This window comes from Streptomyces sp. NPDC057963, assembly GCF_042887155.1.
Taxonomy (GTDB): Bacteria; Actinomycetota; Actinomycetes; order Streptomycetales; family Streptomycetaceae; genus Streptomyces.
This window is the reverse complement of record NZ_JBHVPX010000006.1, coordinates 43,568-100,604: the sequence shown is the minus strand read 5'-3', so window position 1 is coordinate 100,604 and position 57,037 is coordinate 43,568. Positions and strand designations below refer to the sequence as shown.

Sequence of the window (57,037 nt, the reverse complement as noted above, 5' to 3'; positions counted from 1 at the left end):
ATGGCGCCCGAGCAGGCGATGGGCGGTGCCGTCGGCCCGTACACCGATCTGTACGCCCTCGGTGTGCTCCTCCACGAACTCCTCAGCGGTGACGTGCCATTCGCCGGATCGACCGCCCTCGGCGTGCTCCACCGCCACCTCTACGAGCCGCCGCTCCCGGTCCGCCGGATCCGGCCCGACATCCCCGAGCCGCTCGAAGCACTGGTGCTGCGGCTGCTGGCCAAGGACCCGCAGCACCGTCCGGCCGGCGCCCAGGAGGTGTACGAACACCTCGCCCCGCTGCTCCCCTCCCGGGGCAACGGGCTGCCCACCGGGCCGCTCGACCCGACCCGCCCCTTCCTGCGCCCGCACGCCCCGTGGCCCGACCGCGCCACCACACCGCCCCCTCCGGCGGCCCCGCCCGCCCCGGCGGCCGCCCGGCCCGACGTCGCCGCCGCCGTCGACGACGTCAAGAAGCTGCTCGGCGAGGGCCGCATCACCCAGGCCGTGGACATCCTCGGCTCGATCCTCCCGGTCGCGGCCGAACAGCACGGCGAGGACTCCGCCGTGGTCCGCATCCTGCGCAAGCAGTACGCGGCGACACTGATGGACGACGGCCAGTACCGCCGCGCCTTGCCCGAACTGCGCCGCCTCGCCGACGACCGCGCGGCGGAGGCCGGCCCGGCCGACGCCCAGACACTCCAGTTCCGCTACGACGCGGCCCAGTGCCTGGAGCAGCTCGGTGAACCGGCCGCCGCGCTCGCGGAGTACCGCGCGGTTCTCCCGTACTACGAGAACCACCACGCCACGGGCAACGACCCGGCCCGCTCCTTCGAGATCCGCAACCGCATCGGGCACCTGCTGCTCGCGGTCGGCGACCACGTGGCGGCGCGCGTTCAGCTCCAGGGGCTGCTGTACGACACGGAGCGGGCGTACGGACCGCACCACCCGCTGCCGGTGGAGCTGCGCCGCCGGCTCGACCGCCAGGTGGAGGTGCGCGGCGGCTGACAGCGCGCCGTGCCCGGCGCGGGGCGCGACGGGGCGAGCGGGGCGAACCGTCACTCCCGCATGGGCTGCTGGGTAATGGACACGCCAAGCTTCCGCAATGGATTGCCACGGGGACGGCTGCCGGGGCCGGAGGCCGTCCCGGGCATGAGACCGTGATCTGCCGCCGGGGCGGCTGACGACCCGCCTGCCCCGTCGGCCTCACACTTCTTTCGAGCACTGCCGAGGTCTCTGTGCCTTCTCACCGCATGTCCAAGAAGCGCCGCCGGATATCCCTGGCCGTGGCCGGCGCCGCCGTCCTCGCCGGTGGCGCGTTCGCCGCCGAGGCCGCCACCGCCACCACGGTCTCCCGGCCCGCTCCGAAGATCTACACCGGGCATGTCTTCGACACCTGCACCGCGCCGTCGCTGACCACCATGAAGGGCTGGTACAGCTCCTCCGTCTACCACGGTGCCGCCGTGTACGTCGGCGGGAAGAACCGCGGCTGCGCCCAGCCCAACCTCACCGCCTCCTGGGTGAAGTCCGTCAGCGCCGTCGGCTGGAAGCTGGTCCCGCTGTACGTCGGCGCGCAGCCGCCGTGCCAGACCAGCGCCAACCCCGAGAAGATGACCGCCGCCAACGCCACCTCGCTCGCCGTCACCGACGCCAACGACGCCGTGGCGAAGGAGGCCGCCCTCGGCATGAAGCCGGGCAGCCCGGTCTACCTCGACATGGAGTACTTCGACCCGAAGAACACCTCCTGCGTGAACACGGTGCTCGCCTACATCCGGTCGTTCGACAAGACGGTCAAGGCCAAGGGGTACTGGTCCGGCTTCTACGGCTTCAGCAACTCCAGTGCCGCCGTCGTGGCCAACGCCGCGAACCGCACGGACCTGCCGGAGATCCTCTGGTACGCCCGGTACGACGACGTGTACTCCACCACGAAGGGCTTCCCGTACGCCTCGACGCTGTACACCGGCCACCGCCGCGGCCACCAGTACGCCGTCAACAAGAAGGTGACGCACACCGGCGGCACGCTCACGATCGACCGGAACGCCTGGGACGCGCCCGTCGCGATCGTGGGCTAGGTCTTCCGTTTGGATCAGGCCAGACCCCGCGAGCCCGGTGTGATCCGAACGACCCGGCGTGATCCGGACGAGAGGCCCTGGTTCCCGGGGGTCGCGTCCCGTCGCCGCCGCCGCGCTCCCCACACCCCCGCCACGAGCAGGGCGAGCACCGCGCCCGCCCCCACCGTCGCGCCCGCCCGCAGACCCGGGGGCCGGAACGAGCAGTCGACGGAGGCGCCGCGGGCGGGGACCGGTACGGAGAGCAGGCCCAGGTAGCTGTCGGCGGGGCGGCCCTGGCAGCTCCAGCCCGCGATGCGGGGCGCGGCGATCACGACCGTCCCGGTGCTGCCGGGCGGCAGTTCGGCCCGTATGCCGTGGCCGGTGACGTGGACGGCGGTCGCACCGGTGCGCTTCAGACCGGCGACCGCCGAGGCCAGCCGGGTCCGGTCCAGGCAGCCGATCGCCTCGTGCGGCACGGTCCCGGCGCGTACGGCGGTCAGCGTGACCGTCACCGGCGCGCTCCCGCTCTCCGCGCCCAGGCGCTGCATCGGGGCGCGCCGGCCCGGCAGCTGCCCGCGGAACGGAATCTCCGGACCGCTGCCGAGCCGCGCCGAGCCGAACAGGTCGGGCGCCCACAGATACGGCTCGGAGGCCGCCGGGCATTGGGCGGTCAGCGTGTACGTACCGCGCCCCACCCGGTAGTCGTACGCCCCCCGGTCCGCGACCGGGCCGCCCCCCGCCGCGCGCAGCACCGTCGCCGGCACCGTGTAGACCGCCGTACCGAGCAGCCGCTCCTGGTTCCGGAAGGGGGAACGGCCGTACGGCACCGGCGCGTCCGGTCCGCGCACCGTCACCAGTGGCGGCGCCTCCGCACGGCTCACCGTCACCGGCCGGGTGTCGGGGGCATTCCACCCCTGATGGGGATCGCGCGGCATGTGTACCCGCGCGCCGACCGAGAAGACGGCGTCCGTGACGGGGTTGTCGAGGCTCTGCACGGCCCGGCCGTTCGACGTCCACCCGTCGCCCAGCGCACGCAGGGTGCGGGTCAGCACGTCGGGGGTGAGGCTGCTGTAGTACGCGGCGCCCTGCCCGCCCACCAGCAGCGGATCGTTCGCCGTGGTCTGCTCGCGGCCGGGGTCGGTGCGATAGCGCGGCCAGCTGTCGGCGCCCGCGACCGCCGCCGCCTGGGTCCGCTGCCGCTCGCCCCAGGGCGCGTAGTCGTCCAGCCGGTTCAGCCGCTGCCGGTCGGCGTAGGCGGTGGTCGCGGCGGCCTGCCCGGCCTGCGCGCCGACCAGCAGCACGGCAGCCACGACCGCGAACCTCCGGCCGCGGCCGACCAGCAGCAGCGCCCCGACCGCCGCCACCAGCCCGGCCGCGAACAGCGGATACGTCCACGGTGTGACCAGGTCGCTGAAGCCGGCCCCGGCCGCGATCAGCAGCAGCACCGCGCCCCCGCCGAGCAGCGCCCGCCACCCCGGCCAGTCGTACGAGACGGAGATCCAGGCGGCGATCACCACCAGCCCGGCCAGCACGAAGGTCTGCCGGTACGGACTGCCGTTGGGTGTGGCGAAGGCGTGCCAGAGCAGATGCGTGGGCGCCCACTGCAACGACAGCGCGACCCCGGCCACCAGCCCCGCCCACGCCCACCGCTCACGCCGCGGTACGGAGCGCTGGAAGGCCAGCGCACAGGCCAGGAGCAGGGTGCCCGTGCCGAGGAAGAGGGCCGGGGTGAAGAAGCTGTACGTGGCGGGCAGCAGCCGGGCGAACACATCGGGCCAGTGGGCGGGCGCGAACGTCCGGTTCCAGCCCGGGTAGGCGTGCTTCGTCCCCAGGTAGACGGGGATCAGGACGGGCGCCGAGAGACCGATGCCCACCGCGACCGTGGCGACCGCCCGCACCAGCCCCCGGACCACCGCCCGCCGGTCCTCCCGCTCCGTGAGGAGCCGCACCGCGAGCACCAGAGCGGCGCCGAGCGTCGCCATGTAGGCCGTGTAGAAGTTGGCCGCCCACATCACCGCGACGAGCAACGGCGCGGCGATCCGGTGCCGCCCCGTCCGGGCCCATTCCCCGGCCAGGCAGAGCAGCGGCAGCGCGACCAGACCGTCCAGCCACATCGGGTTGTACGACGCCTCGACGACCGACCAGCCGCACAGCGCGTACGAAGCGCCGAGCACCCCCGCCGCCCACCAGCGCCCGCCGCGCAGCGTCAGCAGCAGCAGGGCCATCAGCGCCGCGGCCGACGCCATCTTCAGGAGCGTCACCACATAGACCGCGAGATCCGTCCGGTCGCGCGGGAAGACCCCGACGAGCAGGGCGAACGGGCTGGTCAGATAGGTGCCCAGGTCCGGCAGGAAGCTGGTCCCGTACCCGGACGACCAGTTGAGCAGCACCCCGCCGTCGGCGTTCCCGTGCAGCAGGTCCCACAGCCGGGCGTGGAACGGGACGAACTGATTGCCCAGGTCGTTGACGCTGCGGGTGTGCGGCCCGAACGGGAAGCTGCGCGCCACGGCGTCACCCGCGCAGACGGCGGTCACGGTGAGCAGCGCGGCGAGCGAGCCCGCCCACAGGCGGGGACGGAAGGTCGGCATACGCAGGAATATGCCAGCCTTGAACGCCTGAATCCGCTCCGGAATGGGGCAGTTCACGTGATGGACGCTCATCGGCCATATGGAGCGTCGGATTCCGACACGTGAGCGGGTTGATGTACATGCGTGCTGATCTCGCTGGTGGTGCCTTGTTTCAACGAGGAAGAGATCCTCGAACGCTTCCATGAACGCGTCACGGACGAAATGACGCGCCTCGGACATGAATTCCAGCTGGTGTACGTCGACGACGGCAGCGCGGACCGGACCCTGGTCATCCTTCAGGAACTGGCCGCGGCCGACCCGCGGGCCCGTTATGTCTCCTTCAGCCGCAACTTCGGCAAGGAGGCCGCCATGCTGGCCGGCCTCCGCCACGCCGAGGGGGACGCGGTCGTCATCATGGACGCCGACCTCCAGCACCCGCCGGAGCTCGTGGGCCGCATGCTCGAAGAGCACGCGGACGGCTACGACCAGGTGATCGCACGCCGCACGCGCAAGGGCGACCGGGTCACCCGCACCCTCAGCGCCCGCGCCTACTACTGGCTGATCAACCGCCTGGTGGACGTGGAACTGGTCGACGGCGTCGGCGATTTCAGACTGCTGTCGCGCCGCACCGTCGACGCCGTACTGGAACTCACCGAATACAACAGGTTCTCCAAGGGCCTTTTCGCCTGGGTGGGATTTCGCACCACGACGTTCAGCTACGAGAATGCCGTCCGTGAACAGGGCCGTTCCGCCTGGACCTTCGGAAAGCTGCTGAATTACGGCCTCGACGGCCTTCTCTCCTTCAACAACAAACCGCTGCGCGCGGCGCTCTACCTGGGCATGCTGCTGCTGTCCGTCGCCCTCGCCTATGCCGCGTGGATCGTCGGCGTCGCGCTGGTGCGAGGGGTCGACACCCCCGGTTATGTCACCCTCCTCGTCGTGGTCACGGCACTCGCCGGGGTCCAGATGGTGATGATCGGGGTGGTCGGTGAGTACGTGGGCCGTATCTACTACGAGGTGAAGCGCCGCCCGCACTTCCTGGTGAAGGCCACGAACACCACACCGGCGCCGCGTCGGACACGGGAGCCCCAGGAGTTCGCGAGCCGATGACGGTCACCGCGCAGATGGTCCGATTCGCCCTGGTCGGAGTCGTGAACACCGGTACGTACTACGGCTGTTACCTCGTCCTGCTGACCTGGCTGCCGTACATCGCCGCCCATGTCCTCGCCTTCGCGCTGAGCATGGTCGGCTCCTTCTTCCTGAACTCCCTCTTCACCTACCGGACCCGGCCCACCTGGCGGAAGTTCCTGCTCTTCCCGCTCACCAACGCCGCCAACTTCGCCATCACGACCGGCGGGGTCTATCTGCTGGTCGACCTCGCCGGGTTCAGCAGCCGGTACGCGCCGCTGGTCGCGGCCGCGGCGGCCATCCCGATCACCTTCGTCGTCTCGCGGGCGATCATGCTGCGTCCGGACAGCGGCATCCCGGCGGCCGAACGCGTTTCCTGACCCCCGCGAGGCGCCGTCGCAGGAGCCGTCCCAGGCACCCCGCGAACTGCCGTCGCGGGGAGGGCCGGATGCCTCGCGAACTGCCGTCGCGGGGAGGGCCGGGCGCCCCTGAAGGGGCCCATGTCCCCAACTCCTTCCGAATCGTTGGTCGAACCAGTGGCCCCAACCACATCCACTGCCTAACATCGATCACCGCAAGGTCTTGTGCACTGATGCACAAACTCTCCCCGGGAGGTTCCTTTGCACCGCCGCCGTCGCACCGCGCTCACCGTCTCCGCCGCCCTGCTGGCCGGGGCCCCACTCCTGACCGCCTGCGGCGGCCAGGCCCACCCGGGCGCCGCGGCCCTCGTGGGCGGGGACCGGATCGAGGTGTCGACGCTGCAGGGCCAGGTGGCGGCGGTACGGGACGCCCAGCGCGACTCGAAGGACGCCTCGCAGCTCATCGACAAGTCCGGGCAGCTCAGCCGGGCGAAGCTGCACGGCATGATCTTCGACCGGGTCCTGGACCGGGCCGCGCGGAACGCGCACGTGAGCGTCAGTCGCAACGAGATCCAGCAGATGCGGAAGGCGGCGGCCGCCCAGTCCGGTGGAGAGGCGCAGCTGCGGATGGCGATGCTCCAGCAGAGCTGGGTCGCCCCCGACCAGATCGATGCCGTTCTGCGTGAGCAGGTCCAGCTGACGAAGCTGGCCCAGGCGCTCGGCGCCGACCTGCAGCAGCCCGAGGGGCAGAAGGCCGTCGGCGACGCGCTCGCCAAGGCGTCGAAGGAACTGAAGGTCGACGTCAATCCGCGCTACGGCACTTGGGACGACAAGCAGACCCAGCTCGCCAACTACAAGGCCCCCTGGATCAACCAGGTCACCAAGCCCGCGACGGCGGGCGCCGAGCCCGAGGCCTAGGGTCTTCCGCTCGGATCGGGCCCCGCGAGCCCGGCGTGATCCAAACGACGGGCCCCGAGGGCTGTCCCGTAGAAGACCGCGGAGACGGCGACCGGACCGACCGGAGTAGATTCGAACGGTGAACGCTGAAGATCCCGGCCGTATCGTCCTGCTCACCGTCAGCCACCGCGTCGCGCCGGGACTCCTGTCCTGGCCCGCCTGGCAGGCGCTGCACGCCGCCGACCGGGTGCTCTGCGCGGAGCAGGACAATCCGCAGCTGCCGTACCTGCGTGAGGCGGGTGTCGCCGTCGAGTCCTCCGCGCCCACCGCGCGGGAGCTCGTGGACGCCTGTGCGGGCGGCCGGAGCGTCGTCGTCCTCACCGGCGGCGAGGGCGACCGGCCGCTGACCGACGGGCTCGCGCGGCTCGCCGGGTCGGGGCGGGTGCGGATGCCCGACCTGGAGCTGCTGCCGGGTTCGTACGACCTGCCGGGCGCCCGGCTCCTCGATCTGGTCCAGATCATGGACCGGATCCGGATCGAATGCCCCTGGACCTCGCAGAAGACCCACGAGGGCCTTGCGAAGTACGCCATCGAGGAGGCGTACGAACTCGTCGAGGCGATCGAGGACGGCGACCGCGGCGAGCTGCGCGAAGAGCTCGGAGACGTACTCCTCCAGGTCGTCTTCCACGCCCGGATCGCCGAGGAGGACGGAGAGGAGCCCTTCTCCGTCGACGACGTGGCCGCGACCCTCGTCGAGAAGCTGATCCACCGCCACCCGCACGTCTTCGGGGACGAGACCGCCGAGACCCCGGAGGACGTGCACGCGCACTGGCTGCGGACCAAGGCCGTCGAGAAGCAGCGCGACTCGGTCACCGACGGAGTGCCGCTCGGCCAGCCCGGCCTCGCCCTGGCGGCGAAACTGGCCGGCCGGGTCCGTACCGCGGGGCTCGATGTGGCGCCCCCCACGGGCGACGGCATCGGCTACGAGCTCCTCGCCCTCGCCGTACGCGCCGAACAGGACGGCATCGACCCCGAGGCCGCGCTGCGGGCCGCCGGCCGCGCCTACCGGGACGCCATCCGGGCGGCGGAGGGCAACGGATAACGTCGAGGGGTGAACCACAGCCCCGCCGACCGCCCCGCCGATCAACCCGCGCCCCGCCCGGCCGACCACCCCGCGGACGGCTCCGCCGACCGCCCGGCCTGCCCCGCCGACGAGCCCTCGCACGGCCCGGCCGACCAGCCTGCGCCCCGCCCGGCCGACCAGCCCGCGGACGGCTCCGCCGACGAGCCCTCGCACGGCCCGGCCGACCAGCCTGCGCCGGGCCCCGCCAGCCAGCCCGCGCCCCGCCCGGCCGACCACCCCGCGGACGGCTCCGCCGACCGCCCCGCCTGCCCCGTCGGTGCGCCCGAACTCTTCACCTGGGAGTTCGCCACCGACCCCTACCCGGCCTACGCCTGGCTGCGCGAGCACAGCCCCGTGCACCGCACCGCGCTGCCCAGCGGTGTCGAGGCCTGGCTGGTGACCCGGTACGCGGACGCCCGGCAGGCGCTTGCCGACACCCGGCTCTCCAAGAACCCGGCGCACCACGCCGGGCCGGCGCACGCCAAGGGGAAGACCGGCATCCCGGGCGAGCGCAAGGCGGAGCTGATGACGCATCTGCTCAACATCGACCCGCCCGACCACACCCGGCTGCGCCGCCTCGTCTCCAAGGCGTTCACCCCGCGCAGGGTCGCCGAGTTCGCACCGCGTGTACAGGAACTGACGGACCACCTCATCGACCGCTTCGTCGCGGAGGGGAGGGCGGACCTCATCCACGACTTCGCGTTCCCGCTCCCCATCTACGCGATCTGCGATCTGCTCGGCGTCCCGCGCGAGGACCAGGACGACTTCCGGGACTGGGCGGGCATGATGATCCGGCACGGCGGCGGCCCGCGCGGCGGGGTGGCCAGGTCGGTGAAGAAGATGCGCGGCTATCTCGCCGAACTGATCCACCGCAAGAGGGAGAACCCGGGGGACGATCTGATCTCGGGGCTGATCCGGGCCGGCGACCACGGCGAGCACCTCACCGAGAACGAGGCCGCGGCCATGGCCTTCATCCTCCTCTTCGCCGGATTCGAGACGACGGTGAACCTCATCGGCAACGGGGTGTACGCCCTGCTGCGCAACCCCGGCGAGCGCGAGCGGCTGCAACGCTCCCTCGCCGCGGGGGAGAGCGAGCTGCTGGAGACGGGGATCGAGGAACTGCTGCGGTTCGACGGTCCGGTGGAGCTGGCGACCTGGCGGTTCGCCACCGAGCCGCTGACACTGGGCGGACAGGACATAGCGGCGGGCGACCCCGTACTCGTCGTGCTCGCCGCCGCCGACCGCGACCCGGAACGCTTCGGGGACCCCGACACGCTCGACCTCGCCCGGCGTGACAATCAGCACCTCGGATACGGGCACGGCATCCACTACTGCCTGGGAGCACCGCTCGCCCGGCTGGAGGGACAGACGGCGCTCGCCACGCTTCTGAGGCGCCTCCCTGACCTGCGACTTGCGGTGGAATCTACCGATTTGCGGTGGCGTGGCGGGCTCATCATGCGTGGACTGCGCACGCTGCCGGTGGAGTTCGAGCCGAGGCCCGCGCCGACGCGAGATGACGGACAGTCAACTCTGTGACTTCCACGTGATCTGCGCTGCATCGACTTGTGACACGCGTTCGAGTCCCGCTAGGTTCACCGTTCGACTCACCCGTCACTTGTCAGTCACACGGAAGGCATCCCCATGGGCTCCGCGAACGGCAGACACCGTCGCCCTCGTCAGGCACCCGCCATCGTCGTCGCCGCGGGCGTGACCGGATCGGCCATCGCCATCCCGCTGCTCGGCGCGGGCGGCGCGCACGCGGCCGACGCCAAGACCTGGGACCGGGTGGCCGAGTGCGAGAGCGGCGGCATGTGGAGCGCCGACCTCGGCAACGGCCTCTACGGCGGCCTGCAGTTCTCGCAGGAGACCTGGAAGGCGTACGGCGGCGAGTCGTACGCCGCCCGTGCCGACCTCGCCAGCCGCTCGCAGCAGATAGCCGTGGCCGAGAAGGTCCTGGAGAACCGGGGGCCGAAGGCCTGGCCCAGTTGTGCGGTCATCTCCGGCCTCGCGGAGGACGGGACGCTGCCGGGCGTCGATCCCGGGGTCGCGCCCCCCGCCGAGCCGACACGGAGCACGGAGCCGGCTGACGGCGCGTCGACGCCCCCGTCCGGGGACGCCACGCCGTCGGACGCCGCCCCGGACGCCGCCTCGGGCGGTACGGGCGGTAGGGGCAGCGCGGACCGTTCGAAGGGGGCGGGCGCCGCCCACGGGCCGGCGGGCAGGGCCGAGCCGTCCCGGACGTCTTCTGACGCCCCGTCCTCCGGTGCGCCCGACGCCTCGGACCCGACCGGCTCGGCCGACTCGACCGGCGGCACGAGTGGCAAGCACCGCGGCGCACCGGCCCCCGAGGAGGGCCGGAACGCGAACGGCGGCGTCGACCGCGAGTCGGGCCGGCATGCCTCCCGCGGTGACGGTGACGCGCGCGACGCGGGCGCGTCGACCGCCGACGGCACGTACACCGTCCGCTCCGGCGACAACCTCTGGGCGATTGCTGACGCACAGAAGGTCCCCGGCGGCTGGCCCGCGCTGTACGAGGTCAACAAGGATGCCGTCGGATCCGACCCGGACCTCATCCTCCCCGGCCAGAGCCTCGATCTCGACGTGAAGGCCGAGTGAGAGCGGTCTGATAATCGGCTGAAAGAGCCTCAAAATCTGGGGTAGTTCAGAGACCTATGTCCGCTTATGCGTAAGTGAGACATGGGTCTCTTTGCGTCAACTGGCGTGTCGCGCCCGGGGAGCCCTTCCGTATCGCCTCCCACCTGCGAAAACGACGGTTCCTCAGATGCAAGTAAGGGCTGATTGTCCGATGTGTCCATCTTTGAATGTAGGGGTTGCGTATGTTTACGGTCGGAACCGCTCGCACCGCGGGCCCCGTCGATCGTCACGCCGAATCCTGCCGTCGGTCGAAGGGAACAGACGCGTAAAGCGCCGTAGGCAGGAGCGGGGGACCCAGGTAAGCGCCGGGCCCGATCGTCGAAGGACGCATCAGGACCGGCTTGGGGTGAAGTCGCGTGCTAGGACGTGCGACCGGGCAACTCACTTGGCCCGAACCCGACAGCTCACCTCGTAGGCGTCGGTGAGGGGAAGTTCCATGCTGTTTTCCGGCAAGGGCAAGCACCGCCGCCCGTCCAAGGCCGTCCGCGTCGCCACGCTCGCCGGTGTCGCCGGTACCGCCGTCGTCGTTCCGCTGATGGGTGCGACCGGCGCCTCCGCCGCCTCCGTCGCCACCTGGGACGCCGTCGCCCAGTGCGAGTCCGGTGGCAACTGGTCCATCAACACCGGCAACGGCTACTACGGCGGCCTGCAGTTCTCGCAGTCCAGCTGGGCCGCCGCCGGCGGCACGCAGTACGCCCCCCGCGCCGACCTGGCCACCAAGGCCCAGCAGATCGCCACCGCCGAGCGGCTGCTCGACATGCAGGGTCCGGGGGCCTGGGGCTGCGCCGGCGCCGGCAACCTGACCAACGACGGTGTCAACCCGGGCGTCGACACCGGCTCCTCCTCGAAGTCCAGCTCCAGCTCCAGCGCCACCGGGCAGCAGAGCGCCCCGGCCGCGCCGAAGCAGCAGTCGCGGCCGGTCCAGCAGGCCCAGCCGAAGAAGGCCGAGCGCACCGAGGCCCCCGCCGCCTCCCGCTCGGACCGCTCCGCCGCCCCGCAGGCCGAGTCGAAGAAGACCGTCACCACCCCGACCGGCGAGAAGGTCAAGAAGGGTGACGGCGAGTACAAGGTCGTCTCCGGCGACTCCCTGAGCGAGATCGCCGCCGAGCACCAGGTCGAGGGCGGCTGGCACCAGCTGTTCGAGCTGAACAAGGACATCGTCAAGGACGCCGACCTGATCTACCCGGGTCAGCAGCTGCACCTGACCAAGTAGTCCAGGCTCTCTCCTCCCTGAGCACCCCGGCCCGGCGCGCATTCCCCCGTACGCGCCGGGCCGGGGTTTCCCGTGTCGCGCACCACCACCGCGAGGTGCCGGCGCCGCCACGCGCCGCCTCCGCGAGGCGCGCCACCTCTGGGTGATCGTTCAACTGTTGTAGTTACTGACCAGTAAAATTCTGACTGTTTGTCTGCTTACGCGCGCCCTTGGGTCCTTTTTCGTCCCAGGGGACGGGCGGTCGTCGGGCTGAGCGGGCCGGGCCGGTTAGGCTCTTGTCGCAAGGCCAAAGTGACCCTGCACAACCAGTGTCATATCCCAGAAGGAGATGCCTCGTGCCGTCCATCGACGTCGTCGTAGCCCGGGAAATCCTCGACTCCCGGGGGAACCCCACGGTCGAGGTCGAGGTTGGCCTCGACGACGGCAGCACGGGCCGTGCTGCCGTCCCGTCCGGCGCCTCCACCGGTGCGTTCGAGGCCATTGAGCTTCGCGACGGTGACCCCAACCGCTACCAGGGCAAGGGCGTCGAGAAGGCCGTCCTCGCCGTGATCGAGCAGATCGGCCCGGAGCTCGTCGGCTACGACGCGACCGAGCAGCGGCTGATCGACCAGGCGATGTTCGACCTGGACGCCACCGAGAACAAGGGCTCGCTCGGCGCCAACGCCATCCTCGGTGTCTCGCTGGCCGTCGCCCACGCCGCCTCCGAGGCCTCGGACCTGCCGCTCTTCCGCTACCTCGGCGGCCCGAACGCGCACCTGCTGCCCGTTCCGATGATGAACATCCTCAACGGTGGGTCGCACGCCGACTCCAACGTGGACATCCAGGAGTTCATGATCGCCCCGATCGGCGCGGAGTCCTTCTCCGAGGCCCTGCGCTGGGGTGCCGAGGTCTACCACACGCTGAAGAAGGTCCTGAAGACCAAGGGGCTTTCGACCGGTCTCGGCGACGAGGGCGGCTTCGCGCCGAACCTGGAGTCGAACCGCGCCGCCCTCGACCTCATCGTCGAGGCCATCAAGGAAGCCGGCTACATCCCGGGCAAGGACATCGCGCTCGCACTCGACGTCGCCGCGTCCGAGTTCTACAAGGACGGCACGTACGAGTTCGAGGGCAAGTCCCGCTCGGCCGCCGAGATGACCGAGTACTACGAGGAGCTCGTCTCCGCGTACCCGCTGGTCTCCATCGAGGACCCGCTGTACGAGGACGACTGGGCCGGCTGGAAGGTCATCACCGACAAGCTCGGCGCCAAGGTGCAGATCGTGGGCGACGACCTGTTCGTCACCAACCCGGAGCGTCTGGCCCGCGGCATCGAGGAGGGCTCCGCCAACGCCCTGCTCGTCAAGGTCAACCAGATCGGTTCGCTGACCGAGACCCTGGACGCCGTCGAGCTTGCCCAGCGCAACGGCTTCAAGTGCATGATGTCCCACCGCTCCGGCGAGACCGAGGACGTCACCATCGCCGACCTCGCCGTCGCGGTGAACTGCGGCCAGATCAAGACCGGCGCCCCGGCCCGCTCGGACCGTGTCGCCAAGTACAACCAGCTGCTGCGCATCGAGGAGATCCTCGACGACGCCGCGGTGTACGCGGGCCGCTCCGCGTTCCCCCGGTTCCGCTCCGCGAACTGACGAGCACGGCGCTCCGCGAACCGGCGGGCACGGCGCCCTGTGAACTGAGCACAGGCCCGTCAGGGGCCAAAGGCACCGGCCTCCGTCCGTCCCCGCACTCGGTCCCGTACCGTGTGCGGGGACGGACGTGCGTAATGGGGAGGCGGAGACATGGCCGCGAAGGACCGGGACCGGTTCTCCACCGCGACCCGGCTGCGGCTGCTCGGTGAGCAGACCGCGGCCCGCGTCTACCGCTCGCAGACCCGCCGTCAGGCCCGCCGCTCCCGGCTCACCGGCCGGGCGGCCTTCCTCGCCCTCGTCGTCTGCTCCCTGGTGGTCGCGCTTGCGTACCCGATGCGTCAGTACGTCTCGCAGCGGGACGAGATCGCCGACCAGGAGCGCCTGGCGCGGGAGGCCCGGACCCGCACCGAGGAGCTGCGCGACGAGAAGGCGCGCCTCCAGGACGACGCCTACATCAGGCAGCTGGCCCGCAAGCACCTGCACTACCTTCTTCCCGGGGAGACCGGTTACACCGTGATCGACCCCGACGCGGTCAAGGAGCGCAACGGCGACACGGACGGGTCCGGCCGGCCGTGGCACTCCAACCTCTGGGACGGCGTCGACAGCGCCGACCGCGACTGAACCCCTTCTCATCCCTCTGCAGAACCGCAGTTCGAGCAGCCCGATCAGAACCTAGGCAGGCATGGAAACCCCCCCTCCGCAGACCGAGTCCACCGCGCCCACCGAGGCGGACATCGCCGCGTTCCAGCAGCAGCTGGGCCGCCCGCCGCGCGGGCTGCGCGCGATCGCGCACCGCTGCCCGTGCGGCAACCCGGACGTGGTCGAGACCCAGCCCCGGCTGGAGGACGGTACGCCGTTCCCGACGACGTACTACCTGACGTGCCCGCGTGCCGCGTCCGCGATCGGCACGCTGGAGGCGAACGGCGTCATGAAGGAGATGACCGAGCGCCTCGGCACCGACCCGGAGCTGGCCGCCGCGTACCGGGCCGCGCACGAGGACTACCTTGCCCGGCGCGACGCCATCGAGGTGCTGGAGGGCTTCCCGAGCGCGGGCGGCATGCCGGACCGGGTGAAGTGCCTGCATGTGCTGGTCGGGCACTCGCTGGCCGCCGGGCCCGGGGTGAACCCGCTGGGCGACGAGGCGATCGCGATGCTGCCGGAGTGGTGGCGCAAGGGGCCGTGCGTCTCGCCGTGCGGCGTGCCGGAGGAGAAGAACGGCTGGACCGTCAAGGAGTCGGAGGGCGGGCACTTCGCGTTCCGGCCGGCCGATGGCGCGCCGGACGAGGGCTGACCGTTCTGCGGGGGCTCGCGCCCCCGGACCCCCGCTCCTCGATCGCCGGAGGGGCGTGATTGGGGGCTGCGCCCCCGGACTAGGAGCACCCATGACCCGCGTGGCCGCCATCGACTGCGGTACCAACTCCATCCGCCTGCTCGTCGCCGACGCGGACCCGTCCACCGGTGAGTTCGCCGAGCTCGACCGGCGGATGGAGATCGTCCGCCTCGGCCAGGGCGTCGACCGCACCGGCCGGCTCGCGCCCGAGGCCCTGGAGCGGACGTTCGCCGCCTGCCGCCAGTACGCGGAGGTGATCAAGGAGCACGGGGCGCAGAGGATCCGCTTCGTCGCCACCTCCGCCTCCCGTGACGCGGAGAACAGGGACGAGTTCGTCCGCGGGGTGCTGGACATCCTGGGTGTCGAGCCCGAGGTGATCAGCGGCGACCAGGAGGCGGAGTTCTCCTTCACCGGCGCCACCAAGGAGCTCGCGGGCCGCGACCACCTCGCGAAGCCGTATCTCGTCGTGGACATCGGCGGCGGCTCCACCGAGTTCGTCGTCGGCGACGACCACGTGCGGGCCGCGCGCTCCGTGGACATGGGGTGCGTCCGGATGACCGAGCGGCACCTCGTGCGCGACGGTGTCGTGAGCGATCCGCCGGCCCCGGAGCGGATCGCCGCGATCCGCTCCGACATCGACGCGGCCCTCGACCTCGCCGAGGAGAGCGTCCCGCTCACCGGCGCCGCCACCCTCGTCGGCCTCGCCGGGACGGTCACCACGGTCGCCGCGATCGCCCTGGGGCTCGACGCGTACGACTCCGAGGCGATCCACCACTCCCGGATCTCCCTCGACCAGGTCCGGGAGATCACCGGACGGCTCCTCGCCTCCACCCACGCCGAGCGTGCCGCGATCGGCGCGATGCATCCGGGACGGGTCGATGTGATCACCTCCGGGGCGCTGATCCTGCTCGCCGTGATGGAGCGGACCGGGGCCCGGGAAGTCGTCGTCAGCGAACACGACATCCTCGACGGAATCGGCTGGTCGGTCGCCTAGACCCGCTCCCGCGGCGGTGGCCGGCGGCGGGCACCGGCCCCTGGGAAGGCCGGTGCACGCCGGCCTTCCCAAGGGGTGCGAGAACGGTGCTCATACGCATTTTGGCCTGCACTTTTGAGCTGGCGTGGGCCACCCGGGGGGCGCTTCGCGGGACACGTCGCGACGAAGTTCGTGAACTTCTTCACAAGGAATTCGGCCCCGTGGAGGGCAGTTCTGGTCCGTATGGGCATCCAGGGCCCCTCGCGGGGGCGTTCCGTGTCGATACGGGACCGTTCCGGGCGCGTTGCCGGCGCGTGAATCGGGGCGGTGGTTCACCTCGTCCGGAGGCTCAAGGTCCAGCTCACAGGCGGTGAGCAACGTTCGCCACCATGCCGTGGTTCCCCTTCGGCGCCATGACCTCGGTCACGCGGGCGGCGGAGTGTAGCAGAGGGTGGGCGATACCTTGTGAAGGGGCTCACGAGCCCGCCCTCCGAGGGGGGTGGATACTCGATGGCATGAGCACCACGGAGCGTCCCAGGATCCTCGTAGTAGGCGGTGGGTACGTAGGCCTGTACGCAGCTCGACGCATTCTGAAGAAGATGCGCTACGGAGAGGCGACCGTCACGGTCGTCGACCCGCGCTCGTACATGACGTACCAGCCCTTCCTCCCCGAAGCTGCTGCCGGCAGCATCTCGCCTCGGCACGTCGTCGTCCCGCTGCGACGCGTACTGCCGAAGGCCGAGGTCCTCACCGGCCGCGTCACGACCATCGATCAGGACCGCAAGGTCGCCACGGTCGCGCCGCTCGTCGGCGAGGCCTACGAGCTGCCCTTCGACTACCTGGTCATCGCGATGGGCGCGGTCTCCCGCACCTTCCCGATCCCCGGCCTCGCCGAGCAGGGCATCGGCATGAAGGGCATCGAGGAGTCCATCGGTCTGCGCAACCACGTCCTGGAGCAGCTGGACAAGGCCGACTCGACGACCGACGAGGAGGTCCGCCGCAGGGCGTTGACCTTCGTCTTCGTGGGTGGCGGGTTCGCCGGTGCGGAGACCATCGGCGAGGTCGAGGACATGGCCCGCGACGCGGCGAAGTACTACACGAACGTGAAGCGCGAGGACATGCGCTTCATCCTCGTCGACGCCGCCGACAAGATCCTTCCCGAGGTCGGCCCGAAGCTGGGCACCTGGGGCCGGGAGCACCTGGAGTCCCGTGGTGTCGAGATCTTCCTCTCGACCTCCATGGACTCCTGCGTCGACGGTCACGTCGTGCTGAAGAACGGCCTGGAGGTCGACTCCAACACGATCGTGTGGACGGCCGGCGTGAAGCCGAACCCGGCGCTGGCCCGCTTCGGCCTGCCGCTCGGTCCGCGCGGTCACGTGGACACCTCCGAGAAGCTCCAGGTGCAGGGCACCGACTACATCTGGGCCGCGGGCGACAACGCTCAGGTTCCGGACATGGTCGGGCGCCGGGCCGGCAACCCGAACGCCTGGTGCCCGCCGAACGCCCAGCACGCGCTGCGTCAGGCCAAGGTCCTCGGCGACAACGTCATCTCCGGGATGCGCGGCTTCCCGCAGAAGGAATACAGCCACGCCAACAAGGGTGCGGTCGCCGGTCTGGGGCTGCACAAGGGCGTCGCGATGATCGTCATGGGCAAGATGAAGATCAAGCTCAAGGGACGCCTCGCCTGGTACATGCACCGTGGCTACCACGGTCTGGCCATGCCGACCTGGAACCGCAAGATCCGGATCTTCGCCGACTGGACCCTCGGGATGTTCCTCAAGCGTGAGGTCGTCTCGCTCGGTGCCATGGAGACGCCGCGCGAGGAGTTCTACGAGGCCGCCAAGCCGGCCCCGGCACCGGCCGCCGCCAAGGCCGAGGGCGAGAAGGCCAAGGCCTCCTAGTCCGCCCGCGGGCCCACTCGCCCGCGCCGTACGCGCACAACGCCCGAAGGGGCCGTCCGCCATCCGTGGTGCGGGCGGCCCCTTCGGCGTACCCGCTCCCTTGGGCGTACCAGCCCCCTTTCGGCGTGCCCGCCCCTTCGGCCCGCCACCCGGTCGCCGCACACCAGTAGGTAAGTGTGTCGTGCATGTATTTTGCCGTTCCGTTGCGCTCTGGCGGGATGGAGCGCGCTCCGCAGACTGTTGACGGGTAGGTACCTCGCCGTGGCGTCGTAGGTGCTCCGGCGTGGTTACAGGCATGTTCGAGCATGTTTGGGCACATTGGGAACACCATCACGGAGGTGTGCGCCATGGCAGACGCCGCATTGCGGCTGACCGCTCTCGCCGAGGAGTTGCTGGGAGAAAAGCTGCCGGTCCGTATCCGGGCCTGGGACGGCAGTGAATCAGGACCGCCCGGTGCCCCCGTCCTCGTCATCCGGAACCGCCGCGCGCTGCGCAGGCTGCTCTGGAAGCCGGGCGAACTGGGCCTGGCCCGCGCCTGGGTGGCGGGCGAGCTCGACATCGAGGGCGATCTGTACGGGGCCCTGGACCTGATGGCCTCGCTGATCTGGGACCGCGGCGCGGAGGCCAAGGACAGCGTCCACCCGGTCCGCGACCCGAAGGTGCGGGCCTTCGCCAGAGGGCTGCTGCAACTCGCCGGCCCCTGGCTCCCGCCGCCCCCGCCGCCCGAGGAGGTGCGCCGCCGTACCGGCACCCTCCACACGAAGCGCCGGGACAAGGAAGCCATCAGCCACCACTACGACGTGGGCAACGACTTCTACGAACTGGTCCTCGGACCGTCCATGGTCTACTCCTGCGCCTACTGGGAGGACGGCGGAAGCCTTGAGGAGGCCCAGCGCGACAAGCTCGACCTGGTCTGCCGCAAGCTCGCGCTGAAGGAGGGCGACCGCCTCCTGGACGTCGGCTGCGGCTGGGGCTCCATGGCCCTCCACGCGGCCCGTGAGTACGGTGCCCGGGTCACCGGAGTGACCCTCTCCGTCGAACAGGCCGCCTACGCCAGGAAGCGCATCGCGGACGAGGGCCTGACCGACCTGGTCGAGATCCGGGTCCAGGACTACCGGGACGTCAGGGACGGCCCGTACGACGCCATCTCGTCCATCGGCATGGCGGAACACGTCGGCTCGGTCCGCTTCCGTGAATACGCCGACGACCTCTACGCACTCCTCAGGCCCGGCGGCCGGCTGCTCAACCACCAGATCGCCCGCCGCCCGGAGAAGGACGAGTCCGCGTACCACGTGGACGAGTTCATCGACGCCTATGTCTTCCCGGACGGCGAGCTGGCCCCGGTGGGGCGGACCGTGGCCACCCTCGAAGAGGCCGGCTTCGAGACCCGCGACGTCGAGTCGATCCGCGAACACTACGCACTGACCCTGCGCAGCTGGGTCGCCAACCTGGAGAAGCACTGGGACCGCGCGGTGCGGGCGACCTCGCCCGGACGGGCCAGGGTCTGGCGCCTTTACATGGCCGCCTCCGCCCTGTCCTTCGAGCACAACAAGATCGGCGTCAACCAGATCCTCGTGGTGCGCCCGGCGGAGGGCGGCGCCTCCCGGATGCCGCTGCGGGCCCGCGTCTGGCCGGCGCCGGCGACCGGCTGACGGCGCACCGGCACGGGGAGGACCCGGCGCCGGACAGGACAAGACCGGGGGCCGGACAGGACAAGACCGGGGGCCGGTACCCGCAGCTCCGCGCTGCGTGTACCGGCCCCCGGCCGTTTCGTCCCCGTCCCCGGCCGCTGCCGGCGGGCCGCTACTCGGTCTTGATCGCCGTCAGCATGTTCAGCTTCGCGGCGCTGCGCGCCGGCCAGAGCGAGGCCAGCACGCCCACCAGTGCGGCGAGCACCAGGAAGATCCCGATCCGGTCCCACGGAATGACCAGGGCGTAGTGCGGGATGTCGGACTTCAGGGTCTGCCCGATCGCCCAGCCGAGGAACGTACCGAGCCCGATGCCGACCACCGCGCCGAAGAGCGAGATGACCACGGCCTCCAGCCGGATCATGCGCTTCACCCTGCGCCGGTCCAGGCCGATCGCCCGCAGCATGCCGATCTCCTGCTGGCGTTCGAAGACCGACATGGCCAGGGTGTTGACGACCCCGAGCACCGCGATGATCAGGGCCATCGCCAGCAGTCCGTACATGATGTTCAGGGCGGTGCTGATGAAGCCGCCGAAGGTGTCCCGGATGTTTTCGCGGTCCATGATGCTCATCGCCGGGTTGTCGCCCAGGGCCTTGACGATGGCCTTCTCGTTGGCCGCGGACTCGCCGCCGTCCATCTTCAGCCAGATCTCGCGGATGTCGGCGTGGGCGACGTGCGGGTCCAGGAGGTTCTTCGGGATCATGACCGGGGAGAGGAACTCGTTGCCCTCGTAGACCGCGCCGACCTTCAGGCTCGCCTTCTTGCCGTCGTCGTAGGTGACCTGGACCGTGTCACCGGTCTTCCAGTGACGCAACTTCGCGGTGTCCTCGGACACGGCGATCTTGCCGTCGGTGAGCGAGTCGACCGAGCCGGAGACCGTCTTGACGGCGAAGAGCTTCGACACGTCGCCGGGGGTGACCCCGGCGGCACCGATCTCCTCGTCGCCGAACTTCATCCAGGCGTCCTGGCGGGGTGAGACGGCCGCGACTCCGTCGGCCTTCTCCAGGGCCTTGAGCGCCGACTCGTCGAGCGAACCGCCGTTCGCCATCGAGACCAGGTAGTCGGCCTTGATGTTGTCCGTCGTCATCCGGTCGATCGCCTGGCCGAGGGTGACGCCGAGGACAGAGATGCCGGTGACCAGGGTGAGGCCGATCGCCAGAGCGGAGGCGGTGGCTCCGGTGCGTCGCGGATTGCGGACCGCGTTCTGCGCGGCCAGCTTGCCGGAGACCCCGAACAGCCGCTTCAGCAGCGGGCGGACCAGCGCGATGGCCGGCCGGGACAGCAGCGGGATCAGCACGATGACGCCGACCAGCGCGAAGAACGCACCGACCCCGATGATCACCCGGCCACCCGAACCGGCCGCCGCACCCGCCACGATGCCCGCGGCGCCGAGCAGGGCGAGCGCCCCGCCGATCGAGTTGCGCAGCACCAGGGACTTGACCGTTGCCGCCGCGTGCACGCTGTTCATCGCGGCCACCGGCGGGATATTCGCGGCCCGGCGGGCGGGCAGCCAGGCGGCCAGCACGGTGATCAGCACGCCGACGCCGAACGCCGCGGCGACCGCGGTGGGCGAGACGATCAGCGGTCCGGCCGGGATCTTCCCGCCGAACTGGCTCATCGCGGAACGCAGACCGGTGGCGAGGCCGAGGCCGAGCACGAACCCGATGACCGAGGCGATCGCGCCGACCACCGCAGCTTCCAGGAGCACGGAGCGCTTGACCTGGCGGCGGGAGGCGCCGACGGCGCGCATCAGCGCCAGTTCCTTGGTGCGCTGGGCCACCAGCATGGTGAAGGTGTTGGTGATCAGGAAGACGCCGACGAAGAGCGCGATGGCCGCGAAGGCGAGCAGCATGCCGTTGAGGCCGCTCAGGCCCTTCTGGATCTGCTCGGCCTGCTCGTCGGCGAGCGCCTTGCCGGTCTTGGCCTCGGCGTCCTTGGGCAGCAGCGGCTTCACGTCGGCCAGCAGCTTCTCGTCGGAGGCGCCCGCCGCGGCGGAGATGTTGACGTCCCTGAACTCGCCGGGCCTCAGGTACAGCTTCTGGGCGACCGGGGTGTCGAAGAGGACCAGGCTGCCGCCCGCGTTGACCGTGCCGTCCTCGGTGGTGAAGACACCGGCGAGGGTGTACTCCTTCACCGGCCCGTTCGTGGCGACCCGGACCGGGTCACCGACGTGGTACTTGCCCTTCTTCGCGGTCTCCTCGTCGAGCGCGATCCGGTCGGCCGCGTCCGGACCCTTGCCGTCGACGAAGGTGTACGCGGAGTCCTTGCCGTTCTTGCCGGGGGAGAAGTTGCTGCCGGTGTTCGTCCAGCCGTTGCCGATCAGCTTGCCGTCGGGGTCGGCGACCCCGGCGAAGCCGTCGACCCGGCCCGTGGCGGTGCCCACACCGTCCAGACCCTGGATCTTCTCCAGGGTGGCGGCGGTGATGCCGGCCGTCTTCTTGTCGCGCTGGTTGGCGTAGGTGTTGACGGCGACGGCGACGTCGTCGTAGCTCTTCGCCGACTGGTTGCGGAAGGCGTTGCCGAGGGTGTCGGTGAAGACCAGGGTGCCGGATACGAAGGCCACGCCGAGCATCACGGCGAGGACGGTCATCAGCAGCCTGGCCTTGTGCGCGAGCACATTGCGCAGGGCGGTACGGAACATGTCTGTCAGTCCTGGGATGGGGAGGGGGTCCGGAGGAGGGCGCGGGGCGGGGCGGGCGTCAGCTGGTGCGGCCCTTGGCGTCGAACGCCTTCATCCGGTCGAGGACCCCGTCCGCGGTGGGGTGCATCATCTGGTCGACGATCCGGCCGTCCGCGAGGAAGATGACCCGGTCCGCGTAGGAGGCGGCGGCCGGGTCGTGGGTCACCATCACCACGGTCTGACCCAGCTCGCGCACCGAGTTGCGCAGGAAGCCGAGGACCTCGGCGCCGGAGCGGGAGTCCAGGTTCCCGGTCGGCTCGTCACCGAAGATGATCTCCGGCTGCGAGGCCAGGGCGCGGGCCACGGCGACGCGCTGCTGCTGGCCGCCGGAGAGTTCGGTCGGACGGTGGGTCAGCCGGTCGGAGAGGCCCACCATGTCGATGACCTTGCGCACCCACTCGGCGTTGGGCTTGCGGCCCGCGATGTCCATGGGCAGCGTGATGTTCTCCTGAGCCGTCAGCGTCGGCAGCAGGTTGAACGCCTGGAAGATGAAGCCGATCTTGTCCCGGCGGAGCTGGGTGAGCTGCTTGTCCTTGAGGGAGCCCAGCTCCGTGTCACCGATCCGCACCGAGCCGCTGCTGAAGCTGTCGAGGCCGGCCACGCAGTGCATCAGCGTGGACTTGCCGGAGCCGGACGGGCCCATGATCGCGGTGAACTCACCCTGCGGGAAGTCCACGGAGACCCGGTCCAGGGCCGTGACCCTGGTCTCGCCCTCTCCGTAGACCTTCGACAGATCCGTGGCGCGGGCAGCCACCGTGGTGACGCGGTGTGCGGTGGAAGTGGTGGTCACGGGAATCTCCTGATTCGGGCTCCGGCCGAAAACATCGTCCGGGTGCGTTTCGGTTGTGCGCGGTTGCTGGGGAACCTCTCCATCGTCACCGCCGTATTGCCGCGGTTCGTCAGTCCCGGTGCCCGTTCCTGAGGCCGCCTTGAGTCGCACCGGGGGACCCCTGCGTCCTCCTCCGGTATGACATCGACCCTGAGGGCGCCCGTCCGGGGCGGCGGCGGGGGCGTCAACCCGCTGCCGGGAGAGCGCCGTGTTCCGCGTCACAGCGGCGGAGCCCTCGCCCCTGAGGGGCTCTCAGAAGGCCCGGTACCGGATCCGTTCCGGGGTGCGCCGGCGGCGCCGTCGTCCGGCCGGGTGGCGCGCCCATGGCGTTCACTGGCGCGCGCCTGGCGAATACGCCCGGCGAATGCGCCGTCCGGGTGCGGCGACTTTACGTCAATCCGGATGGCCGCTCGCCGTGCCCGCTATCCCGCCCAGGCATGTGACGATGCCGTCCCAAAGGTGCTGACGGCCCCTCAAACGGTCAATAAAATAAGACAACATCGCGCCACTGATCCGCTGATCGGAGGAAGTCCCCGGATAGGGTCATGTGCCAACGCGGAGCCGCGCGCCAGGCCCGGATGGTGGAATGCAGACACGGCGAGCTTAAACCTCGCTGCCCCTCGGGGGCGTACCGGTTCGAGTCCGGTTCCGGGCACCACCGCGCGCAGGGGTCGAGCGGGTGGCGCGGCGCGCAGCACATGATCCTTCCGGCGCTCGGCGCTCGGCGCTCGGCGCTCGGCACACGCACGGCGTACGCGCGACACGGCTGGACCCGGGCGCCACCGGAACCTGACGTATGCCGTCGGTTCCACAAAGATCCTCCCCAAGCACTAGTCTGATTCTTTTGCCTACCCATTACTCTTGTGGGAAGGCCACGCAGGGTGGCCATGGAGGAGTGAGATGAGGAGCAGCAACCCGGTCTTCTCGCGACGGGGCTTCAGCCGCGACAACGGATATGCGGGCTTCAACGCGGCGCCGCAGGCCGGGGCCCCCGCGGCGGGTGCCAACCCGTACGCGCAGGGCACCGCCGCCAACCCGTACGCCACCAACCCCTACGCCCAGCAGGACACCCAGTACGGCGTTCCGCAGGCACCCGCGCGTTCGGGCGCGATGACGATCGACGACGTCGTCACGCGCACGGCGATCACGCTGGGCACCGTGGTGCTCGGCGCGGCGCTCGCCTGGGCCCTGCTGCCGGTCGACGAGGCCAACCTCGGCAAGTCCTACGGCATCGCGATCGGCGCCGCCCTCGTGGCGTTCGTGCTGTCGCTCGTCCAGTCCTTCAAGCGCCGGCCGTCCCCGGCGCTGATCGTCTCGTACGCGGCCTTCGAGGGTGTCTTCCTCGGAGTGATCTCCAGCGCGGTCAGCACGTACATCGGGCCGGGCGTCGTGATGCAGGCGGTGATGGGCACCATGTGTGTCTTCGCCGGTGTGCTGCTCGCGTACAAGATGCGCTGGATCCGCGTCACCCGCCGCTTCTACGGCTTCGTGATGGCCGCCGCCATGGGCTTCATGCTCCTGATGGTGGTCAACCTGCTGTTCTCCGTGTTCGGCGGCGGTGACGGCCTGGGCTTCCGCAGCGGCGGCCTCGGCATCCTCTTCGGCGTCATCGGGATCATCCTCGGCGCGTGCTTCCTGGCCCTGGACTTCAAGCAGGTCGAGGACGGCATCGCCTACGGCGCCCCCCGCGAGGAGTCCTGGCTGGCGGCCTTCGGCCTCACCATGACCCTGGTCTGGATCTACCTGGAGATGCTGCGTCTGCTCTCCATCCTCAGCGGCGACGACTGACGCACGGCCCCGCGCCGGGAACGGAGCGGGAAGCGGAACAGAAAGCGGAACGGCCCGCAGACACGGGGCCGTTCCGCTTCGCTCTTGGGTGCCTAGAGCAGCTTGCGCGCGGCCCTTCTGAGGTCGTACTCGTGAATGAGCGCCTTCGCGTGTCCGTAGGCGAGGTCGTGTTCGCTCCGCAGCCAGCTGACCTTCTCCTCGAAGCGGAGAGCGGGCCCTTCCTCTACGGTGCGGAGCCAGTCGGCGACTTCACGACCGGTGCAGCGGGGGATTCGGGAGAGCAGGTTGCGATGGGTCTCTTCGGAGAAGACTTGGGACATCGGCGCCTCCGACGCATTGCGCGTTGCTGGTCCTTCCCAACACCGTGCCCGAGCATCGGCATGTTGGCAACCGTCCCGGAAGGGCGCGTAGGGTCGCGGAGTGCTCGATACGACCCCGCTGATCACCGCCGTGGACCGATTCGCCGACCGGCTGCGCTCCGCCCCGCAGAGCCGCCTGCAGCGCGGAGCGGCTGCCGAAGGACTGGCCGCGGCCAGGGAATTGGCGCTGCGTGCCCAGCGCATCGAGGCACCGGGCCGGGAGCCGCGGATCATGCCGGACGCCGGGATCTTCGCGATCGGTGACCAACTCGCCGTAGCGGGAAGCGACTTGGCGGTGGCACTGGAAACGGCCCCGTCGGCTGTGCTGGACGAGGCCGTGCAATTCGTGGAGGAGGCGGCTGCGCGGGCGTTCGCGTAGCGGCGGGCGGGCCGGTGGCCCAAAGGGCGGCGGCCGGCGAGAGCCGCTCCGCCCGGATGTCCCGGGGTCAGAACGAGGCGATGACGCGGTCGGCGAGGACGTAGACGTTCTCCTTGCCGCAGGAGAAGGTCAGGGCGTAGGCGCCGGAGACACCGGAGCCGCCCAGCAGTACCGGGTGCTCACCCGCCAGCAGCGACTCGGCCAGGCGCTCGGCCGTCTCGCGGTGGCCGGGGGTCATGCAGAGCGTGGTGCCGTCGGCGAAGACGTACACATCGAGGGTGCCGAGCGGGCCGGGGCGCACGTCGGCGAGTTCCGTACGGCTGTCGGCGAGCTCTTCCAGGCGGTTCACGGTGCGCTCGTGGTCGGTGACGACCGGGGTCTGCACGGGGACGAAGTCGGGGTGCGAGGGGTGCCGGCGACGGGCCGCGGCCAGCTCGGGGGAGTCCTCGGCGAACTCCGCGGTCTCGGGCAGCTCGGTCAGCTCGGTCACGTCCGCCAGCTCGGCGAGTTCCGTCAGCTCTTCGAGCGCCTCGGCGGCGTCGAAGTCCATCGCCTCCAGACCGGCGAGGTCGGCCTGGCGCGGCAGGAAGAACGGCGCCTCCTCGCCGATCCCGGTCAGACCGCCCAGCAGGGACGGGGTGTCGGCGGCGTCGCGGGCTTCCTGGGTGGCCCAGAAGGCGCGGGCCTCGGCGAGCTCGCGCTCCCGTTCCTCGGCGAGTGCCTCGGCGACGGCCGCGCGTATCTCGGCGGCCGGGGTGGCGTCGTTGCGGCTCTGCGCGGGCACGGCGGCGCCGTGGACGCGGGTCGCGGCCAGCTCGGTACGAAGGGCCGTGATCTGCTTGCGCAGCCCGTGAGCAGCGTGCAGAGCAGCGGCGCCCACGGCCGTGGCGGCGGCGGTGGTCAGCAACAGGGCAAGAGACATGGCGCTCACTGACATACTCCCGGTTTCAATCGATCCCCCGACTTCCTACCTCAGCTTGTCTCCTACCTGCGCCCGGTGTCAGTGCATTACGTCACGAATTGGACAGGTCTTTGGGCCTAGGGTTTAACCCCGAGACAGGTGTGACCTGCGGGAATGACTCTCCCCCAGGAGATAGATCACATCCTGGGGGAGATTCGGTCACGGTCGGGGCTCGGAGCCTGTCGGTTCCTCGGCCGGGAACGACCTGACGGCTATGTCGGCCATTGTCCGGGAGATCAACCGGGCCGCCCGGATTTGCAGTCGCGCTTGGGCCTGTGGTCGCGCTCGGCTCAGCTCGGCCGCTCTGGTTTGTGGTCGCGCTTCGGTTTGTGGTCGCGGTTTGTGGTCGCGCTTCGCTTCGCTTCCGTTGCGGGCAGGTGCCGTCCTCGTGCCTCGGACGACCCCTACCCTCCGCTGCAGCTCAGCTCAGCCGCTCTGGTTTGTGGTCGCGCTTCGCTTCGCTTCCGCTGCGGGCAGGTGCCGTCCTCGTGCCTCGGACGACCCCTACCCTCCGCTGCAGCTCAGCTCAGCCGCTCGATGACCATCGCCATGCCCTGGCCGCCGCCCACGCACATGGTCTCCAGGCCGAACTGCTTGTCGTGGAACTGCAGGCTGTTGATCAGCGTGCCGGTGATCCGGGCACCGGTCATACCGAACGGGTGGCCGACGGCGATGGCGCCACCGTTGACGTTGACCTTCTCCAGCGGCAGGCCGAGGTCGCGGTAGGAGGGGATCACCTGGGCGGCGAACGCCTCGTTGATCTCGGCCAGGTCGATGTCGCCGACGGTCAGCCCGGCCCGCTTCAGCGCCTGCTTGCTGGCCTCCACCGGTCCGTACCCCATGATCTCGGGGGAGAGGGCGGAGACACCGGTCGAGACGATCCGGGCCAGCGGGGTCAGGCCCAGCTCGCGCGCCTTGGTGTCGGACATGATCACGAGCGCGGCGGCGCCGTCGTTGAGCGGGCAGCAGTTGCCCGCGGTGACCAGGCCGTCCGGACGGAAGACCGGCTTCAGGCCCTGCACGCCCTCCATGGTGACGCCCGCGCGCGGGCCGTCGTCCTTCGCCACGATCGTGCCGTCCGGGGTGGTGACCGGGGTGATCTCGCGCTCCCAGAAGCCGTTCTTGAGGGCTTCCTCGGCGAGGTTCTGCGAGCGGACGCCGAACTCGTCCATGTCCTGGCGGGTGACGCCCTTGAGGCGGGCCAGGTTCTCCGCGGTCTGCCCCATCGCGATGTAGGCGTCCGGGGCCAGGCCGTCCTCGCGCGGGTCGTGCCAGTCCTCGCCGCCCTGCTCGGCGCGGGCCGCGGTGCGGGCCTCGGCGTCGGCGAACAGCGGGTTGTGCGTGTCCGGCAGGCTGTCGGAGTTGCCCTTCGTGAAGCGGGACACCATCTCGACACCGGCCGAAATGAAGACGTCGCCCTCGCCGGCCTTGATGGCGTGCAGCGCCATCCGGCTGGTCTGGAGGGACGACGAGCAGTAGCGGGTGACCGTACAGCCGGGAAGGTGGTCCATGCCCATCGCCACGGCGATGATGCGGCCGAGGTTGTTGCCCTGCTCGCCGCCGGGAAGGCCGCAGCCGAGCATCAGGTCGTCGATGTCCTTCGGGTCCAGCTCGGGAACCTTGGCCAGCGCGGTCTGGATGATCACGGCGGTCAGGTCGTCCGCACGCAGATCCTTCAGCGAACCCTTGAAGGCCCGGCCGATGGGGGAACGGGCAGCAGAGACGATCACGGCTTCGGGCATCACGCGGCTCCATGAGGGCTGGAAGGCGGGTTCTGGCAGGTGCTGAGTTGGAAGTTACCTGTACGTAGATGCTGGGTCACCGGGCAGCGCATGTGACGCGGACCTCTTTTCTAAGCGACCGCTCAGCCGGTCAGTTGGCGGGGAGGTTGCGCGGCTCCCCGTGCGACTCCCCGTACGGGTTCTCGCGCGGCTCCGAGGGGGTCTTGTCGTGCGGCTCCTCGTACGGCTCCGTGTGCGGCCCGGAGGGCGTCTCCGGCGCGGCGCCCGGTTCGGTCCCCAACCGCTCGGTCCGCGGTTCCGCCTCCGCGTCCAGGTGCGGAGGGGGCTCCGGCTCCGGTTCCGTCCCCGGGTGCGGATGGGGCTCCGTGGCGGCGGGCAGACGACGGCGCCTGCGGTGCTTGAGGAGCGCCCAGGGCGCCCGCGCCCCCGTGACCTCCGTACCGGCCTCCCTGGCCGCCTGGGAGGCCGCCTCGGCCACCGGCAGCATGTCCTCGCGCCGGGCCCCGTCCAGCCGGTCGGACTCCGGCCACAGCCCCAGGACCGCGCAGAGCGTGGGCAGGACCGCCATCGCCGCGGTGGCGTACCCCTCCGCCGACGGGTGGTAGTTGTCCGGCCCGAAAAGCTCCCGCGGATTCGCCTCGAACTCCGGCCCCAGCAGGTCCCCCAGCGACACCGTGCGCCCGCCCTGCTCCACCGAGCCGATCGTCTGGGCCGCCGCCAGCTGCCGGCTCACCCGCCGGGCCAGCCAGCGCAGCGGCTGGTAGACCGGCTCGATCGTGCCGAGGTCCGGGCACGTGCCGACCACCACCTCCGCGCCCGCCGTACGCAGCCTGCGCACCGCGGTGGTCAGACAGCGCACGGACTGGGTGGCGGGCATCCGGTGCGTCACATCGTTCGCCCCGATCATGATCACGCAGACGTCGGGCGCATGGGACGGATCGGCCAGCAGCAGCGAGACCTGCCGCTCCAGATCGTCCGACCGGGCACCCGGCTGCGCCACATTGCGCAGATCCACCGGCCGCTCGGACACCGCCGCCAGCCCCGAGGCGAGCAGCGCCCCCGGCGTCTGCCCGGCCCGGCGCACCCCCTGGCCGGCCGCCGTCGAGTCACCCAGCAACCCCAGCCGCAGCGGCTCGGCGGGGCCGGTGAACGCCACCCCGTACCGCCCGTCCGCGCTCGGCGGGACCGGTGCGATACCGCCGCCCACGTGCCGCTTCGCCAACTGGACCTCCGTCAGCAGGACGCCCACCGCCGCCGCGCCGAGCAGTCCGATGCTGCCGCCGCCGTAGGCCGCGCCCGCCGCGATCCGCCGTGCCACCCTTGCCCTCGACACAGTCCGGTCCACCTCCTCGTTGCCGTACCGCCGTACATACAGCTAACTGCCCCGCGGCGACCGTCGCTCAATCGCTTCGCCCAATCCCGGGCCCGTACGCATACCCTTGCCGCACCATCTCGGAGACCCCGGAGTACACGGTGCAATTCCACGATTCGATGATCAGTCTCGTAGGCAATACCCCGCTGGTGAGGCTGCGCAGTGTGACGGCCGGCATCCAGGCGACGGTCCTGGCCAAGGTCGAGTACTTCAACCCCGGCGGTTCGGTCAAGGACCGCATCGCCCTGCGCATGATCGAGGCCGCCGAACAGAGCGGCGAACTGCAGCCCGGCGGCACGATCGTCGAGCCGACCAGCGGCAACACGGGCGTCGGCCTGGCGATCGTCGCCCAGCAGAAGGGGTACAAGTGCATCTTCGTCTGCCCGGACAAGGTGTCCACGGACAAGATCAATGTGCTGCGCGCCTACGGTGCCGAGGTCGTCGTCTGCCCGACGGCCGTTGACCCCGAGCACCCCGACTCGTACTACAACGTCTCGGACCGGCTGGTCCGGGAGACCCCGGGAGCCTGGAAGCCCGACCAGTACTCCAACCCGAACAACCCGCGCTCCCACTACGAGACCACCGGTCCGGAGCTGTGGGAGCAGACGGACGGGAAGATCACCCATTTCGTTGCGGGCGTCGGCACGGGCGGCACGATCAGCGGCACCGGCCGCTATCTGAAGGAGGTCAGCGGCGGCTCGGTGAAGGTGGTCGGAGCCGACCCGGAGGGGTCGGTCTACTCCGGCGGCTCCGGGCGTCCCTACCTCGTCGAGGGCGTGGGCGAGGACTTCTGGCCGAGCGCCTACGACCGTACGGTCACGGACGAGATCGTCGCCGTGTCCGACAAGGACTCCTTCCAGATGACCCGCCGCCTCGCCAAGGAGGAGGGCCTGCTGGTCGGCGGCTCCTGCGGTATGGCGGTCGTCGCCGCCCTGGAGGTCGCGAAGCGCCTGGGCCCGGACGACGTCGTCGTCGTCCTGCTGCCCGACAGCGGCCGCGGGTACCTGAGCAAGATCTTCAACGATGAGTGGATGGCCGACTACGGCTTCCTGGAGGACGCCGGCCCGTCCGCACGCGTCGGGGACGTGCTCGACCACAAGGACGGCCCGATTCCGACGCTCGTCCACATGCACCCCGAGGAGACCGTCGGCGAGGCGATCGACGTCCTGCGCGAGTACGGCGTCTCGCAGATGCCGATCGTGAAGCCGGGCGCGGGCCACCCGGACGTGATGGCCGCCGAGGTCATCGGTTCGGTGGTGGAGCGGGAGCTGCTGAACGCGCTGTTCGCCCAGCGCGCCTCGCTCTCCGACCCGCTGGAGAAGCACATGTCGCCGCCGCTGCCGCAGGTCGGCTCCGGCGAACCGGTCGAGGACCTGATGGCGGTGCTCGGCGGCACGGACGCGGCGGACGCGGCGATCGTGCTGGTGGAGGGCAAGCCGAAGGGTGTGGTCAGCAGGCAGGACCTGCTGGCGTTCCTCGCCAAGGACGCGGCGGCCGGCAAGGACACGGCGGCCGGCAAGGCGTGACGGCCGCCGTGTCCTTGGCGGCCGGGAGGCCGGGCTTCGCGAAAACGGTACGAGCGCGACACGTACGCGCAGCACCCGCTTAACACGAGTCCGGCACATTGATGGGCGTCGGCAGGGAAACCCGCCGACGCCCGATACGGCGACACGGACTACGGAGCGGCTCCCGGACCTCCACCGTCGCCCGGACGCGGTGACCGGCCCTGACCCGGACCGTGTCCCTCGCGGGGACCGCCGTCGTCCCGCCCCCCGGGAAACCGGGGGTGCGGCGGTCCCCGCGATACACCCGTGCGCCCGCGTATGCACCTGTACGCCCGCGTATGCCCCCGTGTGCCCTCGGGCACGGACCGGCGGCGCCTCCCTCCGGCCCTGGCGCGGGATCACTGGGCACGCCGGGATCACCGGGCACGCCCGGTGCGCTGGGCTCTGCGCGCCCTTGCTCCTCCGCCCTCTGCGCCCAGTCCTCAGCCCTTGGCCCTCAGTCTTCCCAGTCGGACTCCGCGCGCCCGGAACGGCGCTGGAACCAGGGCCAGTTGCGGGCCGCGTGCACGGCGTTGACGGCGACGACCCCGAGCCAGGCGATGATCAGGCCCTCGGCGTGGGCGGCCGCGGCGCCGATCGCCGACAGCGGGATGGCCAGGATCAGCGAGATGATCCCGAAGCCGTAGCGCTCGCCGAAATTCCCCAGCGGCTGCGGCGTGCGCGCACCTCTGGCGACACTGACCTGCTGCTCGGCGAGGTGGCGCCGGACACGACGGTCGAGCGTGCTGTCGAGGCGCTGCTCGACCTTCTCCAGAAAGGACTCGACGAGCGCGGACTCGTAATCCGAACCCAGCTCACTACGGGCATGCAGGGTGGCATCGAGCTCGCTCTTGAGCTCAGGGTCACGGGTTTCCATGTCCCTTACGGTACGAATCGGTTAGCCCCCCGGCAGTGGGGCTAACCCCCCTCTTTTCCTGCGGCGGCGGGCAGGGCCTCCACCACCGTTGCATATGGACATGCAGGCGCCTTGCTGGCTGAATGGATTTGTCGGCGCCGGACCGTGGTGCGACGGATCTACCGAGAGGACAGCATGAGCGGGAGCAGCCCGGCCGCGCGGTTGCAGCAGCTCTTCGAGGGGCGTCGGCTCACACCGACCCAGCGGCGCATCGCGCACTCGATGGTGCGCCGGGCCGGGGAGGTTCCGTTCCTGTCGAGTGTGGAGCTGGCCGAGCTCGCCGGGGTCAGCCAGCCGTCCGTCACCCGGTTCGCCGTGGCCCTCGGGTTCGACGGCTATCCGGCGCTCCGCAGGCACCTGCGGGAGGTCGCTCCCGCCGAGACCGGGCCGGGGGGCGGGGACGACGCGTACAACGAGTACCAGCAGGCCGTCCTCGGCGAGATCGAGAATCTGCGGCATCTGGCCGAGCTGCTGGCCGACCCCGGGCCCGTCGAGCGTGCGGGCAGGCTGCTGGCGGCCTCACGTCCGCTGCCGGTGCTCGGGCTGCGGGCCGCCTCCTCGCAGGCGCGCGGTTTCGGGTACTTCGCGGCGAAGGTCCACCCCGACGTCCGGGTGCTCGACGAGGGCGGCAGCATGCTGCCCGACCGGATCGACGCCGCGCGGCGGGCGGGTGCCACGGCGCTGATCTGCTTCGCGCTGCCCCGCCATCCGAAAGAGGTCGTGGACACCCTCGCGTACGCGCAGGAGCAGGGGCTGGCCGTCGTGTCGGTGGCCGACTCCGCTTTCGCGCCCGTCGCCAAATACAGCGACCTGCTGATCCCGGCCGCCGTCGGTACCGGACTCGCCTTCGACACCGCGTGTGCGCCCATGCTGCTGGGCCGGGTGCTGCTGGAGGCGATGTGCGACGACCTGCCCGACGCGCAGGCGCGGCTGGAGGAGTTCGACGCGCGGGCGGCGGCGCGGGGTCTGTTCGTCGAGTGACGGGCGTGCCCCTGTCCCGGCGAACCCCTCGCCGGCGTCCGCCTGCCCGGTGTCTTCCTGTCCCGGCGAACCTCTCGCCGTTGTCCCCCTGCCCGTTGTCCCCCTGCCCGGCGTCCCCGTGCCCGGTGTCTTCCTGACCCGGCGTGCCTCTGCCCGGTGTCTCCGTGCCCGGTGTCTCTCCGTCCCGGTGTCTCCCTTTCTCAGGCACCGCTCATCTGTGGCTACTAACCTCCGGGCTCGAAAGGGCCAGAAGGAGCTGTGGAGAGGGGTACGGACGTGGGGCGCGGAGCGCAGTCGTTGGTGAGAGTGGCCGTGATCGTACGGGCCGGAGCCGCACCGCTGTGGTGGCCGGGGCTGCTCGCCGCGGCGATCGGTGCACTGGTGCCGGGGCTCACCGGACGCCGGATCGGGCTGCTGGCCGGAGCGGCGCTGTTCCTGATCACCGCCGCCGTGGTGGCGCTCGTACGCGACCGGCGGTACGCGGAGCTCGCCGGGGGCGCCACCCGGGCCGGGCGGTCCGACTTCCTCCAGGACCGGGCCGTGACCGTACGCAACTGGCGGCGCGGGCGCCGGTGGTGGCTGCTCGGGGCCTTCCTCGCGGCGGTGGCGAGCGCGTTCCTGCTGCCCGGGGCCGGTGGGCTGCTGCTCGCCGGGGCCGGGGCCGGGCTGTGGCTCAAGGCCGTCAGGATCGGGCAGCGAGAGCGCCGGGACGACGCGCTGTACTGGGTGCGGACCGACTGGGCGGAGCGCGGACGGCCCGCGGGCAAGCAGGTGAAGGGGTACCGGACGACCGGCCCGATGGCGGGCGACGCCGCGCCCGGCGGGGCGCGGCGCCGGCGCTGAGGCCGCCGGATCAGATCTCCGGTGCCGCCGGATCGGACCTCCGGTTCGGCCGGATCAGACCTCCAGTTCGGCCTCGATCCGCTTCAGCTGGTGGCGGGCCATCGCCAGGTTGGCGCGGCCCGAGTCCAGCACCAGGTAGAGGAACAGGCCGTTGTTGCCACGGGCCTTGAGCAGCCGGATCAGGTGGTACTGGGTGCCGAGCGTGATCAGGATGTCCTCGATCTCGTCCTGGAGGCCGAGGTGTTCCATGGTGCGGAGTTTGGCGCGTACGACATCGGTGTTGCCCGCGGCCGCGACCTCCAGGTTGAAGTCCTTGCCGCCGCCGAGGGTGCCCAGCGCCATTCCGCTGGTGTAGTCGACGAGGGCGACACCGAGGGTGCCCTCGATGGACGTCATCGCTTCCTTCAGTGACGCTTCGGCGTTCGCCATGCGTGCTCGTTTCCTTTCCTGGCCGGCCGGGTCGACCGGATCCTTGGGCTGTCTGCGGGGCATGTGGTGTTACGTGCGGTGGGGCAGGGGACCGGGCTGCTGGGGGTGCCGGTCGGGGGTGCGGGCAGAGGGTGCGGGGTGTGCGACGCGTTCGAGTGCGGTGTCGACGAGTTCGCCGATCCGGGTGCCCGCCCGCCGGCCCTCCAGATGGAGCCTGCCGACGTTGATCCGGTCCTCGGCCAGCAGCGTGAGGACCGCCGAGGAGCCTGCGGCGTACGTGGCGATGTAGCCGGTCTCGCCGCGGACCAGGAGTTCACGGAAGCCGCCCCGGCCGGTCGCCTCCGCCAGCCGGACCGCGACCCCGAGCGCGGCCGCGGTCAGCGCGGCGACGCCCTCCGCCTCCACCCCCGGGGTGTCCTGGGCCAGGACGAGGCCGTCGGTGCTGGCCGCCAGGGCGCCGGAGACGAGCGGGACCCGGGCCCGCAACCGCTGGAGCTCGGCCAGGACATCCTGCGTTTCGGCCTCGGGCACCATCGGCTGTCTCCTCCCGGCGCGCTGCCTGAGCGCGCGTATCACAGGGCCTCCAATGCGTCTCGGAGCCGGCGCAGCAGGGCGACGTCGGGGTCGGCCGTGACCTCGGGCAGCGTGATCCCGCCGGGGTCGGCCGAGGACGGCGGCTCCCGTACCGCTTCGACCAGCCCGGCCGCGGCGAGGCGCCGCAGACCGACCAGGACGTGGAACGCCGACCGGCCCAGCTCCTGGGCGATGTCCGACGCGGTGCGCATCCCGTCCACGAGATCGAGCACGCGGCGCCGGCCGGGCGGCACGGGTGTGTCGACGGGCCGGTCCGTCCGTGCGAGCGGGGCGCTGTCGGTCACCGCGTCGGGCCAGATGCGCGTCAGCAGCTCCCGGCGCCGGAGCGTCTCGCGCTGCACGGCGTCGACGGGGACGGGGCGGACGGGGCCGATCCAGTGGGAGACCCCGTAGCGGAAGCGGGCCGGGGACCGGGTGGGGGCCAGCGCGAAGAACGCCGCGTCGTACAGCGCGCCCAGGTGGCACAGTTCCAGCGCCCCGCCCGGTACCCGCCCGCTGTCCACGAGATAGCGGCCGACCCGTTGCCCGGCGCCCGCCCTGGCGACCGCCTCCCACCAGCCGTCGCGGTGCAGGGCGCCGCCCGTGGTGAGCAGGACGTCGATCCCGGGTGTCGCCGGGCTCTCGGCGTGCACCACCTGGCCCTCGTCGAGATAGAGGGTGCCGCGGTCGCGGATCAGGGCGCCGGTGGCGTGCTCGTCGGCGAGGCGCTGCAGCATGGGGGAGAGGGGCGTGGCAGGGGCGGGGGCGGCCGTTCTCATGCCAGGACCAGCCGCTCGGCCATCTCGCCCAGCCGTATTCGGGCGAGGGCCAGATTGCCCTCCGCGCGGTCGAGCCAGAGATGGACGAAGACGCTGCTGTCGAAGGAGGTCTCGACGAAACGGAGGACGTGGTACCCGGCGCGGGTGGTGATGATGACGTCCTCGACCGGGGGCGGCGCTCCGGCGCCCGCCCGGTCCGGTAACGCGGTCGGCGGTCCGGTGGCCTCCCGCGCGAAGGCGGGCTGCTCGGCCGCCATCCTCGCGACCTCCGCCGTCTCCGCGGCGGTGGCCTCGTGATCGCCGTTGGGTGATTCGCCGATGGTGCCGAGGGCGAGGCCGCTCGTCCAGTCGACCACCGCGGCGCCCCGGGCGCCGGGCAGCCTCATGACTTCGAGCAGGCACTCGTCGATTCCGGGCACGCGCACTCCCCTCCCGACGTGGCGTTCGGCTGTGACTACGAGGCTACGCAACGTGCTCCCCCGGGGCAGGGGTTCTGGCATTTTCCACGGGTACATGCGCAAGAGATCTTCGGGCGGCGCGGAAGACGTGCCGGAGTTCGCGCAGGCGAGCAGGCAGGCGGGCGAGCAGGCGAGCAGGCGGGCAGGCGGGCGGGCAGGCGGGCAGGCGGGCGGGCAGGCGGGTGGGCGAGCGCGCGGGCGGCGCCTTTCGGCCAGGCGTCGGTGCGGGACTGTTGACTACGAGTATTCAGACCCTCAGGATGTGAATAGAAGACTTACATTCGCGAGGAGGCACCGCCATGTCAGGACCCCGCCCCGTACGGGCACCGCGCGGTACGGAACTGAGCGCCCTGGGATGGCAGCAGGAGGCCGCCCTGCGCATGCTCCAGAACAACCTCGATCCCGAGGTCGCCGAACACCCCGACAAGCTCGTCGTCTACGGCGGCACCGGCAAGGCGGCCCGCGACTGGCGCTCGTTCGACGCCATGGTGCGTACGCTGCGGACGCTCAAGCAGGACGAGACGATGCTCGTCCAGTCCGGGCGCCCGGTCGGCGTCATGCAGACGCACGAGTGGGCGCCGCGGGTCCTGATCGCCAACTCCAACCTGGTGGGCGACTGGGCGAACTGGGAGGAGTTCCGCCGCCTGGAGGCGCTCGGGCTCACCATGTACGGCCAGATGACCGCCGGCTCGTGGATCTACATCGGCACGCAGGGCATCCTGCAGGGCACGTACGAGACGTTCGCCGCCGTCGCGGCCAAGAAGTTCAACGGGACGCTGGCCGGCACGATCACCCTGACCGCCGGACTCGGCGGCATGGGCGGCGCCCAGCCGCTCGCCGTGACGATGAACGACGGCGTCGCGATCTGCATCGACTGCGACCCGCGCGCCATCGAGCGCCGCATCGAGCACCGCTACCTGGACGTGCGCGCCGACTCCCTGGAACACGCGCTCCAGCTCGCCACCGAGGCCCGGGACGCCCGCAAGCCGCTCTCCATCGGCCTGCTGGGCAACGCGGCGGAGCTGCTGCCGCGGATGCTCGCCGAGGGCGCGCCGATCGACATCGTCACCGACCAGACCAGCGCGCACGACCCGCTCGCGTACCTCCCGCTCGGTGTCGACTTCGACGGCATGGCCTCGTACGCCGCCGAGAAGCCCGCCGACTTCACGCAGCGCGCACGCGAGTCGATGGCCAAGCACGTCGAGGCGATGGTCGGCTTCATGGACGCCGGGGCCGAGGTCTTCGACTACGGCAACTCCATCCGCGGCGAGGCCCAGCTCGCGGGCTACGACCGGGCGTTCGACTTCCCCGGGTTCGTGCCCGCCTACATCCGGCCGCTCTTCTGCGAGGGCAAGGGGCCGTTCCGCTGGGCGGCGCTCTCCGGCGAGGCGTCCGACATCCACAAGACCGACAAGGCGATGCTCGAACTCTTCCCGGAGAACGAGTCGCTGCACCGCTGGATCAAGATGGCCGGCGAACGCGTCCACTTCCAGGGACTGCCCGCCCGGATCTGCTGGCTCGGTTACGGCGAGCGCGACCGGGCCGGCGAGCGGTTCAACGACATGGTGGCCTCCGGCGAGCTGGCCGCCCCGCTGGCCATCGGCCGCGACCACCTGGACTGCGGCTCCGTGGCCTCCCCGTACCGGGAGACCGAGGCCATGCTCGACGGCTCCGACGCGATCGCCGACTGGCCGCTGCTGAACGCCATGGTCAACGTGGCGTCCGGCGCCTCCTGGGTCTCCCTCCACCACGGCGGCGGCGTCGGCATGGGGCGCTCCATCCACGCCGGGCAGGTGACCGTCGCCGACGGTACGAAGCTGGCGGGCGAGAAGATCCGCCGGGTGCTCACCAACGACCCGGGCATGGGCGTCATCCGGCACGTCGACGCCGGGTACGACATCGCGGAGTCGGTCGCCGCGGACAAGGGCGTCCGCGTGCCGATGGCGGAGGGGCAGTGACCGGGGAACGAAACGGCGCCCAGGCCGCCGAGGCCGCGACCGGGGGCAGTGCACCGTCGTTCCAGGCCATGTGGCGAGAGCTCGCGCCCCTCGGCCGGCACCAGGACAGCGGCGGCTACCGCCGCTACGCCTGGACCGGGGCCGACACCGACTGCCGTGCCTGGTTCCGGGCGCAGGCCGAGGCGCGCGGGCTCACCTACGAGGTCGACCGGAACGGCAACCAGTGGGCCTGGCTCGGCGACCCCCTCGCGGGGGACGCCGTCGTCACCGGCTCGCACCTCGACTCCGTACCGGACGGCGGTGCCTTCGACGGGCCGCTCGGCGTGGTCTCCTCCTTCGCCGCCCTCGACGAACTCCGCCGCAGAGGGGCGGAGTTCAGCCGGCCGCTGGCCATCAGCAACTTCGGCGACGAGGAGGGGGCCCGCTTCGGGCTCGCCTGCGTGGGCTCCCGGCTCGCCGCCGGGCAGCTGACCGTCGAGGCGGCGCACCGGCTCACCGATGCCGACGGCATCACGCTGCCGCGGGCCATGGAGGCGGCCGGGTACGACCCCGACACCATCGGCCCCGACCCCGAACGCCTCGCCCGTATCGGCGCGTTCGTGGAACTCCACGTCGAGCAGGGACGCGCCCTCGACCTCACCGGCGACCCGGTCGGCATCGCCTCCGCGATCTGGCCGCACGGGCGCTGGAGGTTCGACTTCCGGGGCGAGGCCAACCACGCGGGCACCACCCGGCTGGCCGACCGGCGCGACCCGATGCTCACGTACGCCGAGACCGTGCTGGCCGCCCGCCGCGAGGCGGAGCTCGCCGGGGCCCTCGCCACCTTCGGCAAGATCGCCGTCGAGCCGAACGGGGTCAACGCCATCCCCTCCCTCGTCCGCGGCTGGCTCGACTCCCGCGCCGCCGACCAGGACCGCCTCGACGCCGTGGTCACCGGCATCGAACGGGCCGCCCGGGAACACGCCGAGCGGGCCGGGATCGACCTCGATGTCGTACGGGAGTCCTTCACGCCCGTCGTGGAGTTCGAGCACGCCCTGCGCGACGAGCTCGGCAAGATCCTGTCGGGCCGGGGCGACACCGACCGCGCCGTACCCGTCCTCGGTACCGGCGCCGGACACGATGCGGGTATTTTGTCCGCTTCGGTCCCGACCGCCATGCTGTTCGTACGGAACCCCACCGGGATCTCGCACTCGCCGGCCGAACAGGCCGCCGAGGACGACTGCGCGGCCGGGGTGATCGCACTCGCCGACGTACTGGAAGGTCTCGCGTGCAGCTGACAACGGAGCCGACGGGCAGGCCCGTCACCGTGACGTACTGGTTGTCCCACGCCTGGCTCGGCACCCATGTCGAGCCGGGCGTCGCCCTGGACGTGTCCGGCGGCATCATCGCGGGCGTCCGCACCGGCGTCGCCACCCCGCCGCCGGGCGCCACCGTGCTGCGCGGGCTCACCCTTCCCGGGCTCGCCAACACCCACTCGCACGCCTTCCACCGAGCCCTGCGCTCCACCGTCCAGGTCGGCTCCGGCACCTTCTGGACCTGGCGCGAGACCATGTACCAGGTCGCCTCCCGGCTCACCCCCGACTCGTACTACGACCTCGCCCGTGCGGTGTACGCCGAGATGGCCCTGGCCGGCATCACCGCCGTCGGCGAGTTCCACTATCTGCACCACGCGCCGGGCGGCACCCCGTACGACAACCCCAACGCGATGGGAGAGGCGCTGATCGCGGCGGCGGGCGAGGCCGGCATCCGGATCACGCTGCTGGACACCGCCTACCTCTCCGCCGGATTCGGCCGGCGCCCCACCCAGTACCAGCAGCCCGACCCGCACCAGCTGCGCTTCTCCGACACCACCGCGGACGCCTGGGCCGAACGCGCCTCCCTCCTCAAGGGCGGCGGCCACGCCCTGATCGGCGCGGCCGTCCACTCCGTGCGCGCCGTCCCCGCCGCGCAGCTCGCCATCGTGGCCGCCTGGGCCGAGGAGCGGCAGGCCCCGCTCCACGTCCACCTCTCCGAGCAGACCGCGGAGAACGACGCCTGCCTCGCCGCCCACGGCTGCACCCCCACCCGGCTCCTCGCCGACCACGGGGTCCTCGGCCCGCGCACCACCGGCATCCACAACACGCACCTCACCGACGAGGACATCACGCTCCTCGGCTCCTCGGCGACCGGCACCTGCATGTGCCCCACCACGGAACGCGACCTCGCCGACGGGATCGGCCCCGCCGTCGCCCTCCAGCGCGCCGGGTCGCCGCTCTCCCTCGGCAGCGACAGCCACGCCGTGATCGACCTCTTCGAAGAGGCCCGCGCGATGGAGCTGGACGAACGCCTGCGCACCCGGGCACGCGGCCACTGGACGGCGGCCGCCCTGCTGCGCGCCGCCACGGTCGACGGCCATGCCGCGCTCGGCCGGCCCGGGGCGGGCATCCTGGAACCCGGTGCGCCCGCCGATCTGGCGACCGTCGCCCTGGACTCCGTCAGAACAGCGGGGCCGGCGCCCCGGCTCGCGGCCGAGACCGCCGTGTTCGCCGCCTCCGCGGCCGATGTGCGGCACACGGTCGTGGCGGGCCGGCACATCGTCCGCGACGGGCGGCACACGCTGGTCGAGGACGTTCCCGCGGCGCTCGCCTCGGCGATCGCCGCACTCCACCGCTGACCACCCCACCGCCCCGGAGGCGGCCGGTCCCCGGACCTCCGCACGCGTCGCCCCGCAGTCCCGCCGGCGGACCGCCGCTCCGCAGACGGCCCACCGGCGGACCGCCGCCCCGCAAGCCGACACCCAAGGAGAGCAGTCTCCCGATGACGACGACCGCCATCACCAACATCGCCGCCCTGGTCACCAACGACCCCTCCCTCCACGCGGATTCCCCCCTGGGCCTGATCCGGGACGCGGCCGTCGTCATCGAGGGCGACCGGGTCGTCTGGACCGGCGAGTCGAGCAGAGCCCCCGCCGCCGACAACGCCGTCGACGCGGGCGGCCGGGCGGCGATCCCCGGCTTCGTCGACTCCCACTCCCATCTCGTGTTCGCGGGCGACCGCACCGAGGAGTTCAACGCCCGGATGTCCGGCCGCGCCTACAGCGCGGGCGGCATCAGGACCACGGTCGCCGCCACCCGCGCCGCCACCGACGACGAGCTCTCCGCCAACGTCGCCCGCTACCTCGCCGAGGGGCTGCGCCAGGGCACCACCACCTTCGAGACCAAGTCCGGCTACGGCCTCACCGTCGAGGACGAGGCCCGCGCCCTGCGGATCGCCGCCCGGCACACCGAAGAGGTCACCTACCTCGGGGCGCACATCGTCTCCCCGGACTACGCCGACGATCCGGCGGGGTACGTCGACCTGGTCACCGGGGCGATGCTCGACGCCTGTGCCCCGTACGCCCGTTGGATCGACGTCTTCTGCGAGAAGGGCGCCTTCGACGGGGACCAGGCCCGTGCCGTCCTCACCGCCGGCCGTGCCAAGGGCCTGCACCCCCGCGTCCACGCCAACCAGCTCGGCCACGGCCCCGGCGTCCAGCTCGCCGTCGAACTCGACGCCGCGTCCGCCGACCACTGCACCCACCTCACCGACGCGGACATCGACGCCCTGGCCCAGGGCGACACCGTCGCCACCCTGCTGCCCGGCGCCGAGTTCTCCACCCGCGCCACCTGGCCGGACGCCCGCCGCATCCTCGACGCGGGGGCCACCGTCGCGCTCTCCACCGACTGCAATCCGGGCTCGTCGTTCACGTCCTCCATGCCCTTCTGCATCGCCCTCGCCGTACGCGACATGGGCATGACCCCGGACGAGGCGCTCTGGTCCGCCACCGCGGGCGGCGCGGCGGCCCTGCGCCGTACGGACATCGGCCGCGTCGCTCCGGGCGCCCGCGCCGACCTGGTCCTCCTCGACGCACCCAGCCATGTCCACCTCGCCTACCGGCCGGGCGTCCCGCTGGTCCACGCGGTCTGGCAGCGCGGCGAGCGCGTCCTCTGAGCGCGGCCGGCGCGGCACGGTACGGCGCGGCGCGGCGCGGCCCGGCCCGGCGCCTGCGGCCAGGCGTCCATGACGTGCCGTCACATACGGTCACATGCCGTCACATGCGGAAGGACCCGCCCGCTGTCCGGGCAGGTCCTTCCGCAAGGGGCTCGCGGCGCGCCGCGCGGCCGTGCCGCGCGCGGGCGGGATGCCCGCTCACTCCTCCAGCGTCAGACCCTTCCGGAGCTTGACCAGCGTGCGGGAGAGCAGCCGCGACACATGCATCTGGGAGATGCCCAGTTCCTCACCGATCTCCGACTGCGTCATGTTGGCGACGAACCGGAGCGAGAGGATCGTGCGGTCCCGGCCCGGCAGCGAGGCGATCAGCGGCTTCAGGGACTCGACGTACTCGATGCCTTCGAGTCCGTGGTCCTCGTAGCCGATGCGGTCCGCCAGGGCGCCTTCCTGCTCGTTCTCCTCGGGCTTGGCGTCCAGCGAGCTGGCGGTGTACGCGTTGCTCGCGGCCATGCCCTCGACGACCTCGTCGTCGGTGATGCCGAGGCGGTCGGCGAGCTCGCCCACGGTGGGTGAACGATCCAGCTGCTGGGCGAGCTCGTCGCCCGCCTTGGCCAGGTCGAGCCGCAGCTCCTGGAGCCGGCGCGGGACGCGCACGGACCAACTGGTGTCGCGGAAGAAGCGCTTGATCTCGCCGACGATGGTCGGCATCGCGAACGTCGGGAACTCCACGCCCCGGCTCAGCTCGAAACGGTCGATCGCCTTGATCAGGCCGATGGTGCCGACCTGGATGATGTCCTCCATCGGTTCGCTGCGGGAGCGGAACCGGGAGGCGGCGAACTTGACCAGGGCCAGGTTCAGTTCGACGAGCGTATTGCGGACGTAGGCGTACTCGTGGGTGCCCTCTTCGAGGGATTCGAGCCGCTCGAAGAGCGTCTTCGACAGGGCCCGGGCGTCCAGCGCCCCCACTTCGTCGTAGGGCGGGATCTCGGGAAGTCCTTCGAGACCGCCACCGGTGCCGTGGTCGTCGGCGGTGCCGACGGCGGTCGTGGTGCGGGTGCTGCTGGTGGTGCCGGCGCCGGTGGCGTCGGCGTGCGTGCCGTCTCCGGCGTTCGCGGCAGGGGGGTCTGAGTGGGTCCGTCCCTGAGGACATGCTGACGTCGCGTCGTGGATACGCGGTTCGTCGAGCCGGGGTGACATGGTCTCCTCCATCGTTCTCGGCATATGGCTGCCGATGCCCATACGTGTTCCTGCGGTGAAGCGGCGCCTCCGAAGCCGGCCGTGTTTGGGTGTCCCTCTACCCTTACCCGGTCCGGACAGGCAGTTACAAGCGCCAAATGTTGCTGTATGTCCGGTTTGTTGAGGTCTTCGGCTACCACGTGGCGTACGGAACGCGTACTGTTTCGAGGACGTCAGCGACGGCTGCGACGAATCCGCGCACGCCAGGACGCAGGCAGTGACGACGGCAGTGACGACGGCGAAGAGGGACGGGCATGGACCGCGGGACGGTCGGCAGTGCGAACCGGGGTCGGCTTCAGGTCGAGTCCCGAACCGAGGGGCGCAGCGAGGTCGTGACGCCGGTGGGTGAGCTGGATCACCACACGGCGGATCTGCTGCGAGAGCCTCTGGAGAGCGCGGTCGAGCAAGGGCGAGTGCGCCTGGTGGTCGACTGCTCGCGACTCGAATTCTGTGATTCCACCGGGCTGAATGTGCTGCTCGGTGCCCGCCTCAAGGCGGAGGCGGCAGGGGGAGGGGTCCATTTGGCCGGGATGCTGCCGGTGGTGGCGCGGGTCTTCGAGATCACCGGGGCCGAGGCGGTCTTCACCGTCCACGACTCCCTCGAAGCGGCCCTGGACACCTGAGCGTGGCGCGTCGCGCGACCCCGGGTGCCCCACGTGTTGCCCGTGTCACGCGATCCGCGTAGACGAAGTGGGTGTTGTCACGATTCGGCCGGGCAGGAGACACCGGGCGGAGCCGTGGGCGACCCACTCACCCCGTATCCGTACGTGTATCTGTACCTGTACTTGTAACTGTTCAATGGCGACATGGTGAATCGGTGAGGTGAAGCGCTGATGAGCACCACCCGGCAGCATCCGCCGGGCGACCTCGGCCGCGAGCCGGAGGGCGCCGGCACGGGCGCGGACGCGGGCGCCGGTGCGGCCTCCTCCGAACCGGTCGAGCGGCAGTGGCGCACGGTGTCGCTGCGGGGGATCGGCGGCATCGTGCCGACGGCTCGTGACTTCGCCCGCCAGGCTCTTCACGACTGGGGCTGGCTCCCCGCGACGAGCGCCGACGGACGGGCCGCCGCCGAGGACGTCCTGCTGGTCGTCTCCGAACTGGTCACCAACGCCTGTCTGCACGCGGACGGCCCCGAGGAGATGCGCATCGCCTGCACGGCGAAGGTGCTGCGGGTGGAGGTCGTCGACTCCGGTGCGGGACAGCCCGCGCCGCGCACTCCGCACCGGGCCGGCCGGCCCGGCGGGCACGGCATGTTCATCGTGCAGCGGCTCTGCCTGGACTGGGGCGTCCAGCGGGTGGCCGGCCGGCCCGGCAAGACCGTCTGGGCGGAGCTGGCGGCCCCCGCATAGTTCCGCCTCCGGGCCCCTTGCGGGCCCCTCGTCCGCGCCCCGGGTGGTTCCGGGGCCGGGTTCCGGGGCCGTGGGCCCCCGTACCGCACCACTCGGGAGTGCGGTACCGCACCACTCAGGAGCGCGCCGGATCGGCGCGCTCTTTGTCTTCCCTCCACAAGGCCCCGGGCGTACCTTGAGCGCCCAATCTGATGTGTCGTCAGTAATGTGGTGAGGGGAACTCAAGGTGTCCTACCAGAAGCGAACAGCTCTCGCGCTGGCGTCCGCGCTGGCGGGCACGGTGGTGCTGATGGCCGCGCCCGCCGCCCACGCCGCGGTCGTGGACGTCGACTACCAGTGCAAGACCCCGATCGGCGACAAGAGCGCCGTGTCGCCCATCGACATCAAGAGCGTCAGGAGCGGCAGCGGCTACCGGCTCACGATGTCCTTCCAGAAGGGGGTCTCGTCCAGCCCCGTCGAACTGGGCAAGGGCGCGATGAACCCCAGCGCGGTCATCAAGGTGGGCGGTGCCGACCAGGGCCAGGTCCAGGTCTCCGGCGCGCCGAACTCCGCGGCCATACCCGCCAACACCCCGATCAGGATCAGTGACCTGTCGGGTACGTACACCCCGAAGAAGAGCGGCAAGGTCGACTTCACCGCCGGTCTGCTCACCATCAAGGCGCTCGGCACGACCACGACCTGTACCCCCTCCAACAACCCGGGCCCGTCGCTCCGGCTCGACGTGACAGCCGCGGGCAACGGGCAGGGCACCCCGGACACCGGCGGGCAGCTGCCGAAGACCGGTCCGCTCGACTCGGCGGTGGCGCTCGGCACGCTCGGCGGCACGGTGCTGCTGACCGGCGCGGCCGGAGTGCTCTGGCTGACCAGGCGCGGGCAGGGGGCCGCGGGCCGCTAGGGCGTCAGGGCGCTCCCTCCGGACCGGGCCGGATCCGGAGGCGCCCCAGCCCACGAGCCGGCCGCCGTCACGCACCAGGGAGCCGCCCATGCCGTCGCCGACCGGTCACGCAGCCCGACTCGCCCTCGCCGTCCTGCTGTTCACCTTCGCCATGCCCCCGGTGGCCGGTGCCGCGGACCGGGCACCGGCGCCCGGGAGCGCCGCGTCGTGGACGGCGCGGCCCGCGGCGAGCGGTTCCGGGACGGGCGGCGGCAGACCGTACTTCTATCTGGAGGGCCCGCCCGGCACCGTCCTCCAGGACCGGCTCTCCGTCACCAACCCGGGTACGGCCCCGGTCACGGTGCGGCTGCGCGGCGCCGACGCGTACCACGCAGGGGACGGCGGCTCGGCGGTGCGCGACGGCAAGGGCTCCACCGGGGCCGGCGCCTGGCTGCGGACCGCCGCCGCCGAGGTGACCGTGCCGGCCCGCACCCGCGCCGACGTGCCGTTCTCCGTCACCGTGCCGACGGGCGCGACGCCCGGGGACCACCCCGGCGCGCTCGTCGTGGAGGGCGGCGGCCGCTCGGTGGGTGTACGGGTCCGGCTGCGGGTCGGCGGGCCGGCGCTGGGTGCGCTCACCGTCGAGGACGCCGCCGTGTCCGGGCGGACCGTCCACTACACGCTGGTCAACCGCGGCAACACGGTCCTGGCCCCGCGGATCGCCGTCGACGCCGACGGGGTGTTCGGGAGGCTGCTGCGGCGCGAGGCCCGCACGCTTCCGGTGCGGCTGCTGCCCGGACAGCGCGTCAGGCTCACCGAACCGTGGCGGGAGGCCCCGGCGCTCGACTCGGTGACGGTACGTCTGCGGGTCACGGCGGCGGGCGGCGCGCACAGCGAGGCGACGGCCCGTGCGGTCTTCGTCCCGTGGGTGCCGGTGGCCGGTGGCGCGCTGCTGCTCCTGGCCGCGGTCGCCGCGGGCGCGTACGCGTACCGGCTCCGACGCACCCGCGGTCGGCCACCGGAGGACGGCGGCGGTGGCGGTGGTGGTGGCGACGACGGCGGTGGTGACCGCGGCGGTGGCCGGTCCCAGCGGTCCCGGGGCGATCAACAGCACTCCGAGAGCAGGCACGTGGCGAAGGCGGGAGCGGAATCGTGACTGGACGGACCGGACCGGCACCACTGTGCGGCGGCAGCCACCGGCGGGACGCCGCGCCGAGCACCGCGCTGCTGCTCGCCGCGGTGCTCGGCGCGCTGCTGCCCGCGCTGCTGCTGCTCTCCGCGACCGGCGCGGACGCGGCGGGTACGAGAGCCGCGGAGGCGAAGCCCGTGGTCACCCTCTCGAAACAGCAGGCGGGCAAGGGCGGTGAGATCACCGTCAAGGGCAGCGGCTGGCGTCCCGGCACGCTGCTGATGATGCTGATCTGCGGACGGTCCACCCCGGACCGCGGGGTGATCGGCGGCACCAACTCCTGCGCCAATGCCGAGGGCCGTGCCGTCACCACCGATGCCAAGGGCGGCTTCGGCAGGAAGCTGCCGGTCGCCGAGCCGCCGGTGCCCTGCCCCTGCGTGGTGCATGTCGCCACCGTCACCGGGGAACAGGCCACCGCCGACGCCGTGTTCGTCGTCGCGGGCCACCCGGTCGCCGCGCTGCCGAAGGAGACCGGGGGCGGCCGGCTCGCGGTGCTGGCCGCCACCCGGCTGGAGGGCGACAGCGGAATCCTCACCTGGTTCGGCGCCCCGCCCGCCCGGCAACTCGTCTTCACCGTCGGCAACCTGGGCTCCGCTCCGGTCAAGGACCCGGTCTTCCGGGTCGGCACCGCGCACGGCGTCTTCGCCCCGCAGTGGGAGGAGCGGCAGTGGCGCGGCACCATCGAGTCCGGCCGCAAGGCGCGGATCGAGCTGCCGGTCGAGCTGGCGGCGGGCGCCCACGGCGACTACCAGGTCTCGCTGGAGTACGGCGGCAAGGTGCTGGCCGAGCAGCCGTGGGGGGTCGGCCGCCCCTGGGGCGTCACCCTCTTCTGGGTCCTGCTGTGTGTCGTCGTACCGGCCGCCGTGTTCCGGATCGGTATGGCGATCGTCGACAGGGCACGGCCCCGCACCTCGCGCACCCCGGCCCGTGGCAGGCGACTTCGCCGGCGCGGTCCGCGACCGGCCGGGGCGTCCGCCGGGCTCCCGGGGGCGCGCCGTGCGCCGGGGTCCGCCGGGAGCCCCGAGGCCGCGTCCGGGCCCACCACCGCGACCGCGCTGCCGTGGTTCACCCCGGATTCCGCACCGTCAGAGAACAGACCGACGACGAAGGGACATTCGTGAGTACGCAACGGAGGACGGTCGCGGCGGGAGTCGCGATGATGCTCGGCGGCGCGGGCCTACTGCTGGCCGCGAGTCCGGCCCACGCCGCCGACACCTCGTACAGGACGGAGTGCATACCCCCGGCCATCTCCGGGCTGCCGCCCGTGCAGGGCACCACCGTGGTGCGGCTGGCCGCGCCCGCCGAGGCCAAGGTCGGGGACACCGTCGAGGTGGTGTGGAAGACGGTCGAGGCCGCTTCCAGGAACCCCGACATACTCGATCTGGACAAGGACACGGTCAAGCCGACCGGCACCGTCAAGGTGGGCGGCGCGGCCACGGGCACCCTGCAGATGGAGGGGCCGCGGCAGAACCCGCCGATCCCGAAGAACAGCGCCATGGTGCTGCCCGACATGAAGGGCACGCTCAAGCTGGAGAAGGCCGGTGAGATCACGCTGACGCCGGACGCGTACGACATCAACGTCTCCAAGCCGATCTCCACGGACACCAAGTGCAGCCCGAAGGAGACGGTGGGGACGGGCGCGACCATCAAGGTCACGGACGGCGGCGGGGCCACGGCCGCGGGCGGTACGACGAGCGGTTCCACGGGTGGTTCCGCGGGTGGTTCCACCGCTGCCGGCGGTACGACCGCCGGTGGTACGACCTCCGGCTCCACGACCTCCGGCTCCACGACCTCCGGCTCCACGACCTCCGGTTCCACGACCGCCGGTGGTACGACCTCCGGTTCCACGACCGGTTCCACGACCGCGGGCGGCACCACCGCCGGCTCCGGCGGCAGTGGTGGCCAGACCGACTTCCCGGGCAAGGAGGTCTCCGTCCACTTCACCTGTACCTCCCCGGGACCGCCCGACATCGCCTCCAAGGTGACGATCAACGCCAGGAAGAGCGGCGGGAGCTACGCGCTCACGGTCAAGACGGCCAAGGGCGTGATGGACAGCCCGGCCGCGCTGCCGGCGGGCGCGCTCAAGCCGTCCATGGACGTCGTCGTCGGCGGCGCCGACAAGGGCTCGGTGAAGGTGACCGGACCCGCCAACACCGAACCCCTGGAGCAGGGCAAGCCCGTCGACCTCGCCGACATGACCGGCACCTACAAGCCGGGCGCGTCCGGGAAGTCCACGCTCGGCCCCGGCACCCTGACCATCGATGTCACCCTGGGCTCCTCGAAGATCACCATCCCGTGCAAGGTCAAGGGCTCGGTGACCCCGTCGCTGGAGCTCGACACCACGGCCCAGCAGGGCGGCGCCTCCGGCTCCGCCACCTCCGGCTCCACCGGCTCCACGGCCGGCGGCACGGACTCCGGCGGCGGACTGGCCGCCACCGGGGCCGAGGACCACGGCACCCTGCGCGCACTCGGCCTGGTCGCGGGGACGGCGATCCTGCTGGGCGGCGCCGTGTTCACCTTCACGCCGTGGCGCAGGCTGCGCGGCACCAGGTGAGCTGAGCCCATGGCTACGCGTGCGAAGGGCCGCCGCACACCGGGGTGTCGGTGTGCGGCGGCCCTTCGCGCAAGCCGGGTCCGGTGCGTCAGCGCACGGTGCCCATGAGCTGCTTCACCTTCCCGCGGTACATGAAGACCGCGACACCCGCGGCGACGGCGAGGAAGGCCTGCAGGGTGACCACGCCGGTGCCGTTGAGCCGCACACCCGCGGTGGAGAGCAGGCCCGTGGTGCAGTCACCGGCGGTGACGGCCAGGAACCAGACACCCATCATCTGGCTGGCGTACTTGGCCGGAGCCATCTTCGTGGTGACGGAGAGGCCCACCGGCGACAGCGTCAGCTCGGCGACCGTCTGGACGAAGTAGATCGCGACCAGCCACATCGCGGCGGCCTTGTGGCCGTCGGTCGCGATCGTCAGCGGCATCAGGAAGAGGAAGAACGACGCACCGACCAGCACCAGGCCGGAGCTGAACTTCACGATGGTGCTGGGCTCCTTGCCGCGGCGGTTCAGCGCCAGCCAGAAAGCGGCGAAGAGCGGGGCCAACGCCATGATCAGGACCGGGTTGACCGACTGGTACCAGGAGACCGGGAAGGTCCAGCCGAAGACACTGTTGTCGGCCGAGGAGTCGGCGAAGATCGCGACCGTCGAACCGCCCTGGTCGTAGATCATCCAGAAGATGGCGGCGGCGGCGAAGAACCAGATGTACCCGGACATCTTCGACTGCTCGGCGGCGCTGAGCTCCTTGTCGCGCTTGATGCGCGTCAGGACGACGACCGGGATGACCAGGCCCGCGACGGTGATGGGGACCAGGAGCCAGTTGAGCGTGTAGACGCCGGTGGCGACCGTGACGATGTAGAAGACGGCCGCGACGGCCAGCCAGATCATGCCCTTGCGCAGCGTGCTCGCCCGCTCGGCCGCCGACAGCGGCTTCGGCACGACGAGGCTGCGCCCGTCCAGGTGGCGGGTGCCCATCAGGAACTGGGCGAGGCCCAGCCCCATGCCGAGCGCGGCGAGTGCGAAGCCCAGGTGCCAGTTGACGCTCTCACCGATGGTGCCGATGATCAGCGGCGCCGCGAAGGCACCCGCGTTGATGCCCATGTAGAAGATCGTGAAGCCGCCGTCGCGGCGCGCGTCGTCCGGGCCGTCGTAGAGGTGGCCGACCATCGTCGAGATGTTGGACTTCAGCAGACCGGAGCCGATGGCGACCAGTCCGAGACCGGCGAAGAAGGTGCCCTGCGAGGGCAGCGCCAGCGTCAGGTGGCCGATCATGATGACCGTACCGGCGACGGCGACGGTCTTGCGGGGACCCCAGACCCGGTCGCCGAACCAGCCGCCGGGCATGGCGAGCAGGTAGACCAGCGACACGTAGACCGAGTAGATCGCCGTGGCCGTGGCCGGGTTCATGTGAAGGCCGTCGGGGGCGATCAGGTAGAGGGGGAGCAGGGCCCTCATGCCGTAGTAGCTGAAGCGCTCCCACATCTCGGTCATGAAGAGAGTGGCCAGGCCGCGGGGGTGGCCGAAGAAGGTCTTCGCGGAACCAGAGGTACTGGCCGGGTCCTTCGTCAGGCTGGACGCCATGGTCGATCCTTGCGTGCTCGGGACGCGACGCCTCGTGAGCGTGACGCGCCCGGTGGGGGGAGGCCGGCACCGGCACGGCCGCGTCCCACCCCACGCCTGACAGGGGATTCGTCCCGGCCGCCGGGCTCGTCGAGGAGCCGGCCGGAGGGGACGGGGAGCGACCGCGCCGGGATCCACGCCCGGTGCGCGTCTCGCGCTCCGGGCCCGGCCACAGGTCATTCACTGAATTCACGGCTGGCGGGTACCAGCCGGCAGAACAAAAAAAGACCCTCGGCGCTAAAAGCTGCCCAAGGGTCCTTGAGTAGTGCAACAGGCGTCGAGTAACCATACGACACGACAGTGCCGGATATGAAAGGACTTGAGATATGGATCACAGGTAGCGGTGCAACCGCACCCCCCTATTCAAAGGTGTCCCTCCGTTTTATTCGCTGAGCCGCAGGGCTTTTGGATCACCTCACTGGATCCGCCTTCTGCGGACTACCATCACTCCATGACCCGTGTACTGCTCGCCGAGGACGACGCATCCATCTCGGAGCCACTGGCCCGCGCCCTGCGTCGGGAGGGTTACGAGGTCGAGGTCCGCGAAGACGGTCCGACCGCTCTCGACGCCGGCCTCCAGGGCGGAATCGACCTGGTCGTACTCGACCTGGGTCTGCCCGGGATGGACGGCCTCGAAGTCGCCCGCAGGCTCCGTGCCGAAGGCCACACCGTGCCGATCCTGGTGCTGACCGCGCGTGCCGACGAGGTGGACACCGTCGTCGGCCTGGACGCGGGCGCCGACGACTACGTGACCAAGCCCTTCCGCCTGGCCGAACTGCTCGCCCGGGTCCGGGCCCTGCTGCGCCGCGGTGCCACCGAGCCCGCCCCGGCGCCCGCCACCCACGGCGTCAGGATCGACGTCGAGTCGCACCGGGCCTGGATGGGCGACGAGGAACTCCAGCTCACCGCCAAGGAGTTCGACCTGCTGAGGGTCCTGGTGCGTGACGCGGGACGGGTCGTCACCCGGGACCAGCTGATGCGCGAGGTCTGGGACACCACCTGGTGGTCCTCGACCAAGACCCTCGACATGCACATCTCCTGGCTCCGCAAGAAGCTCGGCGACGACGCGGCGAACCCCCGCTACATCGCGACCGTACGGGGCGTCGGCTTCCGCTTCGAGAAGAGCTGACGTACAGAAACACTCATGCGCCGCAGACTGATCAACTCCACGCTCGCCGTGGTGCTCGTGGTGATCGCCGTCTTCGGCGTCTCCCTCGTCATCGTCGAGAGCCGCACCATCAGCAACAGCGCCCAGGAGAGCGTCGACTCCGAGGCGCTGCGGCTGATCAGCGTCGTCGAGAGCCGGCTCCTGGGGGCCGAGCGGATCAACCCCGCGCTGCTGGCCGAGCAGATCTCCAGCAAGCGGTACGCGCTCGTCAAGATCCCCGGACGCGCCCCGCTCGAAGTCGGCAAGCGTCCCACCGGCAGCGTGATCAGCAGTACGGCCAAGGGGGAGCAGGGTGAGCGGGTCACCGTCGAGGAGTCCAGTTCCTCCGTGACCCGTGAGGTCGGCCGCACGCTGATGATCATCGGCGCGGTGGCGCTGCTGGCCATCGTCTCCGCCGTGCTCCTCGCCGTGCGCCAGGCCAACAAACTCGCCTCGCCGCTGACGGACCTCGCCGAGACCGCCGAACGCCTGGGCTCCGGCGACCCGCGCCCGCGCCACAAGCGGTACGGAGTGCCGGAGCTGGACCGGGTCGCCGACGTCCTGGACTCCTCCGCCGAACGGATCGCCCGGATGCTGACCGCGGAACGCAGGCTGGCCGCCGACGCCTCGCACCAGCTCCGTACGCCGCTGACCGCGCTCTCCATGCGGATCGAGGAGATCTCCGTCACCGACGACCCGGAGACGGTGAAGGAGGAGGCGAACATCGCCCTTACCCAGGTCGAGCGGCTCACCGACGTGGTGGAGCGGCTGCTGACCAACGCCCGCGATCCGCGTACCGGCTCCGCCGTCGTCTTCGACCTCGACGAGGTCGTCAAGCAGCAGGTCGAGGAGTGGCGCCCGGCCTACCGGGGCGAGGGACGCGCCATCGTCCGCTCCGGAAAGCAGGGGCTGCGGGCCGTCGGCACGCCCGGCGCGGTCGCCCAGGTGCTGGCCGCCCTGATCGAGAACTCGCTGATGCACGGCGGCGGCACGGTGGCGCTGCGCACCCGCGTCACCGGCAACCAGGCGGTCATCGAGGTCACGGACGAGGGCCCGGGTGTGCCTCCCGACCTCGGCGCCCGGATCTTCGAGCGGACGATCAGCGGCCGCAACTCCACCGGCATCGGCCTCGCGGTGGCCAGGGACCTCGCGGAGGCGGACGGCGGCCGCCTCGAACTGCTCCAGCAGCAGCCGCCGGTCTTCGCCCTGTTCCTCAGCCGGGAGGCCCTGAAGAGGCGGGAACCGGAACGCCCGGTGCGGTGAGCGGCCAGCGCCGTACCGGATCCGCTACCGGCCCACCGGATCCGCCTCGACCCGGGGCACCCGCTCCGTACGCCCCTGCGTCAGGAACCCCTCCGCGCTCAGCACGGTCTCCTTCGTGGGCAGTGCCTTGAACACCCAGGTCCGGTAGGACCAGAAGCGGAACAGGGTCGCGATGCCGATCCCGAGGATCTTGAAGACATTGCTCTGGACCGGGGTGTTCCACCCGAATCCGTACGTCGCCGCGTACAGCACACCGGTCTCGATGACCGCCCCCACCGCGCTGAACAGCAGGAACAGCGTCAGCTCGCGGGTCCGCCCGCTCTTGTCGCGGTCCCGGTACGTCCAGTAGCGGAAGCCGACGTAGTTGAAGAGGATGGCGACGAACGTGGCCAGCAGCCCTGCCCGCACCACCTGGAGATCGGTGGTGCGCCACAGGAGGTTGGACACGGCGATGTTGACGACCAGGCCGAGTGCGCCGACCGCGCCGAACTTGGCGACCTCCCGGGCCAGCAGATCCAGCCGGGTCCGCAGTGCGCCCCGTTCGCTCATAGTGATCGCTCAGCCCGTCTGTCGGTTACGGCAACCCGGTCATGCTATCCAGCCCGTCCGCGGGCTGCCTGTGGGCGGACGGACAGAGGTGGCGATGCTGTGACGCGGCCGCCCCGGCGGGACGGGCGGGAGGGCGTCGTCGGGCGGCCCCCGGGCCGCCGGATACCCTGGAGGAGTGACGTTCCCGGTAGTCGGCATGGTCGGCGGCGGTCAGCTCGCCCGTATGACCCACGAGGCGGGCATCCCCCTCGGCATCAAGTTCAAGCTCCTCAGCGACACCCCCCAGGACTCGGCGGCCCAGGTGGTGAGCGAAGTCGTCGTCGGCGACTATCGCGACCTGGACACGCTGCGCGCCTTCGCGCGCGGCTGTGACGTGATCACCTTCGATCACGAACACGTACCGACCGAACACCTGCGGGCCCTGGAGGCGGACGGCATTCCCGTGCGCCCCGGTCCCGACGCGCTGGTACACGCCCAGGACAAGGGGGTGATGCGCGCCAAGCTCACCGAGATCGGCGTGCCCTGCCCCCGCCACCGCATCGTGAAGGACCCGGCGGACGTCGTGGCCTTCGCGGAGGAGGCCGGGGGCTTTCCCGTCGTCCTCAAGACGGTCCGCGGCGGCTACGACGGCAAGGGCGTCTGGGTGGTCCGCTCCGCGGCGGACGCGGCCGACCCCTTCCGGGCCGGTGTCCCGGTCCTCGCCGAGGAGAAGGTCGGCTTCGTACGGGAGCTGGCGGCCAATATCGTCCGCTCGCCGCACGGCCAGGCCGTCGCCTACCCGGTCGTCGAGTCGATCCAGGTCGACGGGGTCTGCGACACGGTGATCGCCCCGGCCCCGGAGCTGAGCGAGCGGCTCGCGGGAGAGGCCCAGCAGCTCGCCCTCCGCATCGCCTCCGAGCTCGGCGTCGTCGGCCACCTCGCCGTCGAGCTCTTCGAAACCCCCGACGGGCGCATCCTCGTCAACGAACTGGCCATGCGCCCGCACAACTCCGGGCACTGGACCCAGGACGGCGCGATCACCTCGCAGTTCGCCAACCACGTCCGGGCCGTCCTCGACCTGCCGCTCGGCGACCCGCGCCCGCGCGCCACCTGGACGGTCATGTCCAATGTCCTCGGCGGCGACTACCCGGACATGTACCAGGCGTATCTGCACTGCATGGCCCGCGACCCGCAGCTCAAGATCCACATGTACGGCAAGGACGTGAAGCCCGGCCGCAAGGTCGGACACGTCAACACCTACGGCGACGACCTGGCGGACGTGCGCGAGCGCGCCCGGCACGCGGCCGACTACCTGCGAGGAACGATCACCGAATGACTTCCCCCGCCACCGCCGCGCCGGTCGTCGGCATCGTCATGGGCTCGGATTCCGACTGGCCCGTCATGGAAGCGGCGGCCAAGGCCCTCGACGAGTTCGAGATCCCCTACGAGGTCGACGTCGTCTCCGCCCACCGCATGCCGCGCGAAATGATCGCGTACGGGGAGAACGCCGCCGGGCGCGGACTGAAGACGATCATCGCGGGGGCGGGTGGCGCCGCCCACCTGCCCGGCATGCTCGCCTCCGTCACCCCGCTGCCGGTCATCGGTGTCCCGGTCCCGCTGAAGTACCTGGACGGCATGGACAGCCTGCTCTCCATCGTGCAGATGCCCGCCGGTGTCCCCGTCGCGACCGTCTCGGTCGGCGGCGCACGCAACGCGGGCCTGCTCGCCGCGCGCATCCTCGCCGCCCACGACAGCGAGCTCCAGGCCCGTATGGACGAGTTCCAGCAGGAGCTGAACGACCAGGCGACGGAGAAGGGCAAGCGACTGCGCGCCAAGGTCGAGGGCGCCGACTCCTTCGGTTTCGGGAAGTAGGCCCCGGTGCAGAAGGCCGAACAGCTGGAGCGGACCGCGGAGCTCCTCGCCGAGTACCCCGTCGTCGACGGGCACAACGACCTGCCGTGGGCGCTGCGCGAGCAGGTCGGCTACGACCTGGACGCCCGCGACATCGCCACCGATCAGTCCGCCCACCTGCACACCGACATCCCGCGGCTGCGCGCGGGCGGCGTCGGGGCCCAGTTCTGGTCCGTCTACGTACGGACCGACATGGCGGGCGACGAAGCCGTCAGCGCCACCCTCGAACAGATCGACGTGGTCACCGAGCTGATCGGCCGCTACCCCGCCGACCTGCGGCGCGCCCTGACCGCCGACGACATGGAGGCGGCCCGCGCCGAGGGCCGTATCGCCTCCCTGATGGGCGCAGAGGGCGGCCACTCCATCAACAACTCGCTGGGCACCCTGCGCGCCCTGCACCAGCTGGGCGTCCGCTACATGACGCTCACCCACAACGACAACATCGCGTGGGCGGACTCGGCGACCGACGAACCGGGCGTCGGCGGCCTCTCGCCCTTCGGCCACGAAGTCGTACGCGAGATGAACCGCACCGGCATGCTGGTCGATCTCTCCCACGTGGCGGCGACGACGATGCGCGACGCGCTCGACACCTCCGCGGCGCCGGTGATCTTCTCGCACTCCTCGTCGCGCGCGATCTGCGACCACCCGCGCAACATCCCCGACGACGTCCTCGGCCGGCTCCCGGCCAACGGCGGCATCGCCATGGCGACCTTCGTGCCGAAGTTCGTCCTCCCGGCAGCCGTCGCCTGGACCCATGCCGCGGACGAGAACATGCGTGCCCACGGCCTGCACCACCTCGACACCACGGCGCAGGCCATGAAGGTCCACGCCGCCTTCGAGGCGGCCCACCCGCGCCCGATGGCCACCGTGGCGACCATCGCCGACCATCTCGACCACATGCGCGAGGTCGCCGGGATCGACCACCTCGGCATCGGCGGCGACTACGACGGCACCGCCTTCCTCCCGGAGGGCCTCCAGGACGTCGCGGGCTACCCGAACCTGATCGCGGAGCTGTTCGGCCGCGGCTGGTCCACCGCTGATCTCGCCAAGCTCACCTGGCAGAACGCGGTACGGGTGCTGCGCGATGCGGAGGATGTCGCGCGCGAGCTGAGCACGCGCCGGGCCCCGTCGCACGCCACCATCGAGCAGCTGGACGCCCGAACCGTCTGAGCAGCCGGAACCGAAGAAGTGCGGGGCGCCCCTCAAGGGCGCCCCCCCCATAAGTCCCCCCCGGCGCGGGCGGTTGTTGACACCCCGCCCACACACAAACGGGTTTTTAGGCCCGAAAACAAACCAAAGGGAGTGCCCCCCGGGGCGCCGAA

At 71.4% G+C, this 57,037-nt stretch carries 50 protein-coding genes, 1 tRNA gene and 1 riboswitch (1 of these 52 only partly in view); of the genes, 36 read left to right on the top strand and 15 right to left on the bottom strand.

The genetic code is table 11. The features are described 5' to 3' along the window. Together ACFVT1_RS16040 and ACFVT1_RS16035 are read left to right on the top strand one after the other, a co-directional pair. Positions 1-987, top strand: partial view of a protein kinase gene (locus ACFVT1_RS16040; RefSeq protein WP_389795621.1) — the 3' portion only. The gene continues 552 nt to the left of window position 1, outside the view; only the last 987 of its 1,539 coding nucleotides appear in the window; its start codon lies beyond the left edge, outside the window; it ends in the stop codon at positions 985-987. Positions 988-1,232: 245 nt separating this feature from the next. Beyond that, entirely contained in the window at positions 1,233-2,051 is an 819-nt protein-coding gene (locus ACFVT1_RS16035; protein ID WP_389795619.1) for a glycoside hydrolase domain-containing protein, read from the top strand. A 14-nt stretch (positions 2,052-2,065) separates the two neighbouring features. Here the strand turns inward: ACFVT1_RS16035 and ACFVT1_RS16030 are convergent, their stop codons facing one another. Further along, positions 2,066-4,618, bottom strand: coding sequence for a YfhO family protein (locus ACFVT1_RS16030; protein ID WP_389795617.1), 2,553 nt, complete (start codon positions 4,616-4,618; stop codon positions 2,066-2,068). 123 nt (positions 4,619-4,741) lie between these two features. Here ACFVT1_RS16030 and ACFVT1_RS16025 point away from each other — a divergent pair, with 123 nt between their 5' ends. The 13 genes from ACFVT1_RS16025 (at position 4,742) to ACFVT1_RS15965 (ending at position 19,450) form a co-directional block, all read left to right on the top strand. Then, positions 4,742-5,707, top strand: a complete 966-nt coding sequence (locus ACFVT1_RS16025; RefSeq protein ID WP_389795615.1) for a glycosyltransferase family 2 protein — start codon at positions 4,742-4,744, stop codon at positions 5,705-5,707. Beyond that, on the top strand, positions 5,704-6,105 hold the full coding sequence (locus ACFVT1_RS16020; RefSeq protein WP_389795614.1) for a GtrA family protein: 402 nt from the start codon (positions 5,704-5,706) through the stop codon (positions 6,103-6,105). The genes ACFVT1_RS16025 and ACFVT1_RS16020 overlap by 4 nt, the downstream gene beginning before the upstream one ends. A gap of 240 nt (positions 6,106-6,345) precedes the next feature. Further along, the gene (locus ACFVT1_RS16015) at positions 6,346-7,002 is read left to right on the top strand and encodes a SurA N-terminal domain-containing protein (RefSeq protein WP_389795612.1); all 657 of its coding nucleotides are present in this window, start codon (positions 6,346-6,348) and stop codon (positions 7,000-7,002) included. Positions 7,003-7,120: 118 nt separating this feature from the next. Continuing rightward, complete coding sequence (locus tag ACFVT1_RS16010) at positions 7,121-8,083, top strand: nucleoside triphosphate pyrophosphohydrolase (RefSeq protein WP_389795610.1); 963 nt, start codon at positions 7,121-7,123, stop codon at positions 8,081-8,083. Between the two features lie 9 nt (positions 8,084-8,092). Next, entirely contained in the window at positions 8,093-9,640 is a 1,548-nt protein-coding gene (locus ACFVT1_RS16005) for a cytochrome P450 (RefSeq protein ID WP_389795608.1), read from the top strand. 105 nt (positions 9,641-9,745) lie between these two features. Beyond that, complete coding sequence (locus ACFVT1_RS16000; protein WP_389795606.1) at positions 9,746-10,720, top strand: transglycosylase family protein; 975 nt, start codon at positions 9,746-9,748, stop codon at positions 10,718-10,720. A gap of 300 nt (positions 10,721-11,020) precedes the next feature. Beyond that, positions 11,021-11,192: riboswitch (cyclic di-AMP (ydaO/yuaA leader) on the top strand. A gap of 3 nt (positions 11,193-11,195) precedes the next feature. Then, a complete protein-coding gene (locus ACFVT1_RS15995; protein ID WP_389795604.1) occupies positions 11,196-11,972 on the top strand; it encodes a transglycosylase family protein in 777 nt (258 codons plus the stop codon). Between the two features lie 335 nt (positions 11,973-12,307). Beyond that, on the top strand, positions 12,308-13,594 hold the full coding sequence (gene eno / locus ACFVT1_RS15990) for a phosphopyruvate hydratase (RefSeq protein WP_389795602.1): 1,287 nt from the start codon (positions 12,308-12,310) through the stop codon (positions 13,592-13,594). Between the two features lie 150 nt (positions 13,595-13,744). After that, on the top strand, positions 13,745-14,215 hold the full coding sequence (locus ACFVT1_RS15985) for a septum formation initiator family protein (RefSeq protein WP_362207189.1): 471 nt from the start codon (positions 13,745-13,747) through the stop codon (positions 14,213-14,215). A 61-nt stretch (positions 14,216-14,276) separates the two neighbouring features. Next, positions 14,277-14,885 carry a DUF501 domain-containing protein gene (locus ACFVT1_RS15980; protein WP_389795600.1) on the top strand — a complete coding sequence of 203 codons (609 nt, stop codon included), beginning with the start codon at positions 14,277-14,279 and terminating at the stop codon, positions 14,883-14,885. Between the two features lie 91 nt (positions 14,886-14,976). Further along, on the top strand, positions 14,977-15,918 hold the full coding sequence (locus tag ACFVT1_RS15975) for an exopolyphosphatase (RefSeq protein WP_389795599.1): 942 nt from the start codon (positions 14,977-14,979) through the stop codon (positions 15,916-15,918). A gap of 494 nt (positions 15,919-16,412) precedes the next feature. After that, positions 16,413-17,798 carry an NAD(P)/FAD-dependent oxidoreductase gene (locus tag ACFVT1_RS15970; RefSeq protein WP_389795597.1) on the top strand — a complete coding sequence of 462 codons (1,386 nt, stop codon included), beginning with the start codon at positions 16,413-16,415 and terminating at the stop codon, positions 17,796-17,798. A 347-nt stretch (positions 17,799-18,145) separates the two neighbouring features. After that, the gene (locus tag ACFVT1_RS15965; protein ID WP_389795596.1) at positions 18,146-19,450 is read left to right on the top strand and encodes a class I SAM-dependent methyltransferase; all 1,305 of its coding nucleotides are present in this window, start codon (positions 18,146-18,148) and stop codon (positions 19,448-19,450) included. 151 nt (positions 19,451-19,601) lie between these two features. Here ACFVT1_RS15965 and ACFVT1_RS15960 read toward each other — a convergent pair whose 3' ends face one another. Both ACFVT1_RS15960 and ACFVT1_RS15955 read right to left on the bottom strand, forming a co-directional pair. Beyond that, a complete protein-coding gene (locus ACFVT1_RS15960; protein WP_389795594.1) occupies positions 19,602-22,127 on the bottom strand; it encodes an ABC transporter permease in 2,526 nt (841 codons plus the stop codon). 58 nt (positions 22,128-22,185) lie between these two features. Beyond that, positions 22,186-22,956 carry an ABC transporter ATP-binding protein gene (locus ACFVT1_RS15955; protein ID WP_362207200.1) on the bottom strand — a complete coding sequence of 257 codons (771 nt, stop codon included), beginning with the start codon at positions 22,954-22,956 and terminating at the stop codon, positions 22,186-22,188. A gap of 611 nt (positions 22,957-23,567) precedes the next feature. Between ACFVT1_RS15955 and ACFVT1_RS15950 the strand changes: the two genes are divergently transcribed. Both ACFVT1_RS15950 and ACFVT1_RS15945 read left to right on the top strand, forming a co-directional pair. Next, positions 23,568-23,653 (top strand) — tRNA-Leu (locus tag ACFVT1_RS15950). Between the two features lie 242 nt (positions 23,654-23,895). Beyond that, the gene (locus tag ACFVT1_RS15945; protein ID WP_389795592.1) at positions 23,896-24,783 is read left to right on the top strand and encodes a Bax inhibitor-1/YccA family protein; all 888 of its coding nucleotides are present in this window, start codon (positions 23,896-23,898) and stop codon (positions 24,781-24,783) included. Between the two features lie 92 nt (positions 24,784-24,875). On the opposite strand, the gene ACFVT1_RS15940 is transcribed toward ACFVT1_RS15945, so the two are convergent. After that, positions 24,876-25,103 (bottom strand): DUF4287 domain-containing protein, encoded by a 228-nt coding sequence (locus tag ACFVT1_RS15940; RefSeq protein WP_362207203.1) that lies wholly within the window; start codon positions 25,101-25,103, stop codon positions 24,876-24,878. A gap of 100 nt (positions 25,104-25,203) precedes the next feature. On the opposite strand from ACFVT1_RS15940, the gene ACFVT1_RS15935 reads away from it, so the two are divergent. Then, a complete protein-coding gene (locus ACFVT1_RS15935) occupies positions 25,204-25,521 on the top strand; it encodes a hypothetical protein (RefSeq protein ID WP_389795590.1) in 318 nt (105 codons plus the stop codon). 67 nt (positions 25,522-25,588) lie between these two features. On the opposite strand, the gene ACFVT1_RS15930 is transcribed toward ACFVT1_RS15935, so the two are convergent. The 3 genes from ACFVT1_RS15930 to ACFVT1_RS15920 all read right to left on the bottom strand — a co-directional run bounded on the left by ACFVT1_RS15930 (position 25,589) and on the right by ACFVT1_RS15920 (position 29,542). Beyond that, positions 25,589-26,428 carry a hypothetical protein gene (locus ACFVT1_RS15930; protein WP_389796180.1) on the bottom strand — a complete coding sequence of 280 codons (840 nt, stop codon included), beginning with the start codon at positions 26,426-26,428 and terminating at the stop codon, positions 25,589-25,591. A gap of 575 nt (positions 26,429-27,003) precedes the next feature. Next, entirely contained in the window at positions 27,004-28,224 is a 1,221-nt protein-coding gene (locus ACFVT1_RS15925) for an acetyl-CoA C-acetyltransferase (protein WP_389795589.1), read from the bottom strand. Between the two features lie 130 nt (positions 28,225-28,354). Next, a complete protein-coding gene (locus tag ACFVT1_RS15920) occupies positions 28,355-29,542 on the bottom strand; it encodes an SGNH/GDSL hydrolase family protein (RefSeq protein ID WP_389796177.1) in 1,188 nt (395 codons plus the stop codon). 155 nt (positions 29,543-29,697) lie between these two features. Here ACFVT1_RS15920 and ACFVT1_RS15915 point away from each other — a divergent pair, with 155 nt between their 5' ends. Then, positions 29,698-31,122, top strand: coding sequence for a cystathionine beta-synthase (locus ACFVT1_RS15915; protein ID WP_389795587.1), 1,425 nt, complete (start codon positions 29,698-29,700; stop codon positions 31,120-31,122). A 475-nt stretch (positions 31,123-31,597) separates the two neighbouring features. Here the strand turns inward: ACFVT1_RS15915 and ACFVT1_RS15910 are convergent, their stop codons facing one another. Then, positions 31,598-32,017: a hypothetical protein gene (locus tag ACFVT1_RS15910; protein ID WP_389795586.1), complete on the bottom strand. Its 420-nt coding sequence runs from the start codon at positions 32,015-32,017 to the stop codon at positions 31,598-31,600. A 174-nt stretch (positions 32,018-32,191) separates the two neighbouring features. On the opposite strand from ACFVT1_RS15910, the gene ACFVT1_RS15905 reads away from it, so the two are divergent. Together ACFVT1_RS15905 and ACFVT1_RS15900 are read left to right on the top strand one after the other, a co-directional pair. Beyond that, positions 32,192-33,037, top strand: a complete 846-nt coding sequence (locus ACFVT1_RS15905; RefSeq protein WP_362207209.1) for a MurR/RpiR family transcriptional regulator — start codon at positions 32,192-32,194, stop codon at positions 33,035-33,037. 306 nt (positions 33,038-33,343) lie between these two features. Beyond that, positions 33,344-33,880 (top strand): hypothetical protein, encoded by a 537-nt coding sequence (locus tag ACFVT1_RS15900; RefSeq protein ID WP_389796175.1) that lies wholly within the window; start codon positions 33,344-33,346, stop codon positions 33,878-33,880. 54 nt (positions 33,881-33,934) lie between these two features. Here ACFVT1_RS15900 and ACFVT1_RS15895 read toward each other — a convergent pair whose 3' ends face one another. The 4 genes from ACFVT1_RS15895 to ACFVT1_RS15880 all read right to left on the bottom strand — a co-directional run bounded on the left by ACFVT1_RS15895 (position 33,935) and on the right by ACFVT1_RS15880 (position 36,080). Next, positions 33,935-34,309, bottom strand: a complete 375-nt coding sequence (locus ACFVT1_RS15895) for a hypothetical protein (RefSeq protein WP_389795585.1) — start codon at positions 34,307-34,309, stop codon at positions 33,935-33,937. A gap of 69 nt (positions 34,310-34,378) precedes the next feature. Further along, complete coding sequence (locus ACFVT1_RS15890) at positions 34,379-34,843, bottom strand: roadblock/LC7 domain-containing protein (protein ID WP_389795583.1); 465 nt, start codon at positions 34,841-34,843, stop codon at positions 34,379-34,381. Positions 34,844-34,881: 38 nt separating this feature from the next. Further along, positions 34,882-35,619: a winged helix-turn-helix domain-containing protein gene (locus tag ACFVT1_RS15885; RefSeq protein ID WP_389795582.1), complete on the bottom strand. Its 738-nt coding sequence runs from the start codon at positions 35,617-35,619 to the stop codon at positions 34,882-34,884. A 38-nt stretch (positions 35,620-35,657) separates the two neighbouring features. After that, on the bottom strand, positions 35,658-36,080 hold the full coding sequence (locus ACFVT1_RS15880) for a hypothetical protein (RefSeq protein WP_389795581.1): 423 nt from the start codon (positions 36,078-36,080) through the stop codon (positions 35,658-35,660). Between the two features lie 338 nt (positions 36,081-36,418). On the opposite strand from ACFVT1_RS15880, the gene hutU reads away from it, so the two are divergent. The 4 genes from hutU to hutI all read left to right on the top strand — a co-directional run bounded on the left by hutU (position 36,419) and on the right by hutI (position 42,046). After that, a complete protein-coding gene (gene hutU / locus ACFVT1_RS15875) occupies positions 36,419-38,077 on the top strand; it encodes a urocanate hydratase (RefSeq protein ID WP_389795579.1) in 1,659 nt (552 codons plus the stop codon). Between the two features lie 68 nt (positions 38,078-38,145). Next, positions 38,146-39,354, top strand: coding sequence for an allantoate amidohydrolase (locus ACFVT1_RS15870; protein WP_389796173.1), 1,209 nt, complete (start codon positions 38,146-38,148; stop codon positions 39,352-39,354). Further along, the gene (locus ACFVT1_RS15865) at positions 39,345-40,730 is read left to right on the top strand and encodes a formimidoylglutamate deiminase (RefSeq protein ID WP_389795578.1); all 1,386 of its coding nucleotides are present in this window, start codon (positions 39,345-39,347) and stop codon (positions 40,728-40,730) included. The genes ACFVT1_RS15870 and ACFVT1_RS15865 overlap by 10 nt, the downstream gene beginning before the upstream one ends. Before the next feature lie 143 nt (positions 40,731-40,873). Then, the gene (hutI, locus tag ACFVT1_RS15860; protein ID WP_389795576.1) at positions 40,874-42,046 is read left to right on the top strand and encodes an imidazolonepropionase; all 1,173 of its coding nucleotides are present in this window, start codon (positions 40,874-40,876) and stop codon (positions 42,044-42,046) included. 198 nt (positions 42,047-42,244) lie between these two features. Here hutI and ACFVT1_RS15855 read toward each other — a convergent pair whose 3' ends face one another. Beyond that, a complete protein-coding gene (locus ACFVT1_RS15855; protein WP_389796170.1) occupies positions 42,245-43,243 on the bottom strand; it encodes an RNA polymerase sigma factor SigF in 999 nt (332 codons plus the stop codon). Between the two features lie 293 nt (positions 43,244-43,536). Here ACFVT1_RS15855 and ACFVT1_RS15850 point away from each other — a divergent pair, with 293 nt between their 5' ends. From ACFVT1_RS15850 to ACFVT1_RS15825, 6 genes are all read left to right on the top strand, one after another. Further along, a complete protein-coding gene (locus ACFVT1_RS15850; protein ID WP_362207226.1) occupies positions 43,537-43,905 on the top strand; it encodes an STAS domain-containing protein in 369 nt (122 codons plus the stop codon). Between the two features lie 210 nt (positions 43,906-44,115). Continuing rightward, on the top strand, positions 44,116-44,631 hold the full coding sequence (locus ACFVT1_RS15845) for an ATP-binding protein (RefSeq protein WP_362207227.1): 516 nt from the start codon (positions 44,116-44,118) through the stop codon (positions 44,629-44,631). A 226-nt stretch (positions 44,632-44,857) separates the two neighbouring features. After that, complete coding sequence (locus ACFVT1_RS15840; protein WP_389795575.1) at positions 44,858-45,526, top strand: peptidase; 669 nt, start codon at positions 44,858-44,860, stop codon at positions 45,524-45,526. 88 nt (positions 45,527-45,614) lie between these two features. After that, positions 45,615-46,661 (top strand): hypothetical protein, encoded by a 1,047-nt coding sequence (locus tag ACFVT1_RS15835; protein WP_389795573.1) that lies wholly within the window; start codon positions 45,615-45,617, stop codon positions 46,659-46,661. Next, positions 46,658-47,815 (top strand): hypothetical protein, encoded by a 1,158-nt coding sequence (locus ACFVT1_RS15830; RefSeq protein WP_389795572.1) that lies wholly within the window; start codon positions 46,658-46,660, stop codon positions 47,813-47,815. The genes ACFVT1_RS15835 and ACFVT1_RS15830 overlap by 4 nt, the downstream gene beginning before the upstream one ends. Before the next feature lie 35 nt (positions 47,816-47,850). Next, a complete protein-coding gene (locus tag ACFVT1_RS15825) occupies positions 47,851-49,248 on the top strand; it encodes a hypothetical protein (protein WP_389796169.1) in 1,398 nt (465 codons plus the stop codon). Positions 49,249-49,336: 88 nt separating this feature from the next. On the opposite strand, the gene ACFVT1_RS15820 is transcribed toward ACFVT1_RS15825, so the two are convergent. Next, complete coding sequence (locus tag ACFVT1_RS15820; RefSeq protein WP_389795570.1) at positions 49,337-50,827, bottom strand: oligopeptide:H+ symporter; 1,491 nt, start codon at positions 50,825-50,827, stop codon at positions 49,337-49,339. 490 nt (positions 50,828-51,317) lie between these two features. Here ACFVT1_RS15820 and ACFVT1_RS15815 point away from each other — a divergent pair, with 490 nt between their 5' ends. Beyond that, positions 51,318-51,995, top strand: a complete 678-nt coding sequence (locus ACFVT1_RS15815) for a response regulator transcription factor (protein ID WP_362207236.1) — start codon at positions 51,318-51,320, stop codon at positions 51,993-51,995. A gap of 15 nt (positions 51,996-52,010) precedes the next feature. After that, positions 52,011-53,276 (top strand): ATP-binding protein, encoded by a 1,266-nt coding sequence (locus tag ACFVT1_RS15810; RefSeq protein ID WP_389795567.1) that lies wholly within the window; start codon positions 52,011-52,013, stop codon positions 53,274-53,276. A gap of 24 nt (positions 53,277-53,300) precedes the next feature. Here ACFVT1_RS15810 and ACFVT1_RS15805 read toward each other — a convergent pair whose 3' ends face one another. Further along, positions 53,301-53,825 (bottom strand): GtrA family protein, encoded by a 525-nt coding sequence (locus ACFVT1_RS15805; RefSeq protein ID WP_389795566.1) that lies wholly within the window; start codon positions 53,823-53,825, stop codon positions 53,301-53,303. Between the two features lie 175 nt (positions 53,826-54,000). Here ACFVT1_RS15805 and ACFVT1_RS15800 point away from each other — a divergent pair, with 175 nt between their 5' ends. From ACFVT1_RS15800 to ACFVT1_RS15790, 3 genes are read left to right on the top strand one after another with little or no spacing between them, the layout of a single operon-like run. After that, a complete protein-coding gene (locus tag ACFVT1_RS15800; RefSeq protein ID WP_389795564.1) occupies positions 54,001-55,140 on the top strand; it encodes a 5-(carboxyamino)imidazole ribonucleotide synthase in 1,140 nt (379 codons plus the stop codon). After that, positions 55,137-55,676, top strand: a complete 540-nt coding sequence (purE, locus tag ACFVT1_RS15795; protein WP_389795562.1) for a 5-(carboxyamino)imidazole ribonucleotide mutase — start codon at positions 55,137-55,139, stop codon at positions 55,674-55,676. The genes ACFVT1_RS15800 and purE overlap by 4 nt, the downstream gene beginning before the upstream one ends. A gap of 6 nt (positions 55,677-55,682) precedes the next feature. Further along, positions 55,683-56,885 carry a dipeptidase gene (locus ACFVT1_RS15790; RefSeq protein ID WP_389795561.1) on the top strand — a complete coding sequence of 401 codons (1,203 nt, stop codon included), beginning with the start codon at positions 55,683-55,685 and terminating at the stop codon, positions 56,883-56,885. The last annotated feature ends 152 nt before the right edge of the window (positions 56,886-57,037 follow it).

Coding starts and splice junctions, on each gene's coding strand:
- ACFVT1_RS16035 (WP_389795619.1), top strand. CDS start 1,233: ATGTCCAAGAAGCGCCGCCGGATATCCCTGGCCGTGGCCGGCGCCGCC.
- ACFVT1_RS16030 (WP_389795617.1), bottom strand. CDS start 4,618: ATGCCGACCTTCCGTCCCCGCCTGTGGGCGGGCTCGCTCGCCGCGCTG.
- ACFVT1_RS16020 (WP_389795614.1), top strand. CDS start 5,704: ATGACGGTCACCGCGCAGATGGTCCGATTCGCCCTGGTCGGAGTCGTG.
- ACFVT1_RS16000 (WP_389795606.1), top strand. CDS start 9,746: ATGGGCTCCGCGAACGGCAGACACCGTCGCCCTCGTCAGGCACCCGCC.
- ACFVT1_RS15995 (WP_389795604.1), top strand. CDS start 11,196: ATGCTGTTTTCCGGCAAGGGCAAGCACCGCCGCCCGTCCAAGGCCGTC.
- ACFVT1_RS15985 (WP_362207189.1), top strand. CDS start 13,745: ATGGCCGCGAAGGACCGGGACCGGTTCTCCACCGCGACCCGGCTGCGG.
- ACFVT1_RS15980 (WP_389795600.1), top strand. CDS start 14,277: ATGGAAACCCCCCCTCCGCAGACCGAGTCCACCGCGCCCACCGAGGCG.
- ACFVT1_RS15975 (WP_389795599.1), top strand. CDS start 14,977: ATGACCCGCGTGGCCGCCATCGACTGCGGTACCAACTCCATCCGCCTG.
- ACFVT1_RS15970 (WP_389795597.1), top strand. CDS start 16,413: ATGAGCACCACGGAGCGTCCCAGGATCCTCGTAGTAGGCGGTGGGTAC.
- ACFVT1_RS15965 (WP_389795596.1), top strand. CDS start 18,146: ATGGCAGACGCCGCATTGCGGCTGACCGCTCTCGCCGAGGAGTTGCTG.
- ACFVT1_RS15960 (WP_389795594.1), bottom strand. CDS start 22,127: ATGTTCCGTACCGCCCTGCGCAATGTGCTCGCGCACAAGGCCAGGCTG.
- ACFVT1_RS15945 (WP_389795592.1), top strand. CDS start 23,896: ATGAGGAGCAGCAACCCGGTCTTCTCGCGACGGGGCTTCAGCCGCGAC.
- ACFVT1_RS15940 (WP_362207203.1), bottom strand. CDS start 25,103: ATGTCCCAAGTCTTCTCCGAAGAGACCCATCGCAACCTGCTCTCCCGA.
- ACFVT1_RS15925 (WP_389795589.1), bottom strand. CDS start 28,224: ATGCCCGAAGCCGTGATCGTCTCTGCTGCCCGTTCCCCCATCGGCCGG.
- ACFVT1_RS15910 (WP_389795586.1), bottom strand. CDS start 32,017: ATGGAAACCCGTGACCCTGAGCTCAAGAGCGAGCTCGATGCCACCCTG.
- ACFVT1_RS15905 (WP_362207209.1), top strand. CDS start 32,192: ATGAGCGGGAGCAGCCCGGCCGCGCGGTTGCAGCAGCTCTTCGAGGGG.
- ACFVT1_RS15895 (WP_389795585.1), bottom strand. CDS start 34,309: ATGGCGAACGCCGAAGCGTCACTGAAGGAAGCGATGACGTCCATCGAG.
- ACFVT1_RS15890 (WP_389795583.1), bottom strand. CDS start 34,843: ATGGTGCCCGAGGCCGAAACGCAGGATGTCCTGGCCGAGCTCCAGCGG.
- ACFVT1_RS15885 (WP_389795582.1), bottom strand. CDS start 35,619: ATGCTGCAGCGCCTCGCCGACGAGCACGCCACCGGCGCCCTGATCCGC.
- hutU (WP_389795579.1), top strand. CDS start 36,419: ATGTCAGGACCCCGCCCCGTACGGGCACCGCGCGGTACGGAACTGAGC.
- ACFVT1_RS15870 (WP_389796173.1), top strand. CDS start 38,146: ATGTGGCGAGAGCTCGCGCCCCTCGGCCGGCACCAGGACAGCGGCGGC.
- hutI (WP_389795576.1), top strand. CDS start 40,874: ATGACGACGACCGCCATCACCAACATCGCCGCCCTGGTCACCAACGAC.
- ACFVT1_RS15855 (WP_389796170.1), bottom strand. CDS start 43,243: ATGTCACCCCGGCTCGACGAACCGCGTATCCACGACGCGACGTCAGCA.
- ACFVT1_RS15850 (WP_362207226.1), top strand. CDS start 43,537: ATGGACCGCGGGACGGTCGGCAGTGCGAACCGGGGTCGGCTTCAGGTC.
- ACFVT1_RS15845 (WP_362207227.1), top strand. CDS start 44,116: ATGAGCACCACCCGGCAGCATCCGCCGGGCGACCTCGGCCGCGAGCCG.
- ACFVT1_RS15835 (WP_389795573.1), top strand. CDS start 45,615: ATGCCGTCGCCGACCGGTCACGCAGCCCGACTCGCCCTCGCCGTCCTG.
- ACFVT1_RS15825 (WP_389796169.1), top strand. CDS start 47,851: ATGATGCTCGGCGGCGCGGGCCTACTGCTGGCCGCGAGTCCGGCCCAC.
- ACFVT1_RS15820 (WP_389795570.1), bottom strand. CDS start 50,827: ATGGCGTCCAGCCTGACGAAGGACCCGGCCAGTACCTCTGGTTCCGCG.
- ACFVT1_RS15815 (WP_362207236.1), top strand. CDS start 51,318: ATGACCCGTGTACTGCTCGCCGAGGACGACGCATCCATCTCGGAGCCA.
- ACFVT1_RS15810 (WP_389795567.1), top strand. CDS start 52,011: ATGCGCCGCAGACTGATCAACTCCACGCTCGCCGTGGTGCTCGTGGTG.
- ACFVT1_RS15805 (WP_389795566.1), bottom strand. CDS start 53,825: ATGAGCGAACGGGGCGCACTGCGGACCCGGCTGGATCTGCTGGCCCGG.
- purE (WP_389795562.1), top strand. CDS start 55,137: ATGACTTCCCCCGCCACCGCCGCGCCGGTCGTCGGCATCGTCATGGGC.